Annotated in this window: 46 protein-coding genes and 2 pseudogenes; 26 read left to right on the forward strand and 22 right to left on the reverse strand. The window is 44.5% G+C overall.

What is annotated here, in order from left to right:
- Positions 1-136: 136 nt before the first annotated feature.
- A complete protein-coding gene (locus L4B77_RS07310; RefSeq protein ID WP_429749455.1) occupies positions 137-1,879 on the forward strand; it encodes a sensor domain-containing diguanylate cyclase in 1,743 nt (580 codons plus the stop codon).
- Between the two features lie 124 nt (positions 1,880-2,003).
- A pseudogene (locus L4B77_RS07315) lies at positions 2,004-2,727 on the forward strand (tRNA (adenine(22)-N(1))-methyltransferase).
- 106 nt (positions 2,728-2,833) lie between these two features.
- On the opposite strand, the gene yihG reads toward L4B77_RS07315, so the two are convergent.
- Positions 2,834-3,742: a 1-acylglycerol-3-phosphate O-acyltransferase, YihG family gene (gene yihG, locus L4B77_RS07320; protein ID WP_372040848.1), complete on the reverse strand. Its 909-nt coding sequence runs from the start codon at positions 3,740-3,742 to the stop codon at positions 2,834-2,836.
- Between the two features lie 201 nt (positions 3,743-3,943).
- On the opposite strand from yihG, the pseudogene L4B77_RS07325 reads away from it, so the two are divergent.
- Positions 3,944-4,066, forward strand: a pseudogene (locus L4B77_RS07325) (DUF1971 domain-containing protein); the annotation flags it as partial.
- Positions 4,067-4,290: 224 nt separating this feature from the next.
- A complete protein-coding gene (locus tag L4B77_RS07330) occupies positions 4,291-5,283 on the forward strand; it encodes a 2-hydroxyacid dehydrogenase (protein ID WP_372040846.1) in 993 nt (330 codons plus the stop codon).
- 93 nt (positions 5,284-5,376) lie between these two features.
- On the opposite strand, the gene L4B77_RS07335 is transcribed toward L4B77_RS07330, so the two are convergent.
- A complete protein-coding gene (locus tag L4B77_RS07335) occupies positions 5,377-6,249 on the reverse strand; it encodes a patatin-like phospholipase family protein (protein ID WP_429749458.1) in 873 nt (290 codons plus the stop codon).
- Between the two features lie 258 nt (positions 6,250-6,507).
- Complete coding sequence (gene katE2, locus L4B77_RS07340; protein ID WP_429749460.1) at positions 6,508-7,959, reverse strand: catalase KatE2; 1,452 nt, start codon at positions 7,957-7,959, stop codon at positions 6,508-6,510.
- Positions 7,960-8,345: 386 nt separating this feature from the next.
- Here katE2 and L4B77_RS07345 point away from each other — a divergent pair, with 386 nt between their 5' ends.
- Positions 8,346-8,555 carry a hypothetical protein gene (locus tag L4B77_RS07345; RefSeq protein WP_065583766.1) on the forward strand — a complete coding sequence of 70 codons (210 nt, stop codon included), beginning with the start codon at positions 8,346-8,348 and terminating at the stop codon, positions 8,553-8,555.
- 163 nt (positions 8,556-8,718) lie between these two features.
- Here the strand turns inward: L4B77_RS07345 and L4B77_RS07350 are convergent, their stop codons facing one another.
- The 6 genes from L4B77_RS07350 to L4B77_RS07375 all read right to left on the reverse strand — a co-directional run bounded on the left by L4B77_RS07350 (position 8,719) and on the right by L4B77_RS07375 (position 14,277).
- Positions 8,719-9,600: an L-ribulose-5-phosphate 3-epimerase gene (locus L4B77_RS07350; RefSeq protein ID WP_429749462.1), complete on the reverse strand. Its 882-nt coding sequence runs from the start codon at positions 9,598-9,600 to the stop codon at positions 8,719-8,721.
- Between the two features lie 8 nt (positions 9,601-9,608).
- Positions 9,609-10,256: a 3-keto-L-gulonate-6-phosphate decarboxylase UlaD gene (locus tag L4B77_RS07355; RefSeq protein WP_261840570.1), complete on the reverse strand. Its 648-nt coding sequence runs from the start codon at positions 10,254-10,256 to the stop codon at positions 9,609-9,611.
- Positions 10,257-10,260: 4 nt separating this feature from the next.
- On the reverse strand, positions 10,261-11,082 hold the full coding sequence (locus L4B77_RS07360) for a pyridoxal phosphatase (RefSeq protein ID WP_429749465.1): 822 nt from the start codon (positions 11,080-11,082) through the stop codon (positions 10,261-10,263).
- Positions 11,083-11,181: 99 nt separating this feature from the next.
- Positions 11,182-11,880 (reverse strand): L-ribulose-5-phosphate 4-epimerase, encoded by a 699-nt coding sequence (locus tag L4B77_RS07365; RefSeq protein ID WP_429749467.1) that lies wholly within the window; start codon positions 11,878-11,880, stop codon positions 11,182-11,184.
- Between the two features lie 9 nt (positions 11,881-11,889).
- Positions 11,890-12,357, reverse strand: a complete 468-nt coding sequence (locus tag L4B77_RS07370) for a PTS sugar transporter subunit IIA (RefSeq protein WP_017069724.1) — start codon at positions 12,355-12,357, stop codon at positions 11,890-11,892.
- 66 nt (positions 12,358-12,423) lie between these two features.
- Positions 12,424-14,277: a PTS ascorbate-specific subunit IIBC gene (locus L4B77_RS07375; protein ID WP_429749470.1), complete on the reverse strand. Its 1,854-nt coding sequence runs from the start codon at positions 14,275-14,277 to the stop codon at positions 12,424-12,426.
- A gap of 339 nt (positions 14,278-14,616) precedes the next feature.
- Between L4B77_RS07375 and ulaR the strand changes: the two genes are divergently transcribed.
- Both ulaR and ulaG read left to right on the forward strand, forming a co-directional pair.
- Entirely contained in the window at positions 14,617-15,372 is a 756-nt protein-coding gene (gene ulaR, locus L4B77_RS07380; RefSeq protein WP_429749472.1) for an HTH-type transcriptional regulator UlaR, read from the forward strand.
- Between the two features lie 120 nt (positions 15,373-15,492).
- Positions 15,493-16,560: an L-ascorbate 6-phosphate lactonase gene (gene ulaG / locus L4B77_RS07385; RefSeq protein WP_261840564.1), complete on the forward strand. Its 1,068-nt coding sequence runs from the start codon at positions 15,493-15,495 to the stop codon at positions 16,558-16,560.
- A gap of 268 nt (positions 16,561-16,828) precedes the next feature.
- Here ulaG and L4B77_RS07390 read toward each other — a convergent pair whose 3' ends face one another.
- Entirely contained in the window at positions 16,829-18,499 is a 1,671-nt protein-coding gene (locus L4B77_RS07390) for a hypothetical protein (RefSeq protein ID WP_429749474.1), read from the reverse strand.
- Positions 18,500-18,822: 323 nt separating this feature from the next.
- Entirely contained in the window at positions 18,823-19,620 is a 798-nt protein-coding gene (locus tag L4B77_RS07395) for a Cof-type HAD-IIB family hydrolase (RefSeq protein ID WP_429749476.1), read from the reverse strand.
- A gap of 322 nt (positions 19,621-19,942) precedes the next feature.
- Here L4B77_RS07395 and L4B77_RS07400 point away from each other — a divergent pair, with 322 nt between their 5' ends.
- Both L4B77_RS07400 and arsB read left to right on the forward strand, forming a co-directional pair.
- Positions 19,943-20,284 (forward strand): ArsR/SmtB family transcription factor, encoded by a 342-nt coding sequence (locus tag L4B77_RS07400; RefSeq protein ID WP_429749478.1) that lies wholly within the window; start codon positions 19,943-19,945, stop codon positions 20,282-20,284.
- A gap of 110 nt (positions 20,285-20,394) precedes the next feature.
- Positions 20,395-21,450 carry an ACR3 family arsenite efflux transporter gene (gene arsB / locus L4B77_RS07405; protein WP_429749480.1) on the forward strand — a complete coding sequence of 352 codons (1,056 nt, stop codon included), beginning with the start codon at positions 20,395-20,397 and terminating at the stop codon, positions 21,448-21,450.
- A gap of 111 nt (positions 21,451-21,561) precedes the next feature.
- Here arsB and L4B77_RS07410 read toward each other — a convergent pair whose 3' ends face one another.
- Positions 21,562-22,443, reverse strand: coding sequence for a LysR family transcriptional regulator (locus L4B77_RS07410; protein WP_429749482.1), 882 nt, complete (start codon positions 22,441-22,443; stop codon positions 21,562-21,564).
- 129 nt (positions 22,444-22,572) lie between these two features.
- Here L4B77_RS07410 and L4B77_RS07415 point away from each other — a divergent pair, with 129 nt between their 5' ends.
- The 5 genes from L4B77_RS07415 to glpD all read left to right on the forward strand — a co-directional run bounded on the left by L4B77_RS07415 (position 22,573) and on the right by glpD (position 28,777).
- Positions 22,573-23,004, forward strand: a complete 432-nt coding sequence (locus L4B77_RS07415; RefSeq protein ID WP_429749484.1) for a PACE efflux transporter — start codon at positions 22,573-22,575, stop codon at positions 23,002-23,004.
- A gap of 440 nt (positions 23,005-23,444) precedes the next feature.
- Positions 23,445-24,299 (forward strand): MIP/aquaporin family protein, encoded by an 855-nt coding sequence (locus L4B77_RS07420; RefSeq protein ID WP_429749486.1) that lies wholly within the window; start codon positions 23,445-23,447, stop codon positions 24,297-24,299.
- Between the two features lie 58 nt (positions 24,300-24,357).
- On the forward strand, positions 24,358-25,878 hold the full coding sequence (glpK, locus tag L4B77_RS07425) for a glycerol kinase GlpK (protein WP_261840558.1): 1,521 nt from the start codon (positions 24,358-24,360) through the stop codon (positions 25,876-25,878).
- A 292-nt stretch (positions 25,879-26,170) separates the two neighbouring features.
- Complete coding sequence (locus L4B77_RS07430) at positions 26,171-26,956, forward strand: DeoR/GlpR family transcriptional regulator (protein ID WP_429749488.1); 786 nt, start codon at positions 26,171-26,173, stop codon at positions 26,954-26,956.
- A 261-nt stretch (positions 26,957-27,217) separates the two neighbouring features.
- Positions 27,218-28,777, forward strand: a complete 1,560-nt coding sequence (gene glpD / locus L4B77_RS07435) for a glycerol-3-phosphate dehydrogenase (protein WP_429749490.1) — start codon at positions 27,218-27,220, stop codon at positions 28,775-28,777.
- Between the two features lie 253 nt (positions 28,778-29,030).
- Here the strand turns inward: glpD and L4B77_RS07440 are convergent, their stop codons facing one another.
- Complete coding sequence (locus L4B77_RS07440) at positions 29,031-29,270, reverse strand: HP1242/YdcH family protein (RefSeq protein WP_261840555.1); 240 nt, start codon at positions 29,268-29,270, stop codon at positions 29,031-29,033.
- Between the two features lie 749 nt (positions 29,271-30,019).
- Here L4B77_RS07440 and nfsA point away from each other — a divergent pair.
- Positions 30,020-30,742 (forward strand): oxygen-insensitive NADPH nitroreductase, encoded by a 723-nt coding sequence (nfsA, locus tag L4B77_RS07445; protein ID WP_261840547.1) that lies wholly within the window; start codon positions 30,020-30,022, stop codon positions 30,740-30,742.
- Between the two features lie 121 nt (positions 30,743-30,863).
- Here the strand turns inward: nfsA and L4B77_RS07450 are convergent, their stop codons facing one another.
- The 4 genes from L4B77_RS07450 to L4B77_RS07465 form a co-directional block, all read right to left on the reverse strand.
- On the reverse strand, positions 30,864-32,396 hold the full coding sequence (locus tag L4B77_RS07450; RefSeq protein ID WP_429749493.1) for a phospholipase D family protein: 1,533 nt from the start codon (positions 32,394-32,396) through the stop codon (positions 30,864-30,866).
- 268 nt (positions 32,397-32,664) lie between these two features.
- The gene (locus L4B77_RS07455; RefSeq protein ID WP_429749496.1) at positions 32,665-34,086 is read right to left on the reverse strand and encodes a peptide ABC transporter substrate-binding protein; all 1,422 of its coding nucleotides are present in this window, start codon (positions 34,084-34,086) and stop codon (positions 32,665-32,667) included.
- Between the two features lie 418 nt (positions 34,087-34,504).
- Positions 34,505-35,503: a LacI family DNA-binding transcriptional regulator gene (locus L4B77_RS07460; protein WP_429749498.1), complete on the reverse strand. Its 999-nt coding sequence runs from the start codon at positions 35,501-35,503 to the stop codon at positions 34,505-34,507.
- 99 nt (positions 35,504-35,602) lie between these two features.
- Positions 35,603-37,042 carry a 6-phospho-beta-glucosidase gene (locus L4B77_RS07465; RefSeq protein WP_429749500.1) on the reverse strand — a complete coding sequence of 480 codons (1,440 nt, stop codon included), beginning with the start codon at positions 37,040-37,042 and terminating at the stop codon, positions 35,603-35,605.
- A gap of 294 nt (positions 37,043-37,336) precedes the next feature.
- On the opposite strand from L4B77_RS07465, the gene L4B77_RS07470 reads away from it, so the two are divergent.
- A complete protein-coding gene (locus L4B77_RS07470) occupies positions 37,337-38,236 on the forward strand; it encodes a homocysteine S-methyltransferase family protein (protein WP_429749502.1) in 900 nt (299 codons plus the stop codon).
- 113 nt (positions 38,237-38,349) lie between these two features.
- On the forward strand, positions 38,350-39,360 hold the full coding sequence (locus tag L4B77_RS07475; protein WP_429749504.1) for a Gfo/Idh/MocA family protein: 1,011 nt from the start codon (positions 38,350-38,352) through the stop codon (positions 39,358-39,360).
- 158 nt (positions 39,361-39,518) lie between these two features.
- Here L4B77_RS07475 and L4B77_RS07480 read toward each other — a convergent pair whose 3' ends face one another.
- Positions 39,519-40,640, reverse strand: coding sequence for a multidrug effflux MFS transporter (locus L4B77_RS07480; protein WP_429749506.1), 1,122 nt, complete (start codon positions 40,638-40,640; stop codon positions 39,519-39,521).
- A 97-nt stretch (positions 40,641-40,737) separates the two neighbouring features.
- Between L4B77_RS07480 and L4B77_RS07485 the strand changes: the two genes are divergently transcribed.
- Positions 40,738-41,511: an AraC family transcriptional regulator gene (locus tag L4B77_RS07485; RefSeq protein WP_261840540.1), complete on the forward strand. Its 774-nt coding sequence runs from the start codon at positions 40,738-40,740 to the stop codon at positions 41,509-41,511.
- A 100-nt stretch (positions 41,512-41,611) separates the two neighbouring features.
- Here the strand turns inward: L4B77_RS07485 and uxuA are convergent, their stop codons facing one another.
- From uxuA to L4B77_RS07500, 3 genes are all read right to left on the reverse strand, one after another.
- Complete coding sequence (gene uxuA, locus L4B77_RS07490) at positions 41,612-42,799, reverse strand: mannonate dehydratase (protein WP_372040817.1); 1,188 nt, start codon at positions 42,797-42,799, stop codon at positions 41,612-41,614.
- A gap of 158 nt (positions 42,800-42,957) precedes the next feature.
- Positions 42,958-43,740, reverse strand: a complete 783-nt coding sequence (locus tag L4B77_RS07495) for an FCD domain-containing protein (RefSeq protein ID WP_261840538.1) — start codon at positions 43,738-43,740, stop codon at positions 42,958-42,960.
- Positions 43,741-43,847: 107 nt separating this feature from the next.
- A complete protein-coding gene (locus L4B77_RS07500) occupies positions 43,848-44,831 on the reverse strand; it encodes a TRAP transporter substrate-binding protein (RefSeq protein WP_261840537.1) in 984 nt (327 codons plus the stop codon).
- A 295-nt stretch (positions 44,832-45,126) separates the two neighbouring features.
- Here L4B77_RS07500 and L4B77_RS07505 point away from each other — a divergent pair, with 295 nt between their 5' ends.
- The 6 genes from L4B77_RS07505 to L4B77_RS07530 all read left to right on the forward strand — a co-directional run bounded on the left by L4B77_RS07505 (position 45,127) and on the right by L4B77_RS07530 (position 51,579).
- On the forward strand, positions 45,127-45,639 hold the full coding sequence (locus tag L4B77_RS07505) for a TRAP transporter small permease (RefSeq protein WP_261840536.1): 513 nt from the start codon (positions 45,127-45,129) through the stop codon (positions 45,637-45,639).
- Positions 45,640-45,654: 15 nt separating this feature from the next.
- Complete coding sequence (locus L4B77_RS07510) at positions 45,655-46,962, forward strand: TRAP transporter large permease (RefSeq protein ID WP_429749510.1); 1,308 nt, start codon at positions 45,655-45,657, stop codon at positions 46,960-46,962.
- 96 nt (positions 46,963-47,058) lie between these two features.
- Positions 47,059-48,522: a fructuronate reductase gene (locus tag L4B77_RS07515; protein ID WP_429749512.1), complete on the forward strand. Its 1,464-nt coding sequence runs from the start codon at positions 47,059-47,061 to the stop codon at positions 48,520-48,522.
- A gap of 12 nt (positions 48,523-48,534) precedes the next feature.
- Entirely contained in the window at positions 48,535-49,947 is a 1,413-nt protein-coding gene (uxaC, locus tag L4B77_RS07520) for a glucuronate isomerase (protein WP_429749514.1), read from the forward strand.
- Between the two features lie 3 nt (positions 49,948-49,950).
- Positions 49,951-50,943, forward strand: a complete 993-nt coding sequence (locus L4B77_RS07525; RefSeq protein ID WP_429749516.1) for a sugar kinase — start codon at positions 49,951-49,953, stop codon at positions 50,941-50,943.
- A gap of 9 nt (positions 50,944-50,952) precedes the next feature.
- Positions 50,953-51,579: a bifunctional 4-hydroxy-2-oxoglutarate aldolase/2-dehydro-3-deoxy-phosphogluconate aldolase gene (locus tag L4B77_RS07530; protein WP_017068137.1), complete on the forward strand. Its 627-nt coding sequence runs from the start codon at positions 50,953-50,955 to the stop codon at positions 51,577-51,579.
- A gap of 169 nt (positions 51,580-51,748) precedes the next feature.
- Here L4B77_RS07530 and L4B77_RS07535 read toward each other — a convergent pair whose 3' ends face one another.
- Complete coding sequence (locus L4B77_RS07535; protein ID WP_372040806.1) at positions 51,749-52,684, reverse strand: LysR family transcriptional regulator; 936 nt, start codon at positions 52,682-52,684, stop codon at positions 51,749-51,751.
- Positions 52,685-52,810: 126 nt separating this feature from the next.
- Here L4B77_RS07535 and add point away from each other — a divergent pair, with 126 nt between their 5' ends.
- Positions 52,811-53,809 (forward strand): adenosine deaminase, encoded by a 999-nt coding sequence (gene add, locus L4B77_RS07540; protein ID WP_429749519.1) that lies wholly within the window; start codon positions 52,811-52,813, stop codon positions 53,807-53,809.
- Between the two features lie 161 nt (positions 53,810-53,970).
- The gene (locus L4B77_RS07545) at positions 53,971-54,549 is read left to right on the forward strand and encodes a sugar O-acetyltransferase (RefSeq protein WP_429749521.1); all 579 of its coding nucleotides are present in this window, start codon (positions 53,971-53,973) and stop codon (positions 54,547-54,549) included.
- The last annotated feature ends 406 nt before the right edge of the window (positions 54,550-54,955 follow it).

Genomic DNA, 54,955 nt, shown 5'->3' on the forward strand with positions numbered 1-54,955 from the left:
GCATTGATGTGATCACAAAAACTGTTTAGTATGGCCGTACTATAAAAATGAATCTATCACGTCTTTGGATATCATGGCTTTACCTAAAACACTTATTCGGCTTTTTAAGCCATATATACTCTTATTAATGGTAGGAATGCTTTATCTTGCTATCACTCAATTAGAAAAAGTAGAAAAAATAGCAACAGAACAATCATCATCAAATATTCATACCGCAAATTCTATCATTCGCTCAAACATTGAAGCAGCATTCGGTAAACTCTACTTCCTAGAGACCAACTTAGACTTATCCAAGACTTCCAATTTTAATGATAAAAAATTTCGAGACGTCAGCGAGAATATTCTACAAAAGATACCAGACTTCTCCGATATCATTCGATATCAGCCTCAATCTCAGAATTACATTTCCACACAAGGCACTCCTCTTTCAAGAGAACAAATTTCGGCTATACAGTGGCATCCACTCAACAGCGTTGTGAAAAACTTCTATCTCTCTTCCATTTATCAAAAAACCAATGGACGTTGGGTTTTCGCGGTTAAACACACCACGGAAAAATTGAAAGAAGAAATATGGGTTGAGTTTGACCTTCTGCAAGCGACACAAAACTTAAGAAACTTAAAAATTCTTAATGATGGCTATGTGTTTGTGGTTGATCGCGCGACTGAACGACTCGTCTTCCACCCAGATCCGAAACGCATCGGCTCAAAGTCAATCAGCTACCATGCTGGGATCAGCCAGCGAGTTTTACAGGGTGAGACGTTCGGTAAACACGAATACTACTATCAAGATAATTTCAAAATATCGGTATTTGATGCGGATAATAGCTTAAACTGGGTATTCATCGCAGGTACAGATCGCCACGATATTTTGACCAGCTCACACCAATTCACGTTAACAGGAATCGTCCTCGGCTCACTGCTTCTGTTATGGGTTGGGGCCAATTATCTGGCTTACCATTTAAATGTATCGTTGTCGCAACTTAACAAGGTTGATGACCTTGTAAGCTTTAAACAAGAGCTAAAGTCCATACTGGATAGCTTTACCTATCATAAAGGTATCCAATTCTGCCTATATCAACCAGAGAGTCATTCATTCAATACGATTGACTACCACGGAAACCAAGCTACGGTACATTATGATAGATCTCTTGCCGATCAGTTTGCACTGGGTACTCTGGTTTATAAAAGCGGAAAATACGCGGATCCCTTGGCGCATAAACTCAAAATACACCAGCGCCACTATTGCATTCCTCTGTCCTCGCGCAATCAGTTGATCGCGGTGCTCTACGTTAACGCCAGATTACCAATCAACCAGAGCATCCTCCGTATGATAAGAGATTATACTGAAGTCTCTTTGTCTAATTTGCTGCTCCACCATCAATTGAGTAACAAAGATCCAATGACACAGTTGGACAACACAAATCGTTTTAATATCGAAATAGAAAACTACATCAACGAACCTGATACCTATGTCGCTCTATTTGATATCGATAACTTTGACCACTTAAACCGTACCTACGGTGACGCAGTTGGAGACAAGATGATAAAGATGACGTCTGAATCGATACGTTGGAACTTCCCTAAGCCAAAAAGTCTTTGTATTGCACGTGTTGGGGGGAAAGAATTTGCGGTGTTATTCAAAGCGAATGACACTAAAGACGCCAAGTTCCAGTTGGAACAATGTCGAATAGGCGTTGCCGAGAAGAGCATTACCACACCAGACATCACGCTACCATTAAGTGTCAGTATCGGCTTCTCACGAATAGAAGGTGACAGAACATCTGCGTTAGCGTTAGCAAAACAGGCCAGATTGACCGCGCAGCAGCTCGGAAAAAACCGTGTTGAAGGTCAGATAAGAGACGTCGCACAAGCTTCATAAACATCAGCAAATTCACAGACAGCACGTAGGATTTCACATCTATGTGCTTTTGTTTTTTTATAAAGCCATTACAATGCGCCTTCGATACGACAACACCCTATAACTTTCCAACGACACAAATTTTATGAAGCTTAGTCACCGACTGCAAACTCTCCACTCTCTTGTCAGCAATGATTACCAACATATTTGGGACTGTTGTTGTGATCACGGCTTCTTGGGCGTTCAACTTTTGTCGGACAACAAAGCGCCTCAGATTCACTTTGTTGATATTGTCCCGTCTCTAATGAACGAGCTTAAAGGTAAGCTCACACATTACTTCCCTCAGGATAGCCATACCGAGCAGCACACCTATAGCCAGTGGCAAGTCTACTGCTTAGATGTCGCAGCCATTCCATTGCATAAGCACACCGGCAGACACCTTGTTATTATTGCGGGTGTGGGGGGGGGATCTCACTCAAAAGTTAGTCGATGACATTCACCGTCAACATCCAAACACCGCGATCGATTTCTTGCTTTGCCCTGTGCATCAGCAATTCGAACTGAGAAGCCATTTAAAATCGCTCAACTTCGCCCTTATTGATGAAGTGTTGATTGAAGAAAATCGCCGTTACTATGAGATTTTACTGGTCAGTAATAACCAAGGCGACAGAAAAAATCGTCCACCAGTTCGTGACATATCGAACGTTGGTGACAAGATTTGGATTCCGATTGATCAACAACAATTACAGATCTCTCAGCAGTACAAAGCCAAAACATTACAGCACTACTTGCGAATACAGCAAGGTCAAGAGAAGCAGGGTAAGCTGAGCGAAGTCAAGCACATTATTGAGGCTTACCAAGCGATCTAGCAGCCATCTATTTTCACTCGTCATTGACGGGACAGATTCAATAAAAAAGCCGACAGTTCAGCGAACTATCGGCTTTTTTATTGCCATCGAATCGATAAATTTGAGTTTACGGCTCTTGCTTTCCATAAGCCGTATCAGGCCCATAAATCGTATCAAGATAGTCGTCTTTCTCTTTCCATGTGTTATTCAACCAACTGTGAAAACGACGTTTAAACGCTTTGTCTTCAAAATAATTTCCATTAACGTTTTCATCCATTGGGTGCAATTTAATGCGCACAACAACTTTCGTCATTTTGCCTTTCAACATATCTTCAAATGGTGATGTTTGGTTTTCAGGGTAAGCCAAAGTGACATCCACGATCCCATCTAAGATTGGACCCATTGCAGACAAAGCAAACGCCACACCGCCGGTTTTCGGCTTTAGTAGGTATCGATAAGGTGTCTTTGCAGCCACCAGTTTATCGTGATTTACACGCGTTCCTTCAACAAAATTGACCAAGGTAGTCGGTGCTAGCTTGAATTTAGTACACGCTTTATTGATGGCATTGAAATCATCGTTTCGACGCTCAGGGTTGCGCAACAAAAACTCGCGAGAGTGACGGCGCATGAATGGCATATCTAAGCCCCAACATGCCAAGCCGACAAAAGGGACGTACAGCAATTCATGCTTAAGGAAAAACTTAGTCATCGGCATTTTGTCTTTCAATATTGAAGACAGGATCACGATATCCGCCCAGCTTAGATGGTTCGACATCATCAAATACCACTGCTTCGTTGAGATATCCTCTCCTCCCTCAACTTGCCACTCGATATCGTTGTTAATGTTCAAAATCCATTGATTGAGCGAAGCCCAACACCAAAAAGTGAAATTGGCTAAACGTGTACACGACTTTTGCACAATAGAGATTGGAAGAATCAGTTTGATAAGGCCAAAGAAGCTCACGGTAAACGCAGTCATTGCGGTATTGATGGTCACGAACAACACGTTCAAGGCCATACGAAGATTATCAAGCATAAAAAACGGCTATATTGAGATCGAAAGCCTTCATTATACGCATCTAGAAATAATTCTCTTTAGTTATTGATGCAGCACTACAGGGGTCAAACCACTTGACTCATTTAGCCAGTGTCCAAAGACCCGTTCATCGTTGTGAATCAACAAAAATACCGGTAAATAAGAGGTCTTATATGCGTCATTTACGTATTCCGTCACACTGGGCAATTTGCCACAAGCCCACCTCAATATTGGCATCGAGTAGAGCTGAGCGACGACGCACAATTCAACATTAACGTCTGGTCCGAGAAAGAGACCAAGAAGACGTTCAACACCCGAAAGTAAGATCCATTCAATATTGATGAACTTATAAACAAGCCATCTCGTAAGGTGATTTATAATGTTCAAAAAATGAAGACATAAAGGCCAAATAATCATGGTAATAACAATGGCTAATGGTGATAGACAAGAGTGAAAAACTCTAGCACACTGAACAGAGTTATTCGTTTTAATCCCATTTCAGACAATGAATCAGTGGGTTATTTATATTTTAGGTAAGAGAGGAAGCCATGCTCAACATTGCTTTTTTTAGCTCAAAATCATACGACGAAAAATCATTTAAACTTGCAAAAGGCGAACTCAACGCTGAGTTTCATTTTCACGATTTTCGACTCACGACAACAACAGCAAAAATGGCGCACGATAACGAAGTGGTTTGTGCGTTTGTAAACGACGACCTATCGCGAGATGTGTTAGAGATTCTAGCGCAAGGCGGCACTAAGCTGATCGCGATGCGCTGTGCCGGTTTTGATAAAGTCGACCTAGACGCAGCCAAAGAGTTTGGCCTGCAAGTAGTTCGTGTTCCGGCTTATTCCCCAGAATCGGTAGCAGAGCATACTGTCGGTATGATGATGTGTTTAAACCGTAAACTACATAAAGCGTATCAGCGTACTCGTGATGCGAACTTTTCTCTTGAGGGTTTGGTTGGCTTTAACTTCCACGGCAAAACCGTTGGTGTGATTGGCTCGGGTAAAATTGGCTTAGCGACCATGCGTATTCTGAAAGGTTTAGGCATGAACATTCTGTGCTACGACCCTTATCCAAATCCATTAGCCGTCGAATTAGGTGCTCAATACGTTGAACTCGATAAGCTATACCAAGAGTCTGACGTGATTTCTCTACACTGCCCAATGAGTAAAGAGAACTATCACCTATTGGATAACAAAGCGTTTAGCCAAATGAAAGACAACGTAATGATCGTTAATACTAGCCGTGGTGAGTTACTGGATTCAACGGCGGCAATCGAGGCCCTAAAACAGGGTAAAATTGGGGCACTTGGTCTAGATGTTTATGACAATGAAAAAGAGCTGTTCTTCCAAGACAAATCTAACGATGTGATTGTCGATGATGTATTCCGACGACTGTCAGCTTGCCATAACGTTTTATTCACCGGTCACCAAGCTTTCTTGACTAAAGATGCTTTATTCAACATTGCGAACACCACACTAATCAGTGTTAATGCCTTCTTCACAGGTAAAACCAGCGGTAATGAATTAGTTTAATCATAAACCCGTTCCAAGGTTAAATACCAAGCCACGCTCGTCCTAATGAACGGCGTGGTATTTTCATTTCCACATTGATGCAATGTGGATCCACTAGATACAAAAATGACAATCCTCGGTATCCAAACCATACACACCTTTTCGAATCGCAAGATGCTCTTCTCCCGCTTTTACGCCCATCTCATAACCGGCATCTAAAATGCTTCTATCCATGGTTAAGCGCTTAACCGCGAACGTTTCTGGTGGGGCAATCACTTTAATGGTCGCATCTTTGGGTGGGTTACGAATAAACGCCAGAGACTGATTGTAGTTTTCGGCACGCACCGCCATCGACTCGGCAATGTGGGGAAATTTCTTTAACAGTTTTTTCAATATCCATTGATGCTTCTGAGGTTTCATACGGTAGCTCAGAGGATGAGAAAGAATCACGGTAATATCACGCGCCCCCCGACGATATGCTTCACGAACTGGGATTGAATCAGCGACACCTCCATCGGTATAACAGCCACCAGAGAAACACGGGGTTTCACGATAGGCGATAGGTAAAGCCGTTGTCGCTTCAATTACGTTGGAGAGATTGTCAGGCTTAATATTATAGTAATCGGCGCTACCCGTATCGATGTTCGTTACAGCAGCGATGAGTGGGATACTTGAAAACAGCTCACCACAATCCAGCGGATAACGTTGATTAGATTCGTTCCACAACCACTTAACGTCCACCAAATTACCACCTTTAGCAAAACGAGCAGGATTAAAGAACATCTTATCCGTCGCCATCGTGGTAATTACGTTATAGCTTCGCTTAGGCGCATGAGATAAATAACCGATAAGATTCGATGCACCGGCAGATACACCGATGGCAAAATCATAAGGAAGAAAATCGTCTTTGATAAAGGCGTCTAATACTCCAGCGGCAAAAATCCCTCTCATTGCCCCACCTTCTACGATTATTGCTTTTTTATTCATCTCAAACCCAACGACGTTATATTCTGATAGCAGAATAATAGGCTCATCAATCGTAGAAAGATAATGGGTAAAACATATCAGTTCGATAGACAAAAACTATCAACTCAAGTCATGCGAAGCTTAAGGAGTTCGTTTGACTAGAGAGCCAAACCACACGTTAAATTGCCCAATATTAGGTCACTTGGTGAACCGCAAGATCAAAAAAAGCCATTGAGCGGTGAACTCAATGGCCTTTCGACAACTAGCTTAAATCATCGATTATGAACTAAATTCACTCACATCGATCTCAAGCAACTTACCAATACCTTCACCATAAGCAGGATCCGCTTTATAACAGTGTCTTAGGTGGCGCAGTTGAATCTCTTTCGGTACACCGCCTAACGCACGCGCGGTGTTATCAAACAGAATCGCTTGTTTCTCTGGTGTCATCAAGCGGAACAGATCACCCGGTTGTGAGAAGTAATCATCATCTTCACGGTGGTCCCAATGCGCTGCCGCACCATCAAGATTCAGTGCCGGTTCTGCAAACTCTGGCTGCTCTGCCCATTGACCTTCGATGTTTGGCTCATAGCCTAATGTGCTACCAAAGTTACCATCAACACGCATTGCGCCGTCACGGTGATAGCTGTGTACAGGACAACGAGGTGCGTTAACTGGAATATGTTGATGGTTAACACCCAAACGGTAGCGCTGTGCATCACCGTAAGCAAACAAACGACCTTGCAACATTTTATCCGGTGAAAAGCTAATACCCGGAACCACATTCGCAGGATTGAAAGCTGATTGCTCCACTTCTGCGAAGAAGTTTTGCGGGTTACGGTTTAGCTCAAATTCACCCACTTCAATCAACGGATAATCCGCATGTGGCCAGATCTTCGTTAAATCGAACGGGTTGTAAGACACTTTTGCCGCATCCGCTTCTGGCATGATTTGTACTTTTAGTGTCCATTTAGGGAAGTCTTGGTTATCAATGCTTTCAAGCAAGTCACGTTGGTGGCTTTCGCGGTCTTCACCAATCAATTTTGCCGCTTCTGCATCAGATAAGTTTTTAATACCTTGTTGAGATTTGAAGTGGAATTTCACCCAAAAACGCTCGTTATCGGCATTAATAAAGCTGAACGTGTGGCTACCAAAGCCATGCATGTGACGGTAAGTCGCAGGGAGACCGCGGTCACTCATCACGATAGTGACTTGGTGTAACGCTTCAGGTAGAGAAGTCCAGAAATCCCAGTTGCTCTTGGCACTGCGTAAATTCGTGCGAGGGTCACGCTTCACCACATGGTTAAGATCTGGAAACTTAAGAGGATCACGAAGGAAAAATACTGGAGTATTATTACCCACCATATCCCAGTTGCCTTCTTCAGTATAAAACTTCAACGCAAAACCACGAATATCACGTTCAGCATCCGCTGCGCCACGCTCGCCAGCTACCGTTGTAAAACGTGCAAACAGGTCGGTCTTTTTACCTATTTCAGAAAACAGTTTGGCTTTGGTGTATTGAGTGATGTCGTGCGTCACTGTAAATGTACCGTAAGCCCCTGAACCTTTCGCGTGCATGCGGCGCTCAGGAATGACTTCACGATCAAAGTGCGCCATCTTTTCTAAAAACCAAACATCTTGAAGAAGTTGAGGGCCATGCTTGCCTGCAGTTTGAACATTCTGGTTATGAGCAACAGGACAACCTGCTGCTGTAGTTAGTTTTTTACTCATGATCGATTCCTTAGAGGGTAAATGTGCACAATCGTTGTGACACCGTAAATTTAAGTAGATCCAGTATTTAAACCATTGAATTAGTGTGGATAAAGAATAGGTCGGCATTAAAAATAAACATAATCGTTTCTATTTATCTTTGTTATAGATAAAACCTATCAAGTTGACTGTTCATTTCTTCACACGAGACTGAACAACAACATCCCCGCCAAAGTTGGCATAATCCCATAAGAAAGACCATGATATCAGTTTGCGATCAAATTCCACTACTTGCATATTGAAATCATAGTTTGAGGGCATCGTTCAAAACTTTGGGCTTAGCAGAGTGGCGTTGAATTAATCGATGATGATATAGTCCACCATAATAAAATATATTGGATATTATCATGCACTCTAGCGACATTATGAAACTGGCAAATTTGGGCGTTAATATCGAAATTTCAAAAGATTCTTCATTGCATCCTTCTGATGCGTTAGAGGTCGTGAAGATTGTTGCTGAAATCGGTAGCCAAATCGTCATCAAGAAGAAATACCATACGGACTACCTAATTAAGATGGCTGAAGTAGGCCGTGATCATGTAACTATTGCTGTTTAAGAACAGCCACTACTTCGAAATTGACATAACCTTTGCTTCAATAAGCTTAGAGCACCATGTTGATATAAAAATGCAGCATATTGGGGGCAATATGCTGCATTTTCTCTTTTCGTTAGGAGCATTGAGAACGCAAAGAGAAACCCGTTAATCATTCTAAGTAGAGCTAGTGGTCAAACAACATCGGAACACCCGTTTGCACACATACCTCGTTCAAACGCTTTTGTGCCGTCAGAATATTCTCTTTCCAACGCTCATCTTGAGCCCACATCTCAATCACGAGTGGTACGACACACTCCGTTTCTTTCAATGTTTCAAAAATGGCATTGAAGTCCACTTCACCGTCACCAATAACCAGATCTCGGAACTGCCCTTTGTATTCGTCAGTCACTTTATAAGTGTCTTTGAGATGAATTTGAGTGATACGAGGCTTACTCAGTTTGAGTTCCGTCACTATGTCGTAGTTCCAACCAGAAATATTGCCCACATCTGGATACGCCGTGAAATACGGTGAATTGACTTCACGACTCAGTACTTCAAACTTGCTCAAAGAGTTCAAGTAATCGGTATCCATGATCTCGACAGCGAGCATAACCCCTGATCTTTCCGCCAACTGCGCCGAAAGCTTCATGCCTTCAATGAACCTCTGGTGAGTCACTTTATCAGCGGGCTCATAGTAGACGTCATACCCAGCAAGTTGGATGGTACGAATACCCAATTTGTAAGCGAGTGAGATTGCTTTCTCCATATGGATGACAGCTTGTTGACGAATCGCCGGATCAGCGGATCCAAATGGGAACTTGCGATGCGCGCTTAAACACATGGATTGCAGCGGGATACCATGCTTTTCACAGAGGCGACGCAAGGCATACACTTCATCGTCATTCCAATCCAGTCGGCTGCGACGCTCGTCTGATTCGTCTACCGATATCTCAAGAAAATCAAAGCCGAGTTCTTTGGTTTGCTTAAGTTTATCTTCCCAACTGAGTTCGTTAGGTAGGGCCTTCTCATAAAGCCCGACACGGTGGCGTAATAAGTTTTGGTACATAGCGCCTCCTAGTTCCAGTAACGGTCGATCTGAGCTTTTAGCGCTTCTGCTGTTTCTTTACCTTTATCACCCGCAAGTGCTCGGCCTGCGATGAAGGTTTTCGCTTTAATGCCTTCAAATAGGTAAAGGTCTTCAGGCACGATACCGCCTGTGATAGAAAGCTCAATGCCCATTTCAGACAGTGCACGCATTTTCACTAGATCTTCTTCCGTCCAACCTACACCAGCTAATTCAGCGTCACGAGAACGGTGGTAAATCGCTTGTGAAATACCTAAGTCTACCCAAGATTGAGCGTCGTCCATGGTCCAGTTTCCGTAAATTTCGATTTGGATTTCACCATTAAATTCATCAGCAACTTTCTTACAGGCACCAATAGTCGCGATGTGTGCGGCTGCAGAAACGGTAATCCAATCAGCGCCCGCTTCGAATGCCATACGAGCCAAAATTGCGCCGCCATCGGTGGTTTTCATATCGCACACAAGGATATGGTCTGGGTGGTTTTTACGAAGTGTAGAAACCGCAGTCATCCCTTCAGCAAAAGCCAAAATAGTGCCCACTTCAATCACATCAACAAAGCTTTCAACGTTGTTTGCCACTTCAATTGCAGCAGCAAGATTTGTTTGATCTAGGGCGATCTGAATCATTGGTTTAGTCATGTTGTTATCCTTTAATTTGTTCACGTATTAGACGGGCTAAGCCATCATGGTTGTTATCTGTTGAGCACACGCGTTGAACGTGTGATTTGACGATGTCATCCGCATTGAGCATCGCTACTCCGAATCCGGCGTACTTAAGCATGGAAATATCATTGTGGTTATCGCCGACGGCAATCACGTCTGTCGGTTGGTAACCAAGTTCTGAGACATATTCAGCAAGGCGTAGGCCCTTACTGTTACCTTTCGCTGCAAAGTCGATTCGGTTTGACCAAGAACGCTCACCGTTGAAGTTCTCTTCAATCCATGGGTGCTGCATTAAACGGTCGACTGAATCTTGGCTCCCCTCCACCACAAACTTCCAAACGTGTTCAGCTTGTTGAGCGGCTTCTACGAATGATTCCACTTGGTAAATTTGTGGGCGATGTTGCTCTGGTGCCGTTTCAGCCCAGCTTTCCAATGCCAGCATGTAGGCAAATGGGTTGTACTGCGAGTACGTCATGGCATGAGTGATGTACATCACCATCTTGAGCTGAAACTCGTCAGCCATATCAATGAAAGCAAGTGCCTTATCTTTCTCTATGGCGTTTTGAGTCAATACCGTTTCAGTTTGATAATCATAAACATAAGTGCCGTTACAGCAGATGATTGGCGTATCTAACCCCAATTCGTAGTAATAAGGTCGTGCAGCTGTGTGGTGTCGACCCGTAACAATTACGACGTGACAACTTTGTTTGGCTTCTTGAATCGCCTTTTTTACTTCTGGATGAATCGTGTGATCATCCTTCAACACGGTTCCATCGAGATCTAACGCCAGCACTTTATACATAGAGTCCTCTCACTTATTCCCCTGAAGTCGGGCCTAATTAATATTGAAGCTACTTACAATAGAAACCACTTAAACGGCTTACTTAAACAAAAAGCCGATTTACTGTTGGCCGTAATAAGCATTTTCACCGTGCTTACGTAAGTAGTGTTTATCGGACAGTTCTGGCTGAATTTTGATGCCGCTGTTCAAGGTGCGCGTTGCCAACGCCATTGCCGACACTTCTTCTAATACCACCGCGTTATGAACGGCGTCGTTGGCATCTTTTCCCCAAGAGAACGGTGCATGTCCTGCAACAATCACGCTAGGAACGGCCATTGGATCGATTCGACGCTGCTTGAACTCTTCAATGATCACCAAGCCCGTATTTTTCTCGTACTCTTCAGCAATTTCAGAGTGAGACAATCGACGTGTACATGGGATGTCACCGTAAAAGTAATCAGCATGAGTGGTGCCCAAGGCTGGAATGTCGATACCCGCTTGCGCCCAAATGGTGGCACTGCGTGAGTGCGTGTGAACAATGCCACTCACTTCAGGAAATGCTTTATAAAGCTCTAAGTGCGTTGCGGTGTCGCTTGAAGGGTTGAGTTTGCCTTCAACAACCTTGCCTTCTAGATCGACGACCACCATGTCTTCAGCTGTCAGGTCGCTGTATTCAACACCCGATGGTTTAATCGCTATCACTCCGTTAACACGATCAAACTCAGAGACATTACCCCAAGTGAATGTCACCAAACCGTATTTAGGGAGCTGCAAATTTGCTTCTAAGACACGTTGTTTCAATTGGCTATATTTAGACATATCGACTCCTTAAGCCGCTTCCGCTTGCAACAAAGCAGCATCAATTAAACGCGCGACTTCTTCTGGACTTTTGCAGGCACGAAGTTTTGAGAAGTCTTCATCAAATTCAATCAAATTCGCGACTTGCATCGTCCCTTCGATGTGCTCTTCTGAGTCCTTACCCGCGAGCGTAATCAACACATCAACAGGCTCATCAACGCCTTCAAACGTAATTGGCGTTTCAAGCACGGTTAATGCAAACCCGGTACGAATAACACCATCTTCAGGACGGCAATGAGGCAGTGCGAACGCATCGTGAATACAGATATAAGGGCCTTCTTCACCAATCGCTTTAGTAATTGCATCGTAGTAACGCTCTTCAGCCACGCCCGCTTTCACCAATGCGTCAGTACCAAGCTTAATTGCGGCTTTCCAGTCAGCGGCTTTTGCATTCAGTAGGATAGAGTTATTCTTGATAAGAGATTCTTTTAAGTTCATGTTATTACTCACTTATATAATTGTTTTTATTGACTCAGCAGTGCACTACCACTGAGCCATTTATCATTATTTGTGGAAGTGGTTCTCGATGATGGAAACCAGCTCGTCACCGAAAGTTTTCACCATAATCATGTTCTTCACCGCAAGCTGTTGCTTACCTTCCGGTAACCCCGTGATCTTCGCGGCCAGAGCAACCGAAGTCACAATGATGTCGAATGAACCAAGGTGCGATTTGTAATCGGTGATAGCGCTGTTAAAGGTCGAACTTGGGATACCTTTCTTGTCCAAGTACTCTTTGATTTTCTTAGAGCACATCATTGAAGATCCTTGCCCTGAGCCACAGCACACTAAGACACGAACCGGTTTTTGGTCAGCGGTTGGCAAGATTCGTGTTTCTGATGTTGTAGAAGCTGCCGTTGTTGAAGCTGCTGTTGTTGAAGCTGATAGTGCTTCAGCGGTTGCTGTCGATTGTTGTGGAACCGCGACTTCAACCTCAATGCCTTCAGGCGTTACTGCGGTCATTGTTTCAGCGGCAGCTTCTGCGTCTTCTTCTGCTCGTAGTTGCTTAGAAGCGAAGAACATGTAAACGCCCGCCAAAGCCAAAATCACAAAGAAGAACATGCTAGAGCTAGAGATACCTTGCATGATTGGCGGGAACACAAGCGCCCAGTCAGCCATACCCATCCAGCCGTTAAACTCAGTACCAGATTGAGCAAAGATATGAATTGCCCAAGCCGAACCCACCACCTCGATGATGCCCATCACGAAACAGATCTTCATCACTGCTTTCCAACCACCAAAGTGGTTAGCAAACACACCGATAGTTGCGTTCGAGAAGAACATTGGGATAAAGCCAGGAATGATCATAATTGGTGCGTCAAACGCTAGCATTGCAAGAACAGCGGTGAATTGACCCACTGCGCCCCACATAAAACCAAATACCATTGCGTTCGGAGAGTAGGCGTAAATAGCCGCACAATCGATGGCTAAAACAGCGTTAGGAATAAGGCGTTGAGAAATACCGTTAAATGCCTCGGACAGTTCCGCAACGAACATACGAACACCGGTAACGATAACTTGAATCGCAACAGCGAATTTCAAACCTGTTTCGAAAATGTAGATGAGCCAGTGCGTTTTACCGGCCATCTCTTGAAGATTATCAAGGCCAAACGAAAGAAGGATAATTCCGAAGAAGCCCGTCATCACTAATGTTGTTGCTGCAATACTGTCGTGGAAAATATGTAACCATTTAGGCAGTTTGATGTGGTCAACACTGTCATTCTTATCGCCAAGCTTCGGGGCAACTTTGGTCGCAACCCATGACGCAAACTGTTGCTGGTGACCAATAGAGAAACCCGCCCCGCCCGTGACTTCTTGAGTCGGCTTGAACATGATGTTTGAGGAAATACCCCAGTACAATGCCATTAATATTGCTGAATAAATGATGGTTTCCCACATACTTGCACCAAGCACGAAGTAGAAAACAGCAATGAGGCCAGCTTGCTGGAACATGATATGCCCAGTCAGCATGATGGTTCTGATACCTGTAATACGGCGGAAGGCTACAAGTAGAATATTTAGCCCAAGAGCCAGTAATACTGCATACCCAACCCAAGAGTAATTGTCGCCCATGGTTTCCATGGTGGACATCATGGAGGTGTACGGGTCAATGACCGATCCTGTCAATCCATGTATTTCACTCATTTTTTCAATAACCGGTTTAAAACCCGCTACCAATGTTCCTGCACCTACCTGCACTATCATGAAACCAACGATGGTTTTTATAGAGCCGGAGATAACAGTTGTTGCGTCACGTTTTAGAAGGATGTAGCCGAGACAAGTAACAAGACCGAGTAGCAACGGTGCTTTGGTCATTACCTGACTGTAAAAAATATAGAAAATATCATATAAGAATTCCATATCTTTACCCCTGATTAATTTTTAATTTTAATGATTTGTAGGATGTGATGATTCTAGTTTTGCTCACGAACTAGACTTTACCAATCAAAAGTAATCATTCAATGCTCACTTGTGATTATTTTGATTTATATCAATTAACCACATCCAGAATGTATCTAATTGAGCTTTAGATCACACACAAAAACAACAAACACTATAAAATCAAATACTTACAACAGTATGTGATTAAAGTCTGATTTTTATAGCGATGTTATTTGACAATCATGACAGTGATTATTAGAATCAAAACAAATCAAAAGTAATCATTAAATTGTCACAAAGACAAAAAGAGTGATAAATATGAATGAAGTACAAAGACATAACGGCATCTTGTCGTTGTTAGAAGATATGCAGACGATAAACGTCTCTCATATTATTGATAAGTTTAGCGTTTCACCCGCGACTGCTCGACGTGATATCGCTAAGTTAGATGAACTAGGTCGACTTAGAAAAATTCGAAATGGTGCGGAGCGAGTAGAGACTCAGAAAAAAAAGTGGTCACCGCTGAATATCAACAGCACTGATTTCTATGAAGAGAAATCAGAGATTGCTCAAGCAGCAGCTGGGCTTTGTCAGGCAGGCGATACCGTCGTGATCAACTGTGGTTCAACAGCTTTCCTACTCGGTCAGCAATTATGTGGCGATGACGTTCAAATCGTAACGAACTACTTTCCACTCGCAAGTTACTTGATCAACGAAGATCATGACGATGTCATCATCATTGGTGGTCAATACAACAAAGCGCAGAACATCTTTCTAAACCCAGCCCCTAATTCATTAGGCGGCTATGCGGGAAACTGGATGTTCACCTCAGGTAAAGGCTTAACGGATGCCGGGCTGTACAAGGCCGACATGTTAACGGCCGTAGCCGAACAACAGATGCTCGAACAGGTAGATAAGCTTGTCGTCGTGGTCGATAGTTCAAAAGTTGGACAACGTACCGGAATGCTCTTTTGCAACACCAAGCAAATAGACATCGTCATCACCGGTAAAGACGCCAATCCCGAAGTCGTAAAACTGATTGAAGCTCAAGGGACGCAAGTCATCCTAGTTTAAATCGCTGGGCTAACTAGCCCACCAATAATAATAAATTTAGCTCAGTGCCTTAGTCCAAATTAAGGCGCTCGGCTCCCTACATCCAAAATTAATCAAATTATTGAAATAAAAGGTATTATCATGAGCAATGTAAACGAAATCACTCGCGAGTCTTGGATCCTAAATACATTCCCTGAGTGGGGCACATGGTTAAATGAAGAGATAGAGCAAACGGTTGTTCAACCAGGTACATTTTCTATGTGGTGGCTTGGCTGTACAGGTATTTGGCTAAAATCAGAAGGGGGTGCAAACCTATCAATGGACTTCTGGTGTGGGACTGGTAAAAAAACACAAGCTGTTCAAAAAATGAAAAACCAGCACCAAATGATGCGTATGGGTGGTGTAGAAGCACTTCAACCCAACCTACGTACTGCAATCTTCCCATTGGACCCTTTCGCTATTAAAGAGATCGATGCAGTGATGGCATCTCACGATCACGGCGACCATATTGACATCAACGTTGCAGCAGCGGTTCTTCAAAACTGTGGTGAGCACGTTAAATTCATCGGTCCTAAAGCATGTGTTGATCTATGGATGAAATGGGGTGTACCAGAAGATCGTTGTGTTATTGCGAAAGTTGGCGACGAAATTAAGATCAAAGACGTCAACATCAAGGTTCTTGACGCATTCGACCGTACTGCTCTAGTAACACTTCCTGAAGGAACATCTTCCCTAGACAAAGAAATTCTAGACGGAATGGACGACCGTGCAGTGAACTACCTAGTAGAAACAACAGGTGGTTCAGTTTACCACTCGGGTGATTCTCACTACTCAAATTACTACGCTAAACACGGTAATGACCACAAGATCGACGTTGCACTGCTTTCTTACGGTGAGAACCCACGTGGCGTAACAGACAAAATGACATCTTCAGACATTCTTCGTGCTGCTGAATCTTTGAACTGTGAAGTGGTTGTTCCGTTCCACCACGACATTTGGGCTAACTTCCAAAATGACCCGCGTGAAATCGAAATGCTGTGGAACATGAAGAAAGAACGTCTTCAATACGGCTTCGCACCTTTCTTCTGGCAAGTGGGTGGTAAATACACATACCCAACAGATAAAGGCCGCATGCACTACCAGCACTTCCGTGGCTTTGCAGACATCTTCACAAATGACCCAGAACTGCCATACCGCGCATTCTTATAAACATTAAGAAAAGCACTAACTAGGGAGCAATGCGCTCCCTTTTTTTTCATCCGACACTCTTTTAGCGTAATCACGTTCGAAACTCAGTTGGAAGAAGCTGACTCTTTTCCTATCCAAAAGGGTTATGCATTATAAGAAGCAAAGGGCTTATTGAATTGATAGAAGAGGTGTCTCAGAAGACAATAGTAATTGGTTACCAAGATCACATGAACAGCAGTAATTAACATCTTGTCAATTACTGCTGAAACAGGTTTACGATAGAGGGCAATTAATCAAGATCAGAAATACAAACGAGACCGTTTTCATTTCCAAGTGGATTCTTCATAGAAATATAACGAGAATCCATTTCATTTGGTTGAAAATCGACTTGCCAAATTTGGTAGTTAGCAGGCTCGTCTTTTGTCAGATATTGAGTCTTAACTAGCTCAGATAACTGATTATGGTCACTCAAATAATCCCATAATTTTTGATATTCTGCTTTCGTTGCAAGTACACCACCTTGAGTCGTACAAGTTTTACGAATATCCCAACCATTGGCTGTTTTATCCAGAAGCTCATCCGCCAAAACTGAATATTTTTTTCCGTCAACAATGTAACTTGTAGACGGAATAATATCCTTATTATCAAGAACAATGGTTGACATGTAATCCTTACCTTTTGCCATCGCACGAATATAAATCGGCGCTTCCAGTGGCTTATCGAAGGTTAGAGTTACGGTGTCGCTGCCCGGTTTATAGTTTGTTTTTAAATTGACTTCTTTGCTCGTCAAGTAGTTCAGCATAATAGTCGTAGGCTCTGATTCAGAATACGGGTAATTAAAGCTGAGGTTCACTTTATATTTACTAATATTATCGTGTTTAATAATCACCGAAGGTAGTTTTATTTCACTTCGGTTCTCACGCTCCTGCGTCGTTACTTTTGTGTCCATAAAGGAGTTACCACTCCCCCCCCAACTATCACCAAAAATCGAGTCAAAAGACCAAGCAGCCTGAAAACCATACGTCATTCCAGAGCTATGGCTAAAGCCATAGGCATGAGCCCCTTCATGCCATACAGTGTTGTAGTTGGCATTAGTCAATCCACGGTAAGTTGGCGAATTAGGGTCAAGAGATCCCTGCCAAACAGAGCCCCAGCCACCTGCTGTAGAGAACGATTCATTGAGGTTAGGCATTCCCCCTCCCCCCATTCCGGCTCCTGAGTATTTATTACGCATGACTCTCATTCCTAATGCATGGTCTTTTATCCCATACACCAAGAAATTCCTTTCTGCATAGCTAAGTTTGGTGTCTTTATAATTTTTACAATCATACTTTCCGCATTCACCAGGATCGGCGAAATATGTTTTGAAAGTATTAATAAAACTATAACGATTGAAAGCATTATGCATATTGGTGAGAATAACTTCGTACAAAAATCGTTCATGTTCATTAGGAGGGCCATAACAAGATTTACCAGGGATCACTATGTTACAGTCTATTAATTGACCATTCTCCTTAAAACCGACCATTTGAACCTTAGGTTTAAAGAAATGAAGCTGATCAATCAGTTTTAACTTATTCAATGTTGCTGTCGACGAACTCAGTAACCCTTTGCTATATGCTGGCAAATCGTTATCAAGTTCAATGATTGACGCAGTCTTATTATCGCCCAAGGTTGCGACGAATCTTTTGACTTTTTGAGGAGTTGGGTTCGTAATAATGACATTCAAGCCATCTTGAACTAATTGAATATTTGAAAATTGAAATATATCTGGTTTAGGTACGGATTGGATATTGGCTAACTCAACATCGACTCGGTTCATTAAGCTCGCCGTTACATTGATGTCCTGCGAGCCACTTTTTGTTCCGGTACTCGGGGGAGCTGACTTACCTCCACCTTCTTGACATCCAGTCAGCAATAAAGTGCTAACACAAAAAGACAGCATTACTTTTTTATTCATAGATAACAAACTTCTAGAGCGATCATTATATTTAAGATACCGAATGGTATGATATACTATTCAATCAAGCAATCGATTATTTTTTCGACGCTTCTTGAATGCTTGTCGAGCACAAATCACTTATCTCTCCAAAAAATCCAACGGCTCAATAAGCGATCATACATTCAGAAACCAATGTTGACTCCGTCATCGCCAAGACGAGAACGACTCCTTACGTCATCTTTCTCATTCGACAGGTTTCGTTCGCTGACCCTTTTAATAACTTTGACATCAACGAAACTGACGGCTTTACGAGACCCGACTTGTATTTGACCAAGGAGCTATTACGATAGCCATTTATACAGCACTTGAAAGACGCCACCATCAACGTTACTTGGTGCAATAAAGCGTGCGATCTCTTTGAGTTTGGGATGTGCGTTTTCCATCGCGTAAGAGTGGTAACTCTCTTTAAGCATTTCCAAGTCATTCAGGTAGTCACCAAAACTCATGGTCTGCTCATAAGTGAAGCCAAGTGTGTTTTGTAGGTGTTTAATCGCCGCACCTTTGGATGCCTCGGCGTTCATCACATCGAGCCAAATTTTCGCACTGACCACCACTTGGTAGTTCTCACCAAACTTAGCATTGATGCTTGGATTCAATTTCTCTTGTGAGCCATCGAAGTGACAGATAGCCACCTTAATGAAATCGTCTTCTACCGCCAGTAAGTCTTCTACTTGCTCGCGACGGTGGTAATACTTAGAGATCTCCGCTAGAGCACGCTCATCTTTGGTTTCAATGTACGCAGACTTCTTACCACAAAGCACCACGTGTGCACCTTCAATAGCACGCGCTTCTTTGATGATCTCTTTGATGGCATCAGTATCAAGCAAGTAGCTGTAAAGCTCTTGGCCTTTGTGCATCACCAATGTGCCGTTTTCAGCAACAAACATCATGCGATCTTTAAGTGGAGCAAAGGTGTCCATCAAGCTGTGATATTGACGACCCGACGCCGCCGCAAAAATAATGTCTTGAGCTTCTAGTCGTTCGTAAAGATTGAAAAATTCCGGGTCTAACTTTCCGTGTTCATTAAGCAGAGTACCATCCATATCAGCGGCGATAAATTTGATGTTCTGTTGTGGCATTTCAGGGCTTACATATAAKTAAAAATTGAATAGTAAATTATGATTTTTCGTTATCTTGTGTAACAGTTCTGCGTTCGATTATATCGTTAGAGTAACCAGTGAGTGCAATGCTTTTCGGTCGATTTCTTTGTTTAAACCTAAGATCTTGTTTATGCGCAATAAGAGAGCAAAAACAGATAAAAAAACGAGTATCAGCTTAACTCAAGCGACTGATTTAATATGCCAATTTAAGCCGACTTTTAAATTTCGCGTTGACCAATAAAAGAAATAGGCTTACTATCAATCGTCTTTTAACGATTAGTAGTAAGTGAGCCCACTAACTATGACTGCAACATGCCAAGCAATAGATAGCTGTTCTCTACCTCTTCCGCCGAGTAATGCTGAAGCAGAAAAAGAGATGGCTGCGTTAGCCAAAGCACTCGCTCATCCAGCGAGAATTCGCATACTTAGTATCTTGTCCGCTTTAGAAAAATCGGGCGGCTGCTTGAACAGTGATCTGGTGAGTGAGTTGGGTTTAGCTCAATCAACCGTATCAGAGCACTTAAGAATATTGAAAACCTCTGGCTTTATTACGGCTGAGTCGATTCCACCGAAGATGTGTTACCGCATTGACCGCGACAATATTCAACGTTTCGAATCGGTATTTAACAGCATTTTAAAATAGAAGTTCACGCTTGAATGATCGGCTTTTAGTGGCCTTTACTTTTAAGCGTGTTTTTTTGTCAGCACCAATCGTTTTTCGACGATTTACGATATCAACAAAGAGAGATTATCATGAAACCAAAGTTAGGTTTTCTCGATCGCTACTTAACACTGTGGATCTTTATTGCCATGGGCCTTGGTGTATTGCTTGGCACCCTATTCCCACAGATCGAACAGTGGAACGAATCGATGTCGGTTGGTACCACCAACATTCCACTGGCGATTGGCCTTATCTTAATGATGTACCCACCTCTGGCTAAGGTTAACTACAACCTGCTCGGCACCGTGGTAAAAGATAAGAAAGCGATCAAGCTATCTTTGATCATGAACTGGCTTGTTGGCCCAATTGTGATGTTTGTATTGGCACTGACTTTCTTGGGTGACCACCCAGGTTACATGGTTGGCGTGATTCTGATTGGTCTAGCTCGTTGTGTAGCAATGGTTCTGGTTTGGAACGACATCGGCGGCGGTAACAAAGAGTACGGCGCGGCATTGGTTGCTCTAAACAGTGCATTCCAAGTGGTGAGCTACAGCTTTATGGCGTGGTTGTTCATCAGCGTTCTTCCGCCAGTATTTGGTTACCAAGGCATGTTGGTTGATATCTCGATGATCGACATTGCACACAGTGTCCTTATCTACCTAGGTATCCCATTTCTAGCGGGCTTCCTAAGCCGGAAGATCCTTGTGTCGATGAAAGGCGAGCAGTGGTACAACGACGTGTTTATTCCACGTATCTCTCCAATCACACTGATTGCACTACTGGCAACCATCGTTCTGATGTTCAGCCTAAAAGGCGAGATGATTGTAGAACTGCCAATGGACGTATTGTTGATTGCGGTTCCACTAACTATCTACTTCACAGCGATGTTCTTCATCAGCTTCTTCATTGGTAAGAAGATGGGTATTGAATACGACAAGAACGCATCCATTGCATTCACCGCGACAGGTAACAACTTCGAGCTAGCGATTGCCGTTGCTATCTCAGTATTCGGTATCAACTCAGACCAAGCGTTTGCAGGTGTTATCGGTCCACTGATTGAAGTACCAGTATTAATTTACCTAGTGAACGTGGCGCTTAAGATGAAAAGCAAGTACTACAACGGTCAGACGGTTAAACCTAGCATCTAGAGTTACAGCTAACAAAAAGCAGTATTACTTTAAACAGAATGGCTCACACATTAAACGGTGAGCCTTTTCTTTATCAAGTATCATCCAATTTAATTCTCGTCCAGTTTACGTTTAGTCCAATAAGCCTTTCAAAGCTTGTTCAAGCCAAAGTAACGCTGGTCCTTTAGAGCGTGTTTTAGACAATACAAGATCAACGGGCGGCGACCATGTTTTGTGATCAAATGAGACATTAATCTCCACTAAACGCTGCTTATTCACCTCCTCTTCGACCAGATGTTTAGGTAAGTATGCCCAGCCAATATCACTGCCGAGTACTATCTCTTTAATAACAATAAAGCTATTTGACCACCACACCTTACCGGCAATCAGTGGAAACTGATCCATCACCTTGCCTTTGTCTCCCCTCAACATTAACTGACGATGCGGGAGTAAATCAGAAAGTTTTGCGACACCTGTTTTTGCGAGCGAATGACTTGGATGACACACAGCAATAAACGGTAAGTGACCGATAAAACAAGGCTCAGAACCGACATCAAAAGCCAAGTTGGTAAACATCAATCCAATGTCGGCCCTCTCTTCGATAATCAACGGATTGACCTCTGTCGTGGTACACGCAATCAGTTCGACTTCGGTCGCAGGGAATTGTTTACTGAACTGACTAAGGATCTTAGATAGGTTCGGTACCAGCAATGAATCATCTAATGCAATTTTGATGAGCCCCTCTTCTCCGCTACCCATCGCGTTAACTGTTACATTCAGATCTTCAACCTGAAGCACGATCGCTTTCACCTGTTTAAATAACTGCTCGCCCGCTTTGGTTAGTGAAGGCTTTCGAGTCGAACGATCAAAAAGCTCAACATTAAAATCTATTTCAAGATTACTGATGCCTTGGCTCACCGCCGACTGCACCTTACCCAAGTGACGAGCACTGGCAGAAAATGACCCTAATTCAACGGCATACACAAACATTTTCAGCTGTTCAATGTTGTACATTCGGTTTCTCCCAAAACTTACCATCACCAAATGTGATGATAACTATCTTTATAATATCAGTTAAGTAGATATTATCTAGCCAAGTCATTAGCCCATCGGCGGCTATTAATCGTAAAGAGAGTTAGAAAAATGTCACATAAAGAACGCATGTTGCACATGGTGCTATTTGAATTGGTTGCTTTGGTTTTAATGGCAGGGCTTGCAACCTATATTACAGGAAAGAGCACAGGTGAAATGGCAGGCTTAGCGCTCGCAATATCATTGATAGCGATGGCGTGGAACTACGTTTACAACTATGGCTATGACAAAATTTACGGAGCAGACCGAAGCAAAAGAACCAAGAAAACACGTATTCTGCACGGATTAGGTTTTGAACTTGGCTTGATGACAGTGACTCTACCTGTCTTGATGTGGGTTCTACAACTCGACTTCCTAACCGTACTGATCATGGACATCGGCCTAGTGATTTTCTTCGTACTTTACGCGATTGCGTTCAACTGGGCGTATGACTCGGTTCGCGATCAATTGGTAGCGAAAGGAAAAGTGGCAGCTCTGGTTTAGAGCTGTAAATTCGAGAAAAATACCTGAAATACACTGCCAAACGACACCCTAGTTGGCAGTGTATTCATTTGTGCATATGAGTTTAATTTATCCCCCTTTCAAACCTCTAAGAGAGTCACAACCTGACACTGCCTGTCCTGATTGAGCCTAATAATTCACCACTTATGAAGTCGCATCACAAATCCAAGCAGAAACACCTCGTACCAGTTGTGCATCCGTTTACATACAGGTAGTTTTATCGACCTCAAAACACGTCACTTACGCAATGTCGTCCATTAAGCATTCCATTTCGAACAAAAGTGCTCAATTTAACATTCCAATCGATGTAATTTAACAAAAATACGCTCAAACACTCACTTTTGATGCTCGTTTATTTTCGATTTTACAAATATATGCACAATGCACGTGCTAGATGAGCAAAACTAAAAAAGGACTCGAACATGACAACGAACAAACACCCTTCTTTATTTGGACAATGCTTAGCCGAATTCATAGGAACTGGATTACTGATATTCTTTGGTGTTGGCTGTGTGGCGGCGCTGGTGCTCACCGGTGCAACATTCGGGCAATGGGAAATCAGCATCATCTGGGGCTTTGGAGTGGCGATTGCAATTTACTGTACTGCTGGGGTTTCTGGCGCGCACATCAATCCAGCCGTAACAATCGCTCTGGCCATGTTCCATGGCTTTGACAAAGCGAAAGTGCTGCCTTACATCATTTCTCAGCTACTAGGCGCATTCTGCTCTGCAGCATTAGTTTACGCCCTGTACAGTAACTTATTCACTGATTACGAAATCGCACACAACTTCGTTCGTAGCAGCCAAGAAGCACTCTCAACCGCTGGTATCTTTTCGACTTACCCACATGCTTCACTCTCTTTCTTCGGCGCTTTTGCTGTGGAATTCGTGATTACTGCTGTGTTGATGTTTGCCATCTTAGCGTTAGGTGATGAGAACAATGGCGCCTCGCGCGGTGCGATGAATCCACTGCTGATCGGTATTCTTATCGCAGTAATCGGTGGCTCTTTAGGTCCACTGACTGGTTTTGCAATGAATCCGGCTCGTGACTTCGGACCAAAACTCTTTGCTTACTTTGCAGGTTGGGATTTCGCACTAAGCGGTGCTCGTGACATTCCTTACTTCATCGTTCCAATTCTGGCCCCAATTGCTGGTGCATGTTTTGGTGGTTGGTTGTACCCACGTGTTATTGGTGCTTACCTACCTTTGCAAGGCCAAGGCTGCACAATACCAAACCAATGTGAAACAGAACAAGAAGCTGAACAAGCTCAAGCTTAATCCTAAGCGATCTTACATTTACTAAAATATAAATAACAAAAGAAAAAGGATTCTTACCATGACCGAGAAAAAATACATTGTTGCCCTAGACCAAGGCACCACAAGCTCTCGCGCTGTAATCCTCGATCACGATGCAAACATCGTTAGCTCTTCTCAACGAGAATTCACTCAGATTTACCCGAAAGCCGGTTGGGTTGAGCATGATCCAATGGAAATCTGGGCAACTCAAAGCTCTACATTAGTTGAAGCGCTTGCTAAAGCAGGCATTCGCAGCGACGAGTTAGCAGGTATTGGTATCACTAACCAACGTGAAACCACCATTGTTTGGAACAAAGAGACAGGCAAACCTGTTTATAACGCCATCGTATGGCAGTGTCGCCGCACAGCAGATATCTGTGAAGACCTTAAAGCACGAGGCCTAGAAGACTACGTACGTGATAATACTGGCTTAGTCCTTGACCCGTATTTCTCAGGTACCAAAGTAAAATGGATTCTAGACAACGTTGAAGGCGCTCGCGAAGACGCTGAAGCTGGCAAACTACTGTTCGGTACCGTTGATACTTGGTTGGTTTGGAAGATGACTCAAGGACGTGTTCACGTTACGGATTACACTAACGCATCACGTACTATGTTGTTCAACATCAACGATCTATGTTGGGATCAAAAGCTGCTTGATGAAATGGGTATCCCGTCATCAATGATGCCTGAAGTGAAGCGTTCTTCTGAGGTTTACGGTCAAACGAACCTGGGTGGTAAAGGCGGAACTCGTATTCCTATCGCGGGCATTGCCGGTGACCAACAAGCGGCACTTTACGGTCAAATGTGTGTAGAAGCCGGCCAAGCGAAAAACACTTACGGCACAGGTTGCTTCCTTCTAATGAACACGGGCCAAGAGAAAGTCACATCCAAGAACGGCCTACTCACCACACTGGCATGTGGCCCTAAAGGCGAACCAGCATACGCATTGGAAGGGGCGGTATTCATGGGCGGCGCATCAATCCAATGGCTACGTGATGAGATGAAGCTATTGGCTGGCGCAGAAGACTCTGAGTACTTCGCAACCAAAGTCGACTCTTCAAACGGCGTTTACGTAGTCCCAGCGTTTACTGGTTTAGGCGCCCCCTACTGGGATGCTTACGCTCGCGGTACGATTGTTGGCCTGACTCGTGGTGTTAACTCTAACCACATCATCCGTGCAACCTTGGAAGGCATTGCTTACCAAACGCGTGACGTACTAGACGCGATGCAAGCGGACTCTGGCATCAAGCTAGCGAACCTACGAGTTGACGGCGGCGCAGTAGCGAATAACTTCCTAATGCAATTCCAATCAGACGTGCTTGATACTGAAGTTCACCGCCCTGAAGTAACAGAAGTAACCGCTCTTGGTGCGGCTTACCTTGCCGGCCTAGCGGTTGGTTTCTGGGACAGCATTGACGAGCTTCAAAATAAAGCCGTTCTGAACCGCACCTTCATGCCACATCACGACGAAGAGAAACGTAACCGTCGTTACAAAGGCTGGAAGCGTGCTATCAAGTGTGCACAGGTTTGGTCTGAGCTACACGATGACGACGAAGAGTAATACTGAGTATTCAGCTAATCATTAGTCATTAACCGTTGACCTAGGAACTCGAGCAATCTCATCGATTAGATTGCTCGAACCTCAGCAAACGAAACTAAAAAGAGCACTATTTTGTGCTCTTTTTTGCGTTTCAGGCTCAAATTCTACGTTTTGCCCCGCGTTTTTGCGGTTTAGACATGATTCCTTACCATCATGACTTCTCTCTTTTCATCAATTCGAGCACAATAGCGTAAGTTCATATTTTCGATTTTGACGCGCTAGAGCCCTTTGCGCGCAGGGAGTGGTAAGTTAAGTGAAGCAGATACCAAGACACCAGCAGATTGTAGATCTGGTAAAAACACAAGGATATGTGAGCACCGAAGAGCTCGTTGAAAAGTTCGATGTCAGCCCACAAACCATCAGACGAGACCTCAATGAACTGGCCGATAGCAACAAAATCCGTCGCTATCACGGTGGTGCAACCATTCCTTTAAGTTCGGAGAACACCTCATATAACACGCGTAAAGCGCTCAACTTCAACGAAAAAGACGTGATTTCCGACGAACTGGTTAAGCACATCCCAGATGGTGCAACCCTGTTTGTGGATATTGGCACCACGCCAGAATCGGTCGCCCGCGCGCTCAACAAAAGTCACAAACAATTACGAGTTGTCACTAACAACATTAACGTTGCCAGCATTCTTCTGCCTAACCCAGAGATAAAGGTTATCTTGGCCGGTGGCGAAGTGAGAAACCGTGATGGCGGCATTGTAGGCGAAGCGACCCTCGATTTCGTGAAGCAGTTCCGCCTCGATTTCGGCATCTTAGGCATCAGCGGCATCGACTTTGATGGATCACTGCTCGATTTTGATTACCACGAAGTTCGTGTGAAACAAGCCATCATCGAAAACAGTCGCAGCATCTTCTTAGCCGTCGACCACAGTAAATTTGGTCGTAATGCGATGGTAAAGCTCGGCAATATATCTCAAGCGCACATGGTGTTTACTAATCAGCAACCACCGGAAGAGATTCTCAACATCCTTAAAGATTCCGCAATACCGCTAGAAGTGATCGATACCGCTCGTCCTATGAGCGAATAAATCAAAACAAGCGCTCAGTGACGCCACTTTCTTAAATGAATCACGATTCTTTATAGAAAAGTAAAACTTGCTCACACCTACCGTCGCTTCAATGCTCGAATTAGACTTTTTTGAACCTCTGCTTTTATAAGCAGAGGTTTTTTTATGCTCAAATCACATAAAACGCGCATAAACGAAAATAATAAATGACCGAAAACGAAAGTTCATATAGGATTCAATTAAGTTCTAAAATGCTCGTTCGCTCAGAAAGAGGTCAAAACCATGAGTGCTCAACAAAATAATTCAAACAACAGTACATCTTCCACTTTAGACTTGATCGTGATTGGCGGCGGCATCAATGGTGCAGGCATCGCGGCTGACGCAGCCGGTCGTGGTCTAAACGTTGGCTTATACGAAGCAAATGATTTCGCATCTGCGACGTCTTCTGCCAGCTCAAAGCTTATCCACGGTGGCCTACGCTACCTTGAACATTACGAATTTCGTTTGGTTTCGGAAGCACTCGCTGAACGTGAAGTTTTGTTAAGAAAAGCACCTCATGTTGCTCAACCAATGCGCTTCCGTTTACCTCATCGACCATTTTTACGCCCAGCTTGGATGATTCGCTGTGGCCTATTCCTTTACGATAACTTGGGTAAGCGCACCACTCTTCCGGGAAGTAAGACCGTCAACCTAGCGAAATCGGGCCTACTGAAACCAGAAATGAAGACCGGCTTCGAATACTCAGATTGCTGGGTGGATGATGCGCGCATGGTGTTGCTCAACGTGTTGGCAGCAAAAGAGAACAACGCAGAAGTACGTAACTACTGCCGTGTTGAAAAAGCACACCGTGAAGGTGATATTTGGCATGTAACGATCCTTGATGTGATGACAAACCAGCGTTTTGAACGTAAAGCGAAAGCGCTGGTTAACGCGGCTGGCCCTTGGGTTAAGCAGTTCTTTGATGATGGATTAGAGCAGGCTTCGCCTCGTAATATTCGTCTGATCAAAGGCTCACACATTGTTGTGCCACGCATTCACGACGAACCACAAGCGTACATTCTGCAAAACAAAGACAATCGCATTGTGTTCATGATCCCTTACCTAGATAAGTTCTCGATCATCGGCACCACTGACCTCGAATACAAAGGCGACCCGCGCGAAGTTGCTATTGATGATGTCGAAGTCGATTACTTGATTGATATTGTTAACCAACACTTTGTCAAACAACTTGGTCGTGAAGACGTGGTTTGGACATACAGTGGCGTCAGACCGCTTTGTGATGATGAATCGGATTCACCACAAGCGATCACTCGTGACTACACATTGGAATTGGACGCAGAGCTTGATCAAGCACCACTGCTTTCGATCTTCGGTGGCAAGTTGACCACTTATCGTAAGCTCGGCGAAGCGGCACTTAAGAAACTTGAGCCATACCTACCCAACATGGGTGCACCTTGGACTGCCAATGACACGCTTCCAGGTGGTAACTTTAGTTGCAGCAGAGAGCAGCTTGCGAAGATGATCCACACTCAATACCCTTGGGCATCTGAAGCGTTGTTACTTCGCTACGTGACTCAATTTGGTACTTACACGTGGAAGCTACTGGAAGGCGCAGATAGCCAAGCTGACCTTGGCATTCAATTATCAAGCGAGGCGCATGGCGTTTATCAAGTTGAAATCGATTACTTGATCAATGAAGAGATGGCGATGACTGACGAAGACATCTTGTGGCGCAGAACCAAACTCGGCCTGTACATGAGCGAATCCGAGCAGCAAACGGTGACGGATTACTTAAAAGAGAAGCGACAAAGCAAGGTATTAAGCTTTTCTCAAGTAGGCTAACCCACCAGCTTAGACATGGTTCAAGAACATGATCAACAACCAAGCTTAGCGTCCCCCCGCTAAGCTTTTTATATCAGCCCCTATCATAGGCTTGATACCAACTAGGGGCTACCGATATCGAAAATTTTCCTTTCTCTAGAAAAACTTGTACGCGAAAACAGAGTCAAAGACTAGAAAAATAAAAAACTCCCGAAGGAGTTTTTATTGTCTAAATCTGCAATTCGTCATTTAGCCAATCAGCAAAATGACCTGCTCATAAACCCGTTATACGAGCATGCAGTACGTCTTTCAGTACAGAACGATCATGTTTCAATTGGTGCATCGAGCCGTCATCAATGGGTGAATCTTTCAGCTCAAGCTTACGAATCTCTTTATCAAGTTGGTCGTATGTCTTCATGGCTTCGGCAAAGCCACTATCAGATTGAACAAGCTCAGCAATTTTGTCTTTCATTTCAGGAAATTCGTGAACAAGAGAGTGATTTTCACCTAGCATAGGAACCTCTTAAGTTAAGTAAAGTGATTGAGTAAGTCTTAAACACATTCCTTATTAACTTTAGCAAGTGGCTAAAAGAACAAATGAGATCCAGTACACAGCATAGAATATAGGCAATTAAGGTGCGCCAATTTACAAGAATAAATAAGTGTTTTGCACAAAAAACCTTATGACACGACAAGGCTTTTTAGGAAAAAGCTATTGATAAGAACAACGATACAAGTCGCAATATGAGTAGCTGAAAGGTATGTCCACAAAAAGGAGCTAGCTACTGCATCCTCTGGTATCAACTTTATTCATTTGATCATGTGAAGATGTTTCAGAGCCTGTTGATTGGCACCCCGCCACAAACAATAATGTCACCGATAAGATAAGCCATTTCATAATTAATCCTCGTTTGGTCATGACTAAAGCATAGTGCTTAAAGACGCGGATACCTCAATCATTAACTAAAACATTATCAGCCGATAAAGCCTTGGTGAATGAACAAAGCACCGCTTCCTTAATTAACGACCTGCTTTTGTACAAAAAACTTTCACCACACAGGATAAAAATCACACGAGAGTTAAAGTAACGACAGATCCAAGACTAGGATCTAAAACTAATCTCAGATTACCAAACAAACGCTGGATAGGTGATGTTATGGGCGATACATTACCCTAACTAACATTGTTTGAGGTTTACCCCAACCACAAATGTCGTTATGGTGACTTGTAATACCACCATAAAAGCAAGGACTGTCAGAGAACATGAACAGCACGATTGAAACTATTCTGGGGCACCGCTCCATTCGTCAATATACAAATCAACCGATTGAAAAAGCACAACTTGATGTGATTATTCAGGCTGGTCTCGCGGCTTCATCATCCAGTTTACTGCAGGCTGTTTCTATCGTGAGAGTGACAGACAAAGAAAAGCGCAAACTGTTAGCCGAGTACGCAGGTAACCAAGCTTACGTTGAGAATGCGGCTGAATTTTTAGTGTTCTGTATCGACTACCAACGCCACGCTCAAATCAACCCTGAAGTGAAAACCGACTTTACTGAACTGACCCTGATTGGCGCAGTAGATTCTGGCATCATGGCGCAAAACTGTATGCTGGCGGCTGAATCTCTTGGATTAGGTGGCGTGTACATTGGCGGGCTGCGTAACAGCGCACAACAAGTCGATGAACTGTTACAACTACCACAACATACCGCCGTGTTGTTCGGCATGTGCTTAGGTCACCCAGCGCAGCAACCCGAAGTTAAGCCTCGCCTTCCAGCTCACGTGGTGATGCACGAAAACCAATACCAGCCACTGAGCCTAGATGACATTGCCAGCTACGATGATTCGATGCAAAGCTACTACGCAAGCCGTTCAAGCAACCAAAAGCAGAGCAGTTGGTCCCAGCAGATCACGCAAAAGCTATCTGGCGAATCTCGCCCGCATATCCTGCCTTACTTGAACAGCAAGCAGCTGACCAAACGTTAAGCCGTTAAGCCGTTAAGCCGCTAAGCCGCTAAGCCGTTAAGAGATTGCAGCAAACCACAGCACAAACAAAAATGTCAGCGTACGATACGCTGACATTTTTATTTATCCAGAGGCCGCTAGCTTACAGATATTTCTCAATCGGTAACAATTGTAGGAAGCCAGATTGCATTCGTTCCCACTTACCGGTTTCTGGTTCGCTATCCCAGCTTTGCTCGCCGGAATACCAGTACACATCACCGTCTTTCAGTTCTAATCGCCAACTATTATCTTCACTCATTGCTTGTTCGATGGTATCTGCTAACGTTTCAGCAATGGCTTTATTCTCGATGATCAAAACCGATTCCGTATTGAGGTAGGTAGAGCGCAAGTTGAAGTTAAATGAGCCAATGCTCGCGATACTGCGGTCAAAGACGACTGATTTAGCGTGTAAACCATAAGCCGTGTCAGGCGCACATTTAGACACATCTTGAGTCGACGCTTCACACAGCTTAGATTCAGGCTTTAACTCAAACAGGTCGATGCCATTTTCCAACATATCGTAGCGTCTGCCCGCATAAGCGGAGTGATTGGTCACAAGATCATTGGACGCCATTGAATTGGTCAGCGCCTTTATATCAACACCTTCGTTGTTCAACTCTCTCCACTCTTTCAGTTGACTGTCATCGAAAACAAGGTATGCCGACTCAAGTAAGATTTCTTGTTTCGATTCACTCGCCAGCTTTCCGAGAAAGACGGCAGTCGCTTTCGGTTGATCGGTATTATCGGCATCGACAGGGACAGGTTGGTCGTAAACAAAACGGGCATTTACCCAAGTCATGTCACCAATCACCTCTTGGAGCAAACTATTTGCCGCTTCATGGTCTAAGGGCAGTTCTGGGTAATGTTGATAATGGGGAACGGCAATATCATCTATCTTTGAAAGATCCGGTCGTTCATCGTCACCCAACATATCGACGGGGTAAGACCAACGGCTATTCCAGTATTCGATAAAACTGGTTTGGATGGTATTAACGACCGAGCCCATAACCAACACATCACGGTCTCGGAAGTTGATCTCGTCTGAAAGATCGAAGTATTCGTCACCAATATTACGCCCGCCTACCACAGACAAGGTGCCATCTACGGTAAACGACTTATTATGCATACGACGGTTTAAACGAGAAAAATCCCCAACAAAACTCAACCATTTACTGAAACCATGCCGCGCTGGTGTTGGGTTGAAAATTCGGATCTCGACATTCGGGTGTGCATTCAGTGCCGATAATAACCCTTCTCGTTCGTTTAAGTTGATATCATCAAGCATCACTCGTACCTTCACGCCACGATCGGCCGCCGCTAACACACGGCTAGCTAGGTAACGACCCGATTCGTCGGAGTTCCAGATATAATATTGAATGTCTATGCTATGTTCAGCACTTTCAACCAAAGCCAATCGCTGAGCTAAGGCGTCCCAACCTGATTCTTGTAAATGAACAGCGGTGGTTGCTTGATCTAAATGTTCAGGTTGATATTCACTGACTAAAGTCGACAAAGTGCTCGGTTTTGGCGAGGTTTTCGATTCAACGGGATGGTCGATGCCTTCTGGTAATGAAGAACAGCCGCCGAGAATAGCGACTAAGATTAAGGTTAAACTGATGCGTTGGAGCACAGGCATATGTCTGACTTCCTTTCACGGTGACGTCGTTAGAAACTGTCCCTACAACTTTGCGATGAACAAGTTGTTTAGGTCTATTCCTTGATTATTACTGCTAAAACCTGAAATTTATAGAAAAAAAGCCCGAACCTAGGTTCGGGCTTTCTCGATTCGATAAGATAATTACTCGTTATCGTCCAATTTCAGCACTTTACACCGGTTACCTACGGCAACCACATCCCAAATCGCGTACTAAATTTTGGGACAGAATCGTATATCGCTATACCGACTATTGAGTAAAATACATATCTCTTGAGTAGCGAATATGCAGAGGACTGGTTATTGAATACCCACCAAGATTCGGCTGCTTAAGGATAGCTTTAGTCTCAAAGTAGATCGGTGTCGCTGGCATTTCTTGCATCAGAATCGATTCACCTTGATGGTAGAGCTTATTACGCTCAGTAAGACTCGCGGTGGTCTTAGCTTTTGCAATAATGCGATCGTATTCAGCGTTAGACCATTTACCTGGGTTATAGCCACCCTTAGCAAACATGTCTAAGAAAGTTGAGGCTTCATTGTAATCCCCTCCCCATTGATAGCTAAGGATATCAAAGTCACCAGAGCGTCGCTTAGCAATAAAGGCTTTCACGTCTTGTTTGTGCAAAGACATATGTACACCTAAATTCTTTTTCAGCATAGCAGCAACGGCATTGGCCAACTTATCTAGCTCACTATCACTTGCATATTCAAAGGTAATTTCAAGTGGGTGTTGGCTATCATATCCAGCCTCTTTATATAACTCTCGAGCTTTTTGTTCGCGTTGTTGTTGGGTTAACTGACCCCAAGGCGTTTCTGGCTGGCTGTAATTAGCCGTTGCTGGAGGTACAAAGCTAAAGGCAACACCAAAGTCTTTATGGAAGATTTGATGAGCGATGATTTCACGATCGATACTGTAGCCAATAGCTTTACGCAAACGAGCATCGTTAAATGGCGGTTTTGTGGCGTTAAATCCAATGAAATATTCCGCTACCTTAGGGGCAATGACTAATGTCTCTGGCGCCTCTTGTTTGATTTTTTGTACCATGCCAACAGGAATATGCCCTGTCATGCTTATCTCGCCAGTTTGGAAGCGATTGTATTCCGATTTTGCATCAGAAAGAGCTAAGTAGGTAACCTTGTTAATAACGGTTTTTTCATTATTCCAATATAGCGGGTTACGAACAGCCTCAACAAGCTCATTAACAACGTGCTCTGTCATTTTAAAGGCGGAACTTACCACAATGTTCTCAGGTCTTGTCCACTGTGTTCCGTACTTCTTAATCACATGCTCTGGTGCCGCGAATAGACTTTCGTGGATCAGCATGGAAGTAAAGTATGGGATCGCTTTATCTAACGTCAGTTCTAGGGTGTTATCATTAAGAGCCTTGACACCTAGCTGTTCCGCAGGAAGCTTACCTTGGATAATTTCGGCTGCGTTTTTAATATGAGCCGCCTCATAATACCAAGCATAAGGCGCCCCCGTACTAGGGTCGATAACACGCTTAAGCTCAAATTCAAAGTCGTGTGCTGTGATAGGCGTCCCATCAGACCATTTAATACCTTCACGCAGATGGAAGGTATAAGTGAGTCCATTATTTGAAATATCCCAGTGGGTAGCAAGAGCAGGTACAATATTACCGTTAAGATCTTGAGTCACAAGCCCTTCAAACATGTCATTCACGATCGAGGAACTTGCTCCTGTTGACGAAAAGGCGGGATCAAAAGAGGGTGGCTCATCAAAATTACCACGGACTAGATGTTGTTTTGCTGCTAATTGAGTATTAGCAGGTAATTCCGCAGCTACATTTGAGGTTGACCAAGCAAAAGCCAACGTAAGACTGCTTATCTTAAAGAGTGTAGATATTTTCATTAGTGGGCTAGATTCTAAGAACAATTAAAACCATTATATAAAACATGGTTTTAAAGAGAAGTAACCAAAGTCTATAACTTATAATGAGATGCTTTATACAAACTATCTTCTGTATCCAATATCGCACCTCGATATAAGGTGGATAAGAAGTGTTTGCGCTTGGTTTAAGAGATGCGCAACTGGTCACTTTTTGTAGAAGAAATATGACATTCGAACAGTGCTAATTTAGCTTCGCTATCGAATCACGCAACACCAAACTGCCAGTGGTTTTGATGGTGGTCGCTTGCTCGGTTTCACCGACGATTTTTAGAATCGCTTTTTGCGTCATTTGCTCTAATGGCACACTGACAGACGTTAAGCTTGGCGTTAAAAACGCCCCCACTTTGCTGTTATCAAAGCCGACGATCGAAACATCTTGAGGCAATGAGTACCCAAGTTCGGTTAACGCCTTAATCGCACCAATCGCCATGTCATCGTTTTCAGACAAGATAGCGGTGAATGTTGCTTTGCTTTTTGCCAAAGCCTGAGCCGCAAGATAACCGCTCTCCATCGTCCAATCACCTTGAACAACTTTGGACTCATCCAATACCATACCCTGTTTAGTTAACACATCTTGATAGGCTTGGTAACGCAGCTTGTCGGTCGAAGAACCGGCTTTACCTCGAATCACTGCAATGTCTGTATGACCTTGCTCAATGATGTGTTCAACCATCAAACAAGCGCTCTGATAATGGTCGGTGGTAATGGCATGATTGGGCTTCGACGGCATTTCTCGGTTGAGCACCAGAATCGGTGTGTCAGTGCTTTCGATGATCTTTGCTATCTCACTTTCGGTTAAGCACTGTGGATAGATGATGATGCCCGCGCACTTCATATCTAACAGGAAGTTGATCGCCTTTCTTTCGTCTTCAGCGCTGTGTTTTCCATCGGTGATCACCAACTGGTGATTCGACTTTTCGCTATAAGAGGCCGCGTGATACATCAAGGAAGAGAAATAAGGGCCATTAAACAACTCATTGGTGATAACAAAGCCGATGAAATTGGTCTTCTTGGTCGCTAATTGCTGGGCCAACAAATTCGGTCGATAACCTGTTTCTTGAATCGCATCAAAGACCTTTTTCACCACGTCTGGGCGCACGATGTTCTTACCATTTAAGACACGAGAAACGGTCGATTTAGAGACGCCTGCGCGGTTTGCGACATCAAGCATGGTTACCATTTGCTTCTTTTCCTTTATAAAAAATTAGCCGACATAGGCCGACTAATTCATTGCAAAATGACAGCTCACAGTTCACATAACTGCGCTGGGAAATGCATTCTAAATAGTGGCACCGTTAGATGCAATCACGCCTTTATACCACTCGAACGACTTCTTACGCTTGCGCTCTAGTGAGCCAGATTGATCGTTATGCTTATCTACATAGATGAATCCGTAACGTTTTTTCATCTCACCGGTGGTGAACGACACTAAATCGATACAGCCCCAAGGGGTATACCCCATCAAATCAACACCATCAATCGCAACGGATTTTTTCATCTCTTTGATGTGGTCGCTAAGGTAAGCGATGCGGTAGTCGTCATGAATGCTGCCATCTTCTTCAATGGTATCTACAGCGCCAAAACCGTTCTCAACGATGAACAATGGCACTTCATAACGTTCATACAGAGACGCTAAACAGAAACGTAAACCGGTTGGATCAATCGGCCAGCCCCAATCGCTAGACTGAATAAACGGGTTATCGACCGAGTTTTCATGACCGCCGTCCATCGCTTCTTCAGTTGACTGATGCGAAGAAGAATCCAAGGTATTTGACATGTAGTAGCTAAAGCCTAAGTAATCCGCCTTACCTTCTTTTAGGATCTGCTCATCTTCGGGCTGCATCTCAATGTTGAAGCCTTTGATTGCCCAATCACGCTTAGCGTAATTTGGGTAACGACCACGCACCATGACATCCGAGAAGAAATAACGGTCACGCATCGCTTGCTGCGCCACCATGATGTCTTCTGGCTTTGAAGAACGAGGATAGAAAGGCACCATCGCACACATTGCGCCGATTTGAAGATCTGGATTGATCTCATGACCTTTCTTAACCACCAAAGCACTGGCCACAAACTGGTGGTGAACCGCTTGATACATGGCTTCTTGCGGCTTTTCACATTGTGGGAACTTCACGCCAGAGCATAACCAACCGAAAATGTCTGCCGAAGTGTTCATCTGGTTGTTGATCTCGTTAAACGTCATCCAGTATTTCACTTTGTGCTGGTATCGCTCCATCACTGTAGTTGAATACTTAACGAAGAAGTCGATCACTTTTCGGTTCATCCAGCCGCCATATTCGTTAGCTAGATGGTAAGGCATTTCAAAGTGGCTCAGTGTTACCACCGGCTGAATATTGTATTTCAACAGCTCGTCAAACAGATCATCGTAAAACGCTAAACCCGCTTCACACGGTTCTGATTCGTCACCATTTGGGAAAATACGCGTCCACGCGATACTGGTACGGAAACACTTAAAGCCCATCTCAGCGAATAACTTAATGTCTTCTTTGTAACGGTGGTAGAAATCAACAGCCACTTGGTTGGGGTAGTTTTCGCCATCAATCACACCATCGGTGATTCGACGTTGTACACCATGAGCACCCGCTGTTAATACATCAACAACACTGACGCCTTTACCATTCGCATCCCAGCCACCTTCTAGTTGGTGTGCTGCAACCGCACCACCCCATAAAAAATCGTTCGGAAATTCGTTGTTCATACCATTACTCGCTACAAGTTATTCGTGAAAAAGATCAGGATTAGAGTGCTTATTGCAACTCTGAAACCGATTTCAATAAAAGCAAAGATACAGATTGAAACCGGTTTCAGCAATAGTTAAACGATCTTTTTTGATCGAAATATCGATCCATTAAAAATTGCTGTACCGGTTTAACTTGGAGTTTTGACACCCAATTTCATTCTCGATAACACAGAGTCTTGATGGCTTCTGTCTTCAAACGTTGTCTGATATGGTGGCGGCAGAACTTCAGCAATTGTTTAGATAGTATTGAATATGAAAACACTCACCATACTTGATGGCGGCATGGGCCGAGAACTCAAAGAAATTGGCGCGCCATTTTCTCAACCACTTTGGAGTGCTCAAGCGCTGATTGAAGCACCCGACTTTGTTAGCCAAGCGCATCAAAACTTTGTCGATGCCGGAGCTGAAATCCTGATCACCAATAGCTACGCCTGTGTGCCTTTTCATTTGGGTGAAGAGCTGTTCGAGCAACGAGGCTTTGAACTAGCCGCACTGTCTGGTGAGCTGGCTAAAGCAGTTGCTGACAATGCTTCTCACACCGTGAAAGTGGCGGGCGCGATTCCACCGCCATTTGGCAGCTACCGACCAGACTTGTTCAAGGTAGAAGAGGCAGCGCCAATCATTCAAACGCTTTACGATGCCCAGGATCCAAACATCGATCTTTGGATAGCGGAAACCATCTGCAGCCTGCAAGAATTCGATTCCATTCATGCGGTACTTAAGCAGTCAGATAAGCCGTGTTACTACGCATTCAGTTTGGAAGATACCAAGGGCGATTCTGCCAATATTCGTTCTGGCGAGAGCGTAACAGACGCCATCAAACTTGGCTGCCAATCAAACGCGACAGGCATTATGTTTAACTGCTCAGTACCTGAAGTGATGGACCAAGCCATTATCGATGCTAAGAAAGTGATCGAGGAGCTAGGCAGCGATTTAGAAATTGGTGTCTACGCTAACAACTTTGCACCTATCAGTAGCGAACATGAAGCGAATGACATGTTTCAAGAGATGCGGGAGTTGGATGGTCAAGGTTACTTAACTTACGCTAAACGTTGGCACGCACTGGGCGCGAATATTATCGGTGGCTGTTGTGGCATCGGGCCAAAACACATTCAAGCCCTAGCCGATTGGAAACGCTCCATACAGAGCTGATCCCGAGCTTCAACTAGAATAAAATAAATAGAGAACAGGTTGAGGGATCTGTTCTCTATTTGTAAGTGGTGTCTCTGAGCACACTGATACAAAACAACGATTTGGAGCAACTGATGAGCAACACGCAACGCAAAATTAAATGGGGCATCGCAGGGCTAGGCAATATCGCCAATCGATTCGCAACGGCAGTCACAGAGCACTGTATGCATGGAGAACTGTATGCCGTTGCCGCAAGAGATCACTTCCGCGCAGCCACGTTCGCCAACAAGTTTGCTTGCGACAAAGCTTATGGTTCTTATCAAGAGATGGCGAATGACCCAACAGTAGAAGCGGTTTACATCGCCACCGTTCATCCATACCACCAGCCACTCGCAGAACTATTTCTAAAGAATAAAAAACATGTATTGGTTGAGAAGCCGGCTTTTACCAACCTTGCTGACTGGCTTGAGATGAAAGCTCTCGCGAAACAAAATGGCGTGATGCTGTTAGAAGCGATGAAAACCGTGGTGTTTCCTGCGTATCGTGAGTTTCAATCATTCTTGGTCGACAACAACATTGAGATAGATACTATCGAAGCCAGCTTTGGTAACCAGCACGACTATGAGCCCGATTTGTTTATCTTCAATCCAGACTTGTCAGGCGGAGCAACGCTTGATGTTGGCGTCTATGGGCTTTGGTTCTTCTACGACCTGTGTCGAACGCTGGGTGTAAACCCTTCAAAACCACAGGTAGAGATGTCATGCCTGTATGAGGGGGCAAACGTTGATACCGATGCGTGCTTTACCTTCTCTGGTGAGGTGAACGGTAAGATATCGGCATCAACGGTGCAGAACCTTCCCCGAACAGCACACTTAAGTGGACCCGAAACCAAAATCACCATTCACGAAAAATGGTGGAATCCGGCCTTTATTGAGATTGAACATCAAGGTAACAAGTCGACCATCAACTACCGTGTGAAAGGCAATGGATTCGAGTTTGAAATCGACCACTTTTCAGAGTTGGTGCTTCAAGGCAAAACTGAATCGAATATCCTAAGCTCAGAGATAACCTCTCGTGTTCTCGACACGGTGGAAAAAGCACTGATTGGCTCTGGCTATCCACATTTAACTCAACCTCGAGGTTAGGAAAAGCACACTGGGCAACCTCAATACCGAATACCAATCGTAGTCAATAACTGCGATTACCCCTGTCAATATCCACATTTACGAACTAAGCAATGATAAATTCCGCGCCAAAAAAGACACGGAATTTATCAATACAGATGAGAGACTTAGCGTTTAAGCTAAAGTCGACTGCGTATCGTCACCAACACAGACAAAGCGCCGCAAAGTACCAACACCACCCCTAAATCTTGAATCATTCCCGCTAAAGCGAGTCCAGAGCCGATCAAGGTGTAGTACATCAAACCAAACAGTGCGCCTGCACTTCCCGCTTGAGATTGGTAGCGAACTAATGCGCGACTCAACACATTGGGAATCGCAATACCAAACGCCATGACCACCAGCATCATCGGAAGTAAAAACCATATTGAGTGTTGTGAAAAATAGACACCCACTGCACCTAGTGTTTGAAGCCCTGCCGCGATACCAATCAAAGACATTGAAGACACTTGTCGCTTCAATAATGTCTTGTTCACCAAACTTCCTAACAGGGTCCCGAACCCAAGTACAATGCCGCTGTAGCCAAACTGCTCGACGCTAAATCCAAGTTGAATGAAGGCAAATGAACCCAATTGATAATAGGAAAACAGCGCAATATTGAACGACGCGACCAACAACGCAGACATCCATATATCGCTATCTTTGACCATGTGAATACTGAGTGACTTTAACGGCAATGGCTGCCTAGATTGTTGCGTTTCAGGCAATGACCATAGGCTGTGTGCCAACAGCACTAACACCATAATAAACAAGGCAATAAACACATATTGATGCCCGCCCGCTTGGCTTAATTGACCGCCAAGAAGCAGGCCGATGATTGGGCTAATCGACAGCCCCATTCCCATGTAACCAAACACCTTGGCCAGTTCAGTACCGCTAAAGGCATCGCGCAGCATGGTTTGTGTCACCACCGAGCCCACCGCAAGCCCGAAAGCGCCCATGGCTCTGGCTATCATCAACCAAGCAAAACTATTGGTTTGCATTGCGATCAGCGCAGAACACGCGAATAACCCCAAGCCCAATAATAGGGTTGGCCGACGCCCCCATCTGTCTGCCAATATGCCCCATACCACCACACCGAGCGCAAACGCTGAGAAGTAGATCGAGAGGGTTTGCGCCGCTTGTGCGTAACTCACAGCAAAGAATGTCGATATTGAATCCAGAGCCGGGCTATAGATGGTTTCTGCAATTTGAGGGAACATCAGCAATAGCACCATTTGCCATAAAGACGGTTTTGTTTTCATCATTTTTCCAAGACCAGTGAACTTGACGAGGAGTCTAGGGGAAACTAACCTTGGTTCGTTAACAACATTAAAACCAAAAACAACAAGATTGGGACAAATGGCATTAATCAACGAGACCATTAAGTTTGATGCAGACAGCTTGCCTGCGCCCGTAATAGGGATTGCTGCAGAGCTCGGTCAGCATGATTCAGGAATACATCAGCACGTAAAAGGACAGCTGCTGTATGCGCCGCGGGGCTGCATCACCTTGACCTTGGAAAACGCCATTTGTATTTTGCCGCCGACCAAAGCCGTGTGGATCCCGCCCTATACCAAGCATCGCGCGCAGATGACCAATGTGGTGGCTTACCGGTCGCTCTATTTTGATAGCAGTATTTACACCGGCCCAGAAGCGATTGAAATTGTGGAAGTGAATGAGCTTTTAAAAGCCCTGATCAATAAGATGGCTTTCTGGGATTGGGGCATTGCCCGCGAGCAAACCACCAATACCGCCAATCTATTTTGGGAAGAGTTTTACAGCGCTAACCAACACTCGTTTATCTTGCCGCTACCGACAGATCGCCGCTTTAAAAGCTTTTGCAAACGAGTCCGAACCGCTTCCTTTCTTGCCCCAGCCCTGTCGACATTAGCGAACTCAGTTGGCGCAAGCACCAAGACGATTACTCGATTATTCAAAGCCGAAACAGGCATGACTTATCAAGAGTGGCGTCAGCAATGGCGCTTGTTTAAAGCAATTGAACTGCTCTCAGAAAACCGACAAGTCGGTGACGTAGCTCATCGGCTAGAATTCTCATCCAACAGTGCGTTTATCGCCTTTTTCAAACAGCAAACCGGGCAAACTCCGTTGGCGTTTACCAAGTTAGCAGCATGATTGTTGTTATCCAAACGCTTAAGTTTTACTGAGCTCAGATACAAAAAAACCAGAACATGAGTTCTGGTTTTTAGGCGTATTTTAAAGCGAGATGCCGTCGTTATTTGGTGTAGAAAGCGCGTTTCAATGCCATCTCTAAACCACGAACTTCAGCCAAGCCTTTCAATCGACCGATCGCCGAATAACCTGGGTTAGTGGTTTTCTTCAGGTCATCCAGCATTTGATGACCGTGATCCGGACGCATTGGAATTAAGCGGTGATCGCCCACTTCTGCACGACGATTTTCTTCATCCAAAATGGCCATTACAACGTTGTACATGTCCACATCACCATCTAGGTGCGCAGCTTCATGGAATGTCATTGGGTTACTCTCTTCACGCTTAGTTGAACGCAGGTGCGTAAAGTAAATTCGGTCACCGTGCTTTTTGATCATATTAACCAGATCATTGTCACCACGAACACCGTATGACCCTGTACACATCGTCAAGCCATTCATCTTGCTTGGTACATGTTCGGTCAACCAATCAATGTCTTCGATCGTTGAAACGATGCGAGGCAAGCCTAGAATCGGACGCGGTGGATCGTCTGGGTGAACCGCCATCTTCAAGCCATTCGCATCACAGATAGGCATCACCTCCTCGAGGAAGTAAGACATGTGCTCACGTAGCTTGTCTTTATCGATTCCCGCATAGCGATCCAGCTGTGCTTGAAACGCTTCAAGTGTGTAGCCTTCTTCAGCGCCCGGCAAACCCGCGATGATGTTGTTGGTCAGTTGCTGAATTTGCTCTGGCGTCATGTTGTTGAAGTAATCCAACGCTTGCGCTTGCTCTGACTCTGAATAGTCTGACTCTGCACCTGGACGTTTTAAGATATGCAGCTCAAATGCCGCAAACGCAATTTGGTCAAAACGCAGTGCGCGCGAGCCATCAGGCATTTCAAACTCTAAATCAGTACGCGTCCAATCCAACACGGGCATGAAGTTATAACAAACCGTATCGATGCCACACTCAGCAAGATTAGACAGAGTTTGCTTATAGTTATCAATCCACTGCTGGTAGTTACCCGTTTGAGTTTTGATCTCTTCGTGCACCGGCACGCTTTCTACAACCGACCACGTTAAACCTTTCTCTTCGATAATGGCTTTACGCTTAAGGATTTCTTCTTTTGTCCAAACTTCACCATTAGGAATATGGTGCAGTGCATTCACAATACCAGTTGCGCCCGCTTGACGAATATCGTCTAGCGAAACTTGATCATTAGGGCCGTACCAACGCCACGTTTGTTCCATGAGACTTACCTTTCTTTAAGACGCACTTAGCCGACTCGAATTAATCAAGCTAAATGCAATAACGACTTCTTAATGGCAGCAATGACAATTACTGCCCGAGATAGCACCGGTCTACGCCGGTCTAAAGACGATTACCTATCAACAACCTAGTGAATGAATTAGCTTTCTGAGCTAAGCAGCACCACTGGATTGGAGCTAAATAAGTAACCATCAAAGTTTGGGTCATCAATGTCTGACAGCGCTAACAAACGCTGTTTAACATTCTCAAGGTGTTGCCACATTGCGTTCTTAGCAGCGACAGGGTCTTTGCGCTGTAAGGCGGCGAGGATTCGAGCATGATCATCTAACCATTCTTCACGGTAATCTTGACCACTGATGTGAGAGTGGAGTTTATTCCACATTGGACTCTTTTCACGTCGATCCCAGGATTGTTTCAACATATCTACCAACACAGAGTTTTGAGTGGCCTCTGCAATACACATGTGAAATCTTTCATCTCCGCTGCAATCGGTGGTGCCGCTTGCAAGCTCTTCGCGCTCGAGTTCGAGTGCAGAGCGCATCTTAACGATGTCGCCCGGAGTAACCTGAGTTGCCGCAAACTCCGCGATATTACTTTCCAGTAATTGACGGGCCTGCAGCATCTCGAATGGACCAGCGTCGTCACTGACCACATTCTCGCGAGAATGAGTTGGAATATTCAGGACATAAACACCCGACCCTTTTTTCACCTCAACTAAGTTTTCGAGCTCCAGCATAATGATCGCTTCACGCACCACTGTGCGGCTTACATCTAAACGAACAGCAATATCGCGTTCTGGAGGCAACCTGTCTCCGACCTTATACAGGCCTTCAATCAGTTCTCTTCTTAGTACTAACCCTATCTCCTGATAAGGTCTTTTCGGCTCGAAAGGCATCATGATGATATTGTCACTTTTTTCCATTGTATTTCTCTCGCCATCATAATGACCAAATATAATTGGTCAACCTCTATATCCTAAAATGCAGTAACACCTTGTTTTTGTATTACGCTTTTTTATATATTTGCTCGTTATTCAACAGACTGAATACGATCAATCAGTGCACTCAATTCTGGGTTCGTTTTCTCTAGCTCGTCATACATTGGTTGAACCGCGAGTGCGAACGCAGCCTTGTCTGGCTCCACAAAAGTAACACCCATTTTCTCGGCTTTGGCGCGCTCTTTTGCTTCCGACTCAGCCCACAGTTTTTTCATCAATTCAGACGAATCACTTGCCGCTTTCATCAATGCATCTTGTTGTTCTTTCGTCAATTTATCATATGATTTCGTTGAGATAACCAACACATCAGGCACCATCGTATGCTCGTCTAAACTGAAGTATTTAGACACTTCACTGTGACGGCTCAAGCTGAATGAAGGAATGTTATTTTCAGCCGCATCTACGACACCTTGCTGCAGTGCTGTGTACAACTCACCGTAAGCCAACGGCGTTGGGTTACCACCGAGTGCTTTCACCATCGCAATCGCTGATGGGCTTGGCTGAACACGAACTTTCAAACCTTTCAGGTCTTCAGGTTTGTTAATAGGTTTATTCGTATAAAAGCTACGCGCACCTGCGTCATAATACGTCACACCAATAAAGCCACTGTCACGAGAAGAGTTGAGAATGTCACGGCCTACTTCACCATCAGTCACACTGTAGTAGTGTGCTTGATCGCGGAATAAGTAAGGCATGTTGAATGCTGAGTAAGCAGGAGAAAAAGCTTCTAATTCAGCAGCATTACTTTTCACCATATCTAATGCACCATTTTGCATTAACTCCATTGATTCACGCTGTGTGCCCAGTTGAGCATCAGGGTAAATACGAATGCGCACCTCACCATCCGTCAATTCACGTACTTCTTTCGCCATAAACGTCATCGCTTTGTGTACCGCATGGTCGCGAGGGTGGTTATGGCTCAGTTTCAATGTTGTCACTGCATAAGCAGAGGCCGTTGATCCAAAAGTGAACGCTGCGCCGACAACCGCACTAATCAAAATTTTACGCATCTTCATTCTTATTCTCCGTGGATTGGTTATCCAATATGTAGGGTGTTTTTTGTTATGAGGTCATATTGAGGGTCAAAAAAGAAACCGTCAAAGCTAAAAATGAAATTGATTGACCAATATCACAATAAAAACCCACAAATTGGTCAACCAAAGTCATTTGTGAATTAGATCACGCTTACTATTGATTGAATGCCTTATTATTCAGCCAGATTTTGGAACATACCTACCTACATAAAAATAACCCCCTTGCATTGGTAAACCAATTCTTGCGAGATGCGCAACTTAGTGAAAGGAAATAAAAATGAATAAATTGGTCAGTTATATAAATAAAGGGTTGGCCGCCTTTACTGTGTCTCTTTCGTCTTTTTTAGTGCTGTGCGTGATCTGGCAGGTGTTGTCCCGCTATGTCATTGGTAAACCAAGTACCGTTACCGACGAGCTCGCTCGTTACCTCTTTATGTGGGTTGCTTTAATCGGCGCTGCCTACACGACAGGTCTTAAACGCCACCTAGCTATTGACCTACTGACGATGAAGTTAACGGGTAAACGTAAGCTCATTAACGAAATCGTTATTCAAATCGCGATTGCAACCTTCTCTTATATTGTTCTGGTTCACGGTGGAAGCCAGCTAGCGGCTAAAACACTCGCCATGGGGCAACTAACACCCGCTCTAGGTTTAGAAATGGGTTACATCTATTTCTGCTTGCCTATCAGTGGTGCTTTGATGATTTTTTACTCGCTCGTATTTACCTACGAACGCGTTCAAAAATTAATATCTGGCGACGACCTAGTCACCGAATCTCAACTTGATTGATAGAAGGATTTCACAATGGAATGGCAAGTAATACTGACTTTATTCGGTAGTTTCGCTGTACTGCTTACAATCGGTGTACCGGTCTCTTTTGCGATTGGTTTATCGTCATTAGCAACAATTTTAATGAGCTTACCGCTGGAGCCTGCGATTGCGGTAGTCGCCCAACGTATGGCGGCAGGACTTGATAACTTCGCACTATTAGCAATCCCGTTCTTTATTTTGGCAGGCAACATCATGAACCAAGGCGGCATCGCGCTGCGCCTGATCAACTTCGCGAAAGTGTTAGGGGGGCGTCTGCCGGGTTCATTGGCACACGTAAACGTGATGGCAAACATGATGTTTGGGTCAATCTCAGGCTCAGCAGTTGCATCGGCGGCTGCAGTGGGTGGCACCATGTCTCCTCTGCAAAAGAAAGACGGCTACGACGAAAACTTCTCTGCTGCGGTAAACATTACTTCGTGTCCTACTGGTCTATTGATTCCGCCAAGTAACACGCTGATCGTTTTTTCTTTGGTTTCAGGTGGTACTTCAATCGCGGCATTATTCTTAGCGGGCTACATCCCTGGTCTCATTATGGGGCTAAGTATCATGATTGTGGCCGGCATTATTGCGAAACGTCGTGGTTACCCAATCGCAGAACGCCCGTCAATGTCATTGGTTCGGGATACCTTTTTAAAAGCGGCGCCATCTCTAGCACTGATCGGTATCATCATGGGTGGCATCATTGGTGGTATCTTTACTGCGACAGAGGCATCGGCAATTGCCGTGGTATACACCTTCGTTCTCGCTGTACTTATCTACCGTGAAGTGAAATGGTGCGATATTCCAAAGATCATCCTTGAGTCTGCAGTAACGACATCTATTGTTCTACTATTAGTCGGTGCATCCATGGGGATGTCTTGGGCAATGGCAAACGCCGATGTACCTTACATGATTGCCGATGCACTCCTTGCCGTCTCTGATAGTCCACTAATGATCCTATTGATTATCAACGTGATTCTGCTAATTGTAGGGATCTTCATGGATATGACACCAGCGGTACTGATCTTCACACCAATCTTCTTGCCAATCGCGCTGGACCTGGGCATCGACCCTGTTCACTTCGGCATCATGATGACCTTCAACCTAGCTATCGGTATCTGTACACCGCCAGTGGGTAGTGCTCTATTCATCGGTTGTTCGGTTGCCAACATTGCCATCGACAAAGTCATCAAACCATTATTGCCATTCTATGCCGCACTGATTGCAGCCCTAATGGCCGTTACTTTTATCCCTGAACTGAGCTTATTCCTACCTGAATTGGTACTGGGCTACGGTTCGTAATTAGGTCGCAGAGACACTCTAAGACTGCTAAACACTCAAACGCTTTATCAAATAATAAAATCCCGCGGGTTCGCTGGCGGGAAAAGGAACTGAATAATGAAGACTGTTGCTAACTCTACGCTGCCAAACACTGTATTACGACCTGACTACGACCGTTCAGCACTCCAAAGCCGTATTGTGCACCTTGGTTTCGGTGCATTTCACCGAGCGCACCAAGCGCTATTCACCAATGAAATGCTCAGCAAAACCAACACTGATTGGGGCATTTGTGAGATAAACCTATTCGGCGGCGAAGACCTAATTGAATCACTTCGCACGCAAGACCATCTTTACACCGTAGCTGAAAAAGGCGCTGAATCCACCGACGTTAAAGTAATCGGCTCAGTAACCGAATCTCTTCACCCAAGTCTAGATGGCATCGAATCCGTATTAGAAAAAATGGCCGAACCTCAAGTGGCGATCGTTTCTATGACCATCACAGAGAAAGGCTACTGCGCTGATCCAGCGACAGGAAAACTCGACAAAAATAACCCATTAGTCATCGCTGACCTAGCTAACCCAACTCAACCAAAATCGGCGCTTGGCTATATTGTCCAAGCGCTAAAAATACGCCGCGACCGCAACCTTTCTCCATTCACGGTCATGTCTTGCGACAACGTGCAAGAGAACGGCCATGTAGCAAAAGCAGCGATCATTGAGTTCGCTCAACTGCTCGACCCAGAATTACGTGATTGGATTGAAACCCATGTCACCTTCCCATGCACCATGGTTGACCGCATCGTACCCGCAGCAACAGAAGAAACACTGACAGAAATTGCAGAGCTGCTTGGTTGTGAAGACCCATGTGGCATCGCCTGTGAACCCTTCCGCCAATGGGTGATTGAAGATAACTTTGTGGCAGGTCGTCCAGATTGGAATATCGTTGGCGCTGAGTTCGTCGAAGATGTGGTGCCTTACGAAGAGATGAAACTGCGCATGCTCAATGGCAGCCACTCTTTCCTTGCTTACCTGGGATACCTCGGTGGTTACGACCATATTTCCGACACCATGACGGATGCAGGCTATCGAAAAGCCGCTTTTGACATGATGATGAAATCCCAAGCGCCGTCGTTAACGATGCCTGAAGGGACTGATTTAGAAGGTTACGCGACCTTGCTGATCAACCGCTTCACTAACCCAAGTTTGAAACATAAAACGTGGCAGATTGCGATGGATGGCAGCCAGAAGATCCCTCAACGCATGGGTGGCAGCTTACGATTCCATTTAGAGCAAGGCTCAAATTTCTCGTGGCTTGCAACCGCTATCGCTGGCTGGATGCGTTATGTATCTGGCGTTGATGAGCAAGGCAACGAGATTGATGTTCGCGATCCAATGGCAGATACACTTCGCCAGATCTGCGACCAGCATGGACTCAATGTATCTGTGGTTCCGGCGTTGCTTGCGGTTGAAGCGATTTTCCCTGCCGAACTAGGCCAAAATCCGCAGGTCATTGATGCGGTAAGTTCAGCGTACCAATCACTAATTCAACACGGTGCTGTTGCGACCGTGGCTGCGTTATAAGGAGTACAAACAATGAAGAATTTCTTATGTGAAGACTTTTTACTGTCGAATGAGACTGCACGCCGTTTGTACCATGAACACGCAAGCCACCAGCCGATTTATGACTATCACTGCCACCTAAACCCGGCAGAAGTAGCTCAAGATCGTCAGTTCGAAAACATGTCTAAGATTTGGCTTGAAGGTGACCACTACAAATGGCGTGGCATGCGTTCAGCAGGGATTGATGAGCGTCTGATTACTGGAGGGGCAAGCGATTATGATAAGTTCATGGCATGGGCTAGAACCGTCCCTCAAACCTTGGGCAACCCACTTTACCACTGGACTCATTTAGAACTACGCCGTCCATTTGGCATGACTGGCACTCTCTTTGGTCCAGAAACCGCAGACCAAATTTGGCACGAAGGCAACGAGCTATTAGCGACACCAGAATTTAGTGCTCGCGGCATCATGAAGCAAATGAATGTGGTGATGGCAGGTACGACAGACGATCCTATTGATTCTCTTGAACACCATAAAGCGATCGCTCAAGACAATTCATTTAATGTGAAGGTTCTACCAAGCTGGCGCCCAGATAAAGCGTTCAAAATTGAACTTGATGGCTTTGCTGATTACCTACAAAAATTAGGCATGGTTGCTGACATTGAGATCACTCGCTTCCATCATCTATTGAATGCTTTAGACAGCCGCCTAGCGCATTTCAACGACCATGGTTGCGGTGCAGCAGACCACGGTATTGAAGTGGTTCGCTACGCACCTATTCCATCAGAATCGGATTTGGATGCCCTGTTAGCTCGACGCCTCAATGGCGAAACACTCACCGATCTAGAATGTGCGCAGTTTTCAACCGCGGTTCAAGTGTGGCTAGGCAAGCGATACGCAGCAATGGGTTGGGTAATGCAGCTTCACATTGGTGCTCAGCGCAATAACAACACACGCATGTTCCAACGGTTAGGCGCAGATGCAGGGTTTGATTCGATCAGCGACAAGACGTTTGCCTTCGAATTGGCTCACCTGTTAGACGAGATGGATCAAAGCAATGAACTGCCTCGCACCATCCTTTACTGCTTAAACCCTCGCGATAACGAGATGATGGCCACCATGATTGGTAACTTCCAAGGGGGCGGCATCGCGGGCAAAGTTCAGTTTGGTTCTGGCTGGTGGTTCAACGATCAGAAAGACGGCATGCAACGCCAAATGGAACAGTTATCTCAACTTGGTCTGCTTAGCCAGTTTGTCGGCATGCTGACTGACTCTCGCAGCTTCTTGTCGTACACACGCCACGAATACTTCCGCAGAATTCTGTGTGACATGCTTGGTCGTTGGGCTGAAAACGGCGAAGTGCCAAACGACATGTCACTGCTTGGCCCTATGGTCGAAGACATCTGCTTTGGTAACGCAAAACGCTACTTCGAAGAGAGGGCGTAACCCATGAAACATATCGCCATCATTGGTGAGTGCATGATCGAGCTGAACGGCAAACCGTTCGGCTCAATGCATCAAACGTTTGGCGGAGACACACTCAATGCTGCGGTCTATTTAAGCCGCGGCTGCGAGGCCAACCTCAAGCAAGATGAGATCAAAGTGTCCTACGTCACCGCTTTAGGCGCAGACCCAATTAGCAAAGGGATGCTAGAACGCTGGCAACAAGAAGGGGTGTCGACCGACCTTGTTCTGCAAGACAGCCAACGAACTCCAGGCCTATACCTGATTCAGCTTGATGACGCAGGTGAACGTACCTTTCTGTATTGGAGAAATCAGTCGGCTGCGCGCTACCTACTGCAGCACCCAGATTTCAATCAGATAAAGCAGGCACTGCGTCATGTCGATATGGTCTTTCTCAGCGGTATCACATTAGCGATTCTGCCTGAGCAAGATCGTATCAAGCTATTGAACATCTTGGTTGAGTTGAAAACACAAGGCGTTGAGATCGCCTTCGACAGTAACTTCCGCCCTGCACTTTGGCCACAGGACGAAAACCAAACCGTCAAAAACAGCTACCAAGCCATGTATACATTGACGGATTTAGCGTTAGTAACATTCGATGATGAACAGTTAATTTGGGGAGATAGCTCTCCAGAACAAACTATCGAACGTCTAACTGCGCTAGGGGTTAAGCGATGCATCGTCAAACTGGGTGCCGATGGCTGTCTCATTCAAGATACCACTATTCAAAGTGACATAAATCCAGATTCTGGTACCGCTTCGGCTCCACGGGCGGTGCCGACCCTACCTGTTGAGCATGTCGTTGATACGACCTCAGCAGGAGACTCATTCAATGGCGGATTTTTATCTGCTTACCTTGCGGGCGAAGACTTAATAACGTCGTGCCAGCGTGGCAATACCATGGCAGGCGTCGTTATCCAACATCGTGGTGCCATTATTGCAAAAGAACTCACTCAAGCGGCCTTCACAACCATTTAAGGAATACCAATGTCTAACATCAAACAACAACTGAAAACACTGAAAGTTATCCCTGTGATCGCTATCGACAACGCTGAAGACATCATCCCTCTGGGAAAAGTGTTAGCTGAAAATGGTTTACCTGCAGCAGAAATTACGTTCCGTTCTGAAGCGGCTGTCGAAGCGATTCGTCTACTTCGTGAATCACAACCAGATATGTTGATCGGCGCAGGCACAGTACTCAATCGTGAGCAAGCGATCGCGGCTAAAGAAGCGGGCGCTACGTTCGTCGTCTCTCCTGGCTTTAATCCAAACACGGTAAGAGCCTGCCAAGAGATTGGTATCGATATCATTCCTGGAGTCAACAACCCGAGTACAGTAGAAGCGGCATTAGAAATGGGCTTAACCACATTGAAATTCTTCCCAGCTGAAGCATCAGGTGGCATCAACATGGTTAAGTCACTTCTTGCGCCTTACACGGATATTGAGATCATGCCGACAGGTGGCATTAACCCAAACAACATTAAAGACTACCTCGCGATACCTCGAGTACTCGCATGTGGCGGTACTTGGATGGTGGATAAGAAGTTAATTGAAGAAGGCAATTGGGAAGAGCTGGCTCATTTAACTCGTGAAGCCGTTAAGTTAGTCAATTAATGTAATGCAAAGGTATCTCTGTTAAAAATCAATATCACTTAAATCATAAAGGCTAAAGATGGAAACGGGATAACACCGGCAATTAGCCTTCATCAGTGAAATTTATTCTCATCAATATCAGCGAGTTATGATTAGGATAAAAATGATAAGGACCTTGCCGTACGCTTGTTTATCGCGTCTGTTCTATGATCAGGTCGCGAAGCCATTTGTGGCTTGGTTCAGAGTCAAAGTAACGGTGCCAAAGCAGAAACAAACCACCGGGAACCAACTCAATGGGAATCGGCTTCATCACCAGTTCGCCACTCTCAATATAGTCACGAACCGAGTTGTACGGATAACACATCAGCAAATCGCTTTGTTTGCACAGCTTTACTGCGCTGGTGATGTCTGACACGTTGGCGGCTTTGTTAATTTGAAGCTGTTTGGATTGCAAGATTTCCAGTAGCAGCCAGTCGCCAACGCCACCGGTCACTAACTGAATATGACGGTATTTAAGGAAGGCTTGCAGGTTCCACTCTTCTTGAAGTACTGGGTGATCATTGCGCATTAAACACACAGAGTAATCTTGCAGCAACTCGACATGGTTCAGTTCAGCCGGAATGTTTTGAATGTGGGTACTCGCCCTTTCATCGAGCTCAAAAATCCCAATCCCGAAATCGACCTCACGCTTTAGTAAACGCTTAAAGGTTTCGCTACTCCAAGTCGTGCTGTTTACCGTAATGTTCGGCGCATCTGCCAGCGCGTTAGGCATAAATTTAGGGTAAATAGCGGTGTAAGCGGTTTCGACAAGATCGATATTAAAAGTGCGTTCGCTGTCTTTCGGCTCAAAGATGTCCGGCACGGTTAGCTGTTCAACTTGCAGCAGGATCTGATGAATCTTAGGCGCTAAAGAGGTCGCTTTCGGGGTTGGAAACAGGCCTTTTGACTCACGTTCAAACAAAGGGTCATCAAACAAAGAACGCAGCTTAGTGAGTTGTTTACTCACCGCGGACTGGCTAAGGAACAATCGCTCTGCCGTTTTACTCACGCTGCGCTCTTCAAGCAACACATGTAAACACAACAGTAAATTCATATCACATTTGAGTAAGCTCTTAACATCTACCATGATATTCCTTAGATTCAGATTAATGATGACTTTATGTCACTTTAAATCATATCACAAACTTGTTAATTTAAGCCCATGTAACCTATGAGTTAATAACTCAAAAAATAATAGACCTAAGGAATACTCATGAACTTTCTAGCACTCCCTAAGATTGATCTACACTGCCACCTAGACGGAAGTGTTCGTCCAGACACCATTATTGATCTGGCGAAACAGTACGGAATTGAACTTCCAGAAGATCGTGAAGCGGTAATAAAGTCTCTAACAGTGCCTGAAGATTGCAAAAACCTTGATGAGTACCTAGCTTGCTTTAGCCTGCCACTGCAAGTGATGCAAACGGAAGAAGCAATTGAGCGTATTTCTTTTGAGCTTTACGAAGACGCAGCACTAGAGAACGTTAAATACCTAGAAGTTCGTTTTGCACCGATTCTTCACGTAAACAAGGGCTTGCCTCTTGATGCGATCATCGCAAGTGCGGTTAAAGGCATGAAGCGTGCAGAAGAGAAATACGACATCAAGGGCAACTACATCATGTCTGTACTGCGTATGTTCCCGAAAGATTCGATCAAAGACGTGATCGACGCAGGCCAACCTTACCTAGGTAAAGGCGTGGTTGCATTTGATATCGCTGGCGGTGAAAAACCGGGCTTCTGTGCTGAATTCCCTGAGTACACGCAATACGCGATCGAAAAAGGCTACCGTGTGACGGTTCACGCTGGTGAGCAATGGCATGGTCAGAACGTTTACGATGCAGTCACACTGCTTGACGCTGAGCGTATCGGCCACGGTGTTCACATCCAAGGTAACGAAGACGCATACAACATCGTAAAAGAGAAGCAGGTTGCGCTTGAAACTTGCCCAACAAGTAACGTGCAAACTAAATGTATTCACAAATTCAGCGACCACCCAATTGCTGAATTCAAGAAAGATGGCATCGTTGTGACTATTAACACAGACAACCGCACTGTGTCGAACACAACCATGACGAACGAAGTGAAGCGTGTATGTGAAACGTTCGATCTAACACAAGAAGACTACGCAGAGATCTACAAGTACTCGGTAGAGAGCGCTTTTGCTTCAGACGAAGTGAAACAGCACCTAATGGGTTTCGTTGAACAAATCTAATTTGTAGAGCTTGTCTTTTCCTTTATTAAGTTAAGTTAAGTTAAGTTAATCAAGGCTCACTTAGAGACATAAAACAGGAAGAGAAAGGCTTAGGCTTTTCTCTTTTTTTATGTCCAATTATCGGTATTCTAATGCTTGTATTGACCAGTGAGATGCAAGCAATGAAAACGAAAACAGAACTCGAGAAAATGCTGTCCGGCGAGATTTTTGATGGTGCAGACCATGAAATTAGCCAGATGCGCACGCATGCCAGCAAGGCGCTGTCAGACTTCAATCAATGTTCAGACGAGACTCAGCAACCAAGCCTTCAAGCCAATCTGTTTGGTAAAGTAGGCAGCAGCGTTGTTCGCCCTCCTTTTCATTGCGAGTTTGGCAAAACCATTGAAATCGGTCACGACACCTTTATCAACATGAACGTGGTAATGCTTGATGGCGCGAATATCAAAATTGGCAACCATGTTTTGGTGGGGCCAAATGTTCAATTCTATACTCCATCACACTCTCTTGATTATCGTAGTCGTCGTAAATGGGAAACTTTCTGTCTACCGATAACAATCGAAGATGATGTTTGGATTGGTGGCAACTCGGTCATTAACCAAGGCGTAACGATTGGCGCTCGCTCGGTTATCGCAGCGAACTCTGTAGTCAACAGTGATGTACCACCAGACTGCTTGTACGGCGGCACGCCTGCGAAGTTGATTAGATATTTGAATACTGAACAGCCAACTGACGACCGTTAACTGAAAATGAGTACAATGCTCAGAGCATAACAATAGAAATACGCAGAAGCATATCTACTCCACTATTGGGCATCAAAAATTATGACTCTAGCAATATATGGAAACCAAAATATATGAGCAACGTTGAAATTTAGTATATAATTTGATGGTGCTTCAATAATAACACTCTCCATTTAACCAACTTCCTCACTCCTTATAACAAGCTTTTTACTGGTCACTAAGTCAATGAAATACCAGTCACTTACGAATATTTTGTGATATCAAGCTAGACTAAATTACGAAGTGCAATTTTTTGATACCTCCCACCTAATAAATCAGCCTCTCGAAAGAAAATTTTACTAAAAACCACCATAAACTTAATTTTACACATCAAAACAATTATACTCATCGCCATACTGATGAAGAG

This window comes from Vibrio minamisatsumaniensis, from assembly GCF_050337445.1.
Taxonomy (GTDB): domain Bacteria; phylum Pseudomonadota; class Gammaproteobacteria; order Enterobacterales; family Vibrionaceae; genus Vibrio; species Vibrio artabrorum.

Coding starts and splice junctions, on each gene's coding strand:
- L4B77_RS07310 (WP_429749455.1), top strand. CDS start 137: ATGCTTTATCTTGCTATCACTCAATTAGAAAAAGTAGAAAAAATAGCA.
- yihG (WP_372040848.1), bottom strand. CDS start 3,742: ATGCTTGATAATCTTCGTATGGCCTTGAACGTGTTGTTCGTGACCATC.
- L4B77_RS07330 (WP_372040846.1), top strand. CDS start 4,291: ATGCTCAACATTGCTTTTTTTAGCTCAAAATCATACGACGAAAAATCA.
- L4B77_RS07335 (WP_429749458.1), bottom strand. CDS start 6,249: ATGAATAAAAAAGCAATAATCGTAGAAGGTGGGGCAATGAGAGGGATT.
- katE2 (WP_429749460.1), bottom strand. CDS start 7,959: ATGAGTAAAAAACTAACTACAGCAGCAGGTTGTCCTGTTGCTCATAAC.
- L4B77_RS07345 (WP_065583766.1), top strand. CDS start 8,346: ATGCACTCTAGCGACATTATGAAACTGGCAAATTTGGGCGTTAATATC.
- L4B77_RS07350 (WP_429749462.1), bottom strand. CDS start 9,600: ATGTACCAAAACTTATTACGCCACCGTGTCGGGCTTTATGAGAAGGCC.
- L4B77_RS07355 (WP_261840570.1), bottom strand. CDS start 10,256: ATGACTAAACCAATGATTCAGATCGCCCTAGATCAAACAAATCTTGCT.
- L4B77_RS07360 (WP_429749465.1), bottom strand. CDS start 11,082: ATGTATAAAGTGCTGGCGTTAGATCTCGATGGAACCGTGTTGAAGGAT.
- L4B77_RS07365 (WP_429749467.1), bottom strand. CDS start 11,880: ATGTCTAAATATAGCCAATTGAAACAACGTGTCTTAGAAGCAAATTTG.
- L4B77_RS07370 (WP_017069724.1), bottom strand. CDS start 12,357: ATGAACTTAAAAGAATCTCTTATCAAGAATAACTCTATCCTACTGAAT.
- L4B77_RS07375 (WP_429749470.1), bottom strand. CDS start 14,277: ATGGAATTCTTATATGATATTTTCTATATTTTTTACAGTCAGGTAATG.
- ulaR (WP_429749472.1), top strand. CDS start 14,617: ATGAATGAAGTACAAAGACATAACGGCATCTTGTCGTTGTTAGAAGAT.
- ulaG (WP_261840564.1), top strand. CDS start 15,493: ATGAGCAATGTAAACGAAATCACTCGCGAGTCTTGGATCCTAAATACA.
- L4B77_RS07390 (WP_429749474.1), bottom strand. CDS start 18,499: ATGAATAAAAAAGTAATGCTGTCTTTTTGTGTTAGCACTTTATTGCTG.
- L4B77_RS07395 (WP_429749476.1), bottom strand. CDS start 19,620: ATGCCACAACAGAACATCAAATTTATCGCCGCTGATATGGATGGTACT.
- L4B77_RS07400 (WP_429749478.1), top strand. CDS start 19,943: ATGACTGCAACATGCCAAGCAATAGATAGCTGTTCTCTACCTCTTCCG.
- arsB (WP_429749480.1), top strand. CDS start 20,395: ATGAAACCAAAGTTAGGTTTTCTCGATCGCTACTTAACACTGTGGATC.
- L4B77_RS07410 (WP_429749482.1), bottom strand. CDS start 22,443: ATGTACAACATTGAACAGCTGAAAATGTTTGTGTATGCCGTTGAATTA.
- L4B77_RS07415 (WP_429749484.1), top strand. CDS start 22,573: ATGTCACATAAAGAACGCATGTTGCACATGGTGCTATTTGAATTGGTT.
- L4B77_RS07420 (WP_429749486.1), top strand. CDS start 23,445: ATGACAACGAACAAACACCCTTCTTTATTTGGACAATGCTTAGCCGAA.
- glpK (WP_261840558.1), top strand. CDS start 24,358: ATGACCGAGAAAAAATACATTGTTGCCCTAGACCAAGGCACCACAAGC.
- glpD (WP_429749490.1), top strand. CDS start 27,218: ATGAGTGCTCAACAAAATAATTCAAACAACAGTACATCTTCCACTTTA.
- L4B77_RS07440 (WP_261840555.1), bottom strand. CDS start 29,270: ATGCTAGGTGAAAATCACTCTCTTGTTCACGAATTTCCTGAAATGAAA.
- nfsA (WP_261840547.1), top strand. CDS start 30,020: ATGAACAGCACGATTGAAACTATTCTGGGGCACCGCTCCATTCGTCAA.
- L4B77_RS07450 (WP_429749493.1), bottom strand. CDS start 32,396: ATGCCTGTGCTCCAACGCATCAGTTTAACCTTAATCTTAGTCGCTATT.
- L4B77_RS07455 (WP_429749496.1), bottom strand. CDS start 34,086: ATGTTTGAAGGGCTTGTGACTCAAGATCTTAACGGTAATATTGTACCT.
- L4B77_RS07460 (WP_429749498.1), bottom strand. CDS start 35,503: ATGGTAACCATGCTTGATGTCGCAAACCGCGCAGGCGTCTCTAAATCG.
- L4B77_RS07465 (WP_429749500.1), bottom strand. CDS start 37,042: ATGAACAACGAATTTCCGAACGATTTTTTATGGGGTGGTGCGGTTGCA.
- L4B77_RS07470 (WP_429749502.1), top strand. CDS start 37,337: ATGAAAACACTCACCATACTTGATGGCGGCATGGGCCGAGAACTCAAA.
- L4B77_RS07475 (WP_429749504.1), top strand. CDS start 38,350: ATGAGCAACACGCAACGCAAAATTAAATGGGGCATCGCAGGGCTAGGC.
- L4B77_RS07480 (WP_429749506.1), bottom strand. CDS start 40,640: ATGAAAACAAAACCGTCTTTATGGCAAATGGTGCTATTGCTGATGTTC.
- L4B77_RS07485 (WP_261840540.1), top strand. CDS start 40,738: ATGGCATTAATCAACGAGACCATTAAGTTTGATGCAGACAGCTTGCCT.
- uxuA (WP_372040817.1), bottom strand. CDS start 42,799: ATGGAACAAACGTGGCGTTGGTACGGCCCTAATGATCAAGTTTCGCTA.
- L4B77_RS07495 (WP_261840538.1), bottom strand. CDS start 43,740: ATGGAAAAAAGTGACAATATCATCATGATGCCTTTCGAGCCGAAAAGA.
- L4B77_RS07500 (WP_261840537.1), bottom strand. CDS start 44,831: ATGAAGATGCGTAAAATTTTGATTAGTGCGGTTGTCGGCGCAGCGTTC.
- L4B77_RS07505 (WP_261840536.1), top strand. CDS start 45,127: ATGAATAAATTGGTCAGTTATATAAATAAAGGGTTGGCCGCCTTTACT.
- L4B77_RS07510 (WP_429749510.1), top strand. CDS start 45,655: ATGGAATGGCAAGTAATACTGACTTTATTCGGTAGTTTCGCTGTACTG.
- L4B77_RS07515 (WP_429749512.1), top strand. CDS start 47,059: ATGAAGACTGTTGCTAACTCTACGCTGCCAAACACTGTATTACGACCT.
- uxaC (WP_429749514.1), top strand. CDS start 48,535: ATGAAGAATTTCTTATGTGAAGACTTTTTACTGTCGAATGAGACTGCA.
- L4B77_RS07525 (WP_429749516.1), top strand. CDS start 49,951: ATGAAACATATCGCCATCATTGGTGAGTGCATGATCGAGCTGAACGGC.
- L4B77_RS07530 (WP_017068137.1), top strand. CDS start 50,953: ATGTCTAACATCAAACAACAACTGAAAACACTGAAAGTTATCCCTGTG.
- L4B77_RS07535 (WP_372040806.1), bottom strand. CDS start 52,684: ATGGTAGATGTTAAGAGCTTACTCAAATGTGATATGAATTTACTGTTG.
- add (WP_429749519.1), top strand. CDS start 52,811: ATGAACTTTCTAGCACTCCCTAAGATTGATCTACACTGCCACCTAGAC.
- L4B77_RS07545 (WP_429749521.1), top strand. CDS start 53,971: ATGAAAACGAAAACAGAACTCGAGAAAATGCTGTCCGGCGAGATTTTT.